General features: G+C 54.7%; 47 protein-coding genes (1 of these 47 running past the window's edge). 26 read left to right on the top strand and 21 right to left on the bottom strand.

Annotated features, from left to right (window positions below; genetic code table 11):
• Positions 1 to 1838: the 3' portion of a response regulator gene (locus WA429_RS04955; protein ID WP_287465833.1), read on the top strand. 745 nt of this gene lie to the left of the window's left edge; 1838 of the gene's 2583 nt are visible here — the last part of the coding sequence; its start codon lies off the left edge, out of view; it ends in the stop codon at positions 1836 to 1838.
• Between the two features lie 86 nt (positions 1839 to 1924).
• On the opposite strand, the gene WA429_RS04950 is transcribed toward WA429_RS04955, so the two are convergent.
• From WA429_RS04950 to WA429_RS04940, 3 genes are all read right to left on the bottom strand, one after another.
• Positions 1925 to 4942, bottom strand: a complete 3018-nt coding sequence (locus tag WA429_RS04950; RefSeq protein ID WP_287465834.1) for a response regulator — start codon at positions 4940 to 4942, stop codon at positions 1925 to 1927.
• A gap of 258 nt (positions 4943 to 5200) precedes the next feature.
• Positions 5201 to 5707 (bottom strand): GNAT family N-acetyltransferase, encoded by a 507-nt coding sequence (locus tag WA429_RS04945; RefSeq protein WP_082817733.1) that lies wholly within the window; start codon positions 5705 to 5707, stop codon positions 5201 to 5203.
• Positions 5708 to 5730: 23 nt separating this feature from the next.
• Positions 5731 to 6864: a type III PLP-dependent enzyme gene (locus tag WA429_RS04940; RefSeq protein WP_068517957.1), complete on the bottom strand. Its 1134-nt coding sequence runs from the start codon at positions 6862 to 6864 to the stop codon at positions 5731 to 5733.
• Positions 6865 to 7461: 597 nt separating this feature from the next.
• Here WA429_RS04940 and WA429_RS04935 point away from each other — a divergent pair.
• The 3 genes from WA429_RS04935 (at position 7462) to WA429_RS04925 (ending at position 9789) form a co-directional block, all read left to right on the top strand.
• Positions 7462 to 8688 carry an SLC13 family permease gene (locus WA429_RS04935; RefSeq protein WP_287465835.1) on the top strand — a complete coding sequence of 409 codons (1227 nt, stop codon included), beginning with the start codon at positions 7462 to 7464 and terminating at the stop codon, positions 8686 to 8688.
• 8 nt (positions 8689 to 8696) lie between these two features.
• Positions 8697 to 9110 (top strand): DUF3830 family protein, encoded by a 414-nt coding sequence (locus WA429_RS04930; protein WP_250284250.1) that lies wholly within the window; start codon positions 8697 to 8699, stop codon positions 9108 to 9110.
• Positions 9111 to 9195: 85 nt separating this feature from the next.
• On the top strand, positions 9196 to 9789 hold the full coding sequence (locus WA429_RS04925; RefSeq protein ID WP_287465837.1) for a DedA family protein: 594 nt from the start codon (positions 9196 to 9198) through the stop codon (positions 9787 to 9789).
• Between the two features lie 60 nt (positions 9790 to 9849).
• Here the strand turns inward: WA429_RS04925 and WA429_RS04920 are convergent, their stop codons facing one another.
• The gene (locus WA429_RS04920) at positions 9850 to 11496 is read right to left on the bottom strand and encodes a U32 family peptidase C-terminal domain-containing protein (protein ID WP_068517961.1); all 1647 of its coding nucleotides are present in this window, start codon (positions 11494 to 11496) and stop codon (positions 9850 to 9852) included.
• A 245-nt stretch (positions 11497 to 11741) separates the two neighbouring features.
• Between WA429_RS04920 and WA429_RS04915 the strand changes: the two genes are divergently transcribed.
• From WA429_RS04915 to WA429_RS04905, 3 genes are all read left to right on the top strand, one after another.
• Positions 11742 to 12248 (top strand): MarR family winged helix-turn-helix transcriptional regulator, encoded by a 507-nt coding sequence (locus WA429_RS04915; RefSeq protein ID WP_228194136.1) that lies wholly within the window; start codon positions 11742 to 11744, stop codon positions 12246 to 12248.
• 69 nt (positions 12249 to 12317) lie between these two features.
• The gene (locus WA429_RS04910; protein ID WP_286884618.1) at positions 12318 to 13442 is read left to right on the top strand and encodes an HlyD family secretion protein; all 1125 of its coding nucleotides are present in this window, start codon (positions 12318 to 12320) and stop codon (positions 13440 to 13442) included.
• Complete coding sequence (locus tag WA429_RS04905) at positions 13439 to 14992, top strand: DHA2 family efflux MFS transporter permease subunit (RefSeq protein ID WP_287465841.1); 1554 nt, start codon at positions 13439 to 13441, stop codon at positions 14990 to 14992. The genes WA429_RS04910 and WA429_RS04905 overlap by 4 nt, the downstream gene beginning before the upstream one ends.
• Before the next feature lie 71 nt (positions 14993 to 15063).
• Here the strand turns inward: WA429_RS04905 and WA429_RS04900 are convergent, their stop codons facing one another.
• A complete protein-coding gene (locus WA429_RS04900; protein ID WP_287465843.1) occupies positions 15064 to 15483 on the bottom strand; it encodes an acyl-CoA thioesterase in 420 nt (139 codons plus the stop codon).
• A 530-nt stretch (positions 15484 to 16013) separates the two neighbouring features.
• On the opposite strand from WA429_RS04900, the gene WA429_RS04895 reads away from it, so the two are divergent.
• Genes WA429_RS04895 through WA429_RS04885 form a run of 3 tightly spaced genes read left to right on the top strand, consistent with a single transcriptional unit; the run spans position 16014 to position 19982 of the window.
• Complete coding sequence (locus WA429_RS04895) at positions 16014 to 17378, top strand: NAD(P)-dependent oxidoreductase (RefSeq protein ID WP_287465844.1); 1365 nt, start codon at positions 16014 to 16016, stop codon at positions 17376 to 17378.
• A 24-nt stretch (positions 17379 to 17402) separates the two neighbouring features.
• Positions 17403 to 18680 (top strand): NAD-dependent dihydropyrimidine dehydrogenase subunit PreA, encoded by a 1278-nt coding sequence (gene preA, locus WA429_RS04890; protein ID WP_068517967.1) that lies wholly within the window; start codon positions 17403 to 17405, stop codon positions 18678 to 18680.
• A gap of 24 nt (positions 18681 to 18704) precedes the next feature.
• Positions 18705 to 19982, top strand: a complete 1278-nt coding sequence (locus WA429_RS04885; RefSeq protein WP_287465845.1) for a Zn-dependent hydrolase — start codon at positions 18705 to 18707, stop codon at positions 19980 to 19982.
• 172 nt (positions 19983 to 20154) lie between these two features.
• On the opposite strand, the gene WA429_RS04880 is transcribed toward WA429_RS04885, so the two are convergent.
• Both WA429_RS04880 and WA429_RS04875 read right to left on the bottom strand, forming a co-directional pair.
• The gene (locus tag WA429_RS04880; RefSeq protein ID WP_287465847.1) at positions 20155 to 20994 is read right to left on the bottom strand and encodes a substrate-binding periplasmic protein; all 840 of its coding nucleotides are present in this window, start codon (positions 20992 to 20994) and stop codon (positions 20155 to 20157) included.
• A gap of 86 nt (positions 20995 to 21080) precedes the next feature.
• A complete protein-coding gene (locus WA429_RS04875; RefSeq protein ID WP_101247382.1) occupies positions 21081 to 21758 on the bottom strand; it encodes a TetR/AcrR family transcriptional regulator in 678 nt (225 codons plus the stop codon).
• Positions 21759 to 22213: 455 nt separating this feature from the next.
• Here WA429_RS04875 and WA429_RS04870 point away from each other — a divergent pair, with 455 nt between their 5' ends.
• From WA429_RS04870 to hydA, 7 genes are all read left to right on the top strand, one after another.
• A complete protein-coding gene (locus WA429_RS04870; RefSeq protein WP_228194129.1) occupies positions 22214 to 23545 on the top strand; it encodes an aspartate aminotransferase family protein in 1332 nt (443 codons plus the stop codon).
• 242 nt (positions 23546 to 23787) lie between these two features.
• Entirely contained in the window at positions 23788 to 24654 is an 867-nt protein-coding gene (locus tag WA429_RS04865; protein ID WP_068517972.1) for a nitrilase-related carbon-nitrogen hydrolase, read from the top strand.
• 259 nt (positions 24655 to 24913) lie between these two features.
• Positions 24914 to 25705, top strand: coding sequence for an ABC transporter ATP-binding protein (locus WA429_RS04860; protein WP_068517997.1), 792 nt, complete (start codon positions 24914 to 24916; stop codon positions 25703 to 25705).
• Entirely contained in the window at positions 25695 to 26624 is a 930-nt protein-coding gene (locus WA429_RS04855; protein WP_068517973.1) for an ABC transporter permease, read from the top strand. The genes WA429_RS04860 and WA429_RS04855 overlap by 11 nt, the downstream gene beginning before the upstream one ends.
• Positions 26621 to 27778 (top strand): ABC transporter permease, encoded by a 1158-nt coding sequence (locus tag WA429_RS04850; protein ID WP_068517974.1) that lies wholly within the window; start codon positions 26621 to 26623, stop codon positions 27776 to 27778. Before WA429_RS04855 ends, WA429_RS04850 begins: the two co-directional genes overlap by 4 nt.
• 61 nt (positions 27779 to 27839) lie before the next feature.
• Positions 27840 to 28826, top strand: coding sequence for an ABC transporter substrate-binding protein (locus WA429_RS04845; protein ID WP_068517975.1), 987 nt, complete (start codon positions 27840 to 27842; stop codon positions 28824 to 28826).
• A 151-nt stretch (positions 28827 to 28977) separates the two neighbouring features.
• Positions 28978 to 30429 carry a dihydropyrimidinase gene (gene hydA, locus WA429_RS04840; RefSeq protein WP_287465849.1) on the top strand — a complete coding sequence of 484 codons (1452 nt, stop codon included), beginning with the start codon at positions 28978 to 28980 and terminating at the stop codon, positions 30427 to 30429.
• A 93-nt stretch (positions 30430 to 30522) separates the two neighbouring features.
• On the opposite strand, the gene sugE is transcribed toward hydA, so the two are convergent.
• Complete coding sequence (sugE, locus tag WA429_RS04835) at positions 30523 to 30843, bottom strand: quaternary ammonium compound efflux SMR transporter SugE (protein WP_068517976.1); 321 nt, start codon at positions 30841 to 30843, stop codon at positions 30523 to 30525.
• A 261-nt stretch (positions 30844 to 31104) separates the two neighbouring features.
• On the opposite strand from sugE, the gene WA429_RS04830 reads away from it, so the two are divergent.
• Positions 31105 to 31752, top strand: coding sequence for a molybdenum cofactor guanylyltransferase (locus WA429_RS04830; RefSeq protein WP_336107183.1), 648 nt, complete (start codon positions 31105 to 31107; stop codon positions 31750 to 31752).
• A gap of 2 nt (positions 31753 to 31754) precedes the next feature.
• On the opposite strand, the gene WA429_RS04825 is transcribed toward WA429_RS04830, so the two are convergent.
• From WA429_RS04825 to glpD, 9 genes are all read right to left on the bottom strand, one after another.
• On the bottom strand, positions 31755 to 32543 hold the full coding sequence (locus WA429_RS04825) for a hypothetical protein (RefSeq protein WP_336107182.1): 789 nt from the start codon (positions 32541 to 32543) through the stop codon (positions 31755 to 31757).
• A 148-nt stretch (positions 32544 to 32691) separates the two neighbouring features.
• Entirely contained in the window at positions 32692 to 33576 is an 885-nt protein-coding gene (locus WA429_RS04820; protein ID WP_287465852.1) for a tetratricopeptide repeat protein, read from the bottom strand.
• A 232-nt stretch (positions 33577 to 33808) separates the two neighbouring features.
• The gene (locus tag WA429_RS04815) at positions 33809 to 35563 is read right to left on the bottom strand and encodes an ABC transporter substrate-binding protein (RefSeq protein ID WP_068518000.1); all 1755 of its coding nucleotides are present in this window, start codon (positions 35561 to 35563) and stop codon (positions 33809 to 33811) included.
• 139 nt (positions 35564 to 35702) lie between these two features.
• A complete protein-coding gene (locus WA429_RS04810; RefSeq protein ID WP_068517979.1) occupies positions 35703 to 35975 on the bottom strand; it encodes a DUF2160 domain-containing protein in 273 nt (90 codons plus the stop codon).
• A 24-nt stretch (positions 35976 to 35999) separates the two neighbouring features.
• Entirely contained in the window at positions 36000 to 36803 is an 804-nt protein-coding gene (locus WA429_RS04805) for a carbohydrate ABC transporter permease (protein ID WP_068517980.1), read from the bottom strand.
• A gap of 1 nt (position 36804) precedes the next feature.
• Positions 36805 to 37677 carry a carbohydrate ABC transporter permease gene (locus WA429_RS04800; protein ID WP_068517981.1) on the bottom strand — a complete coding sequence of 291 codons (873 nt, stop codon included), beginning with the start codon at positions 37675 to 37677 and terminating at the stop codon, positions 36805 to 36807.
• Positions 37678 to 37691: 14 nt separating this feature from the next.
• Complete coding sequence (locus WA429_RS04795) at positions 37692 to 38786, bottom strand: ABC transporter ATP-binding protein (RefSeq protein WP_287465853.1); 1095 nt, start codon at positions 38784 to 38786, stop codon at positions 37692 to 37694.
• Between the two features lie 14 nt (positions 38787 to 38800).
• A complete protein-coding gene (locus WA429_RS04790) occupies positions 38801 to 39901 on the bottom strand; it encodes an ABC transporter ATP-binding protein (protein WP_114114373.1) in 1101 nt (366 codons plus the stop codon).
• Positions 39898 to 41454 (bottom strand): glycerol-3-phosphate dehydrogenase, encoded by a 1557-nt coding sequence (gene glpD, locus WA429_RS04785; RefSeq protein WP_287465854.1) that lies wholly within the window; start codon positions 41452 to 41454, stop codon positions 39898 to 39900. The genes WA429_RS04790 and glpD overlap by 4 nt, the downstream gene beginning before the upstream one ends.
• A 552-nt stretch (positions 41455 to 42006) precedes the next feature.
• On the opposite strand from glpD, the gene WA429_RS04780 reads away from it, so the two are divergent.
• Positions 42007 to 43467: an NAD-dependent succinate-semialdehyde dehydrogenase gene (locus WA429_RS04780; RefSeq protein WP_287465855.1), complete on the top strand. Its 1461-nt coding sequence runs from the start codon at positions 42007 to 42009 to the stop codon at positions 43465 to 43467.
• Between the two features lie 87 nt (positions 43468 to 43554).
• Here the strand turns inward: WA429_RS04780 and WA429_RS04775 are convergent, their stop codons facing one another.
• Together WA429_RS04775 and WA429_RS04770 are read right to left on the bottom strand one after the other, a co-directional pair.
• Positions 43555 to 44097 (bottom strand): hypothetical protein, encoded by a 543-nt coding sequence (locus WA429_RS04775; RefSeq protein WP_287465856.1) that lies wholly within the window; start codon positions 44095 to 44097, stop codon positions 43555 to 43557.
• A gap of 36 nt (positions 44098 to 44133) precedes the next feature.
• A complete protein-coding gene (locus WA429_RS04770; RefSeq protein WP_287465857.1) occupies positions 44134 to 44340 on the bottom strand; it encodes a hypothetical protein in 207 nt (68 codons plus the stop codon).
• A gap of 55 nt (positions 44341 to 44395) precedes the next feature.
• On the opposite strand from WA429_RS04770, the gene glpK reads away from it, so the two are divergent.
• Positions 44396 to 45892, top strand: a complete 1497-nt coding sequence (gene glpK, locus WA429_RS04765) for a glycerol kinase GlpK (protein WP_287465858.1) — start codon at positions 44396 to 44398, stop codon at positions 45890 to 45892.
• A 167-nt stretch (positions 45893 to 46059) separates the two neighbouring features.
• Positions 46060 to 47004 (top strand): AEC family transporter, encoded by a 945-nt coding sequence (locus tag WA429_RS04760; protein ID WP_068518001.1) that lies wholly within the window; start codon positions 46060 to 46062, stop codon positions 47002 to 47004.
• On the opposite strand, the gene WA429_RS04755 is transcribed toward WA429_RS04760, so the two are convergent.
• Positions 47005 to 49149: a bi-domain-containing oxidoreductase gene (locus WA429_RS04755; RefSeq protein WP_287465859.1), complete on the bottom strand. Its 2145-nt coding sequence runs from the start codon at positions 49147 to 49149 to the stop codon at positions 47005 to 47007.
• A gap of 138 nt (positions 49150 to 49287) precedes the next feature.
• Between WA429_RS04755 and WA429_RS04750 the strand changes: the two genes are divergently transcribed.
• The 5 genes from WA429_RS04750 to WA429_RS04730 all read left to right on the top strand — a co-directional run bounded on the left by WA429_RS04750 (position 49288) and on the right by WA429_RS04730 (position 56158).
• Entirely contained in the window at positions 49288 to 51702 is a 2415-nt protein-coding gene (locus WA429_RS04750; RefSeq protein WP_287465860.1) for a glycosyltransferase, read from the top strand.
• 195 nt (positions 51703 to 51897) lie between these two features.
• Positions 51898 to 52794: a dihydrodipicolinate synthase family protein gene (locus WA429_RS04745; protein WP_068518479.1), complete on the top strand. Its 897-nt coding sequence runs from the start codon at positions 51898 to 51900 to the stop codon at positions 52792 to 52794.
• Between the two features lie 190 nt (positions 52795 to 52984).
• Entirely contained in the window at positions 52985 to 54268 is a 1284-nt protein-coding gene (locus WA429_RS04740) for an NAD(P)/FAD-dependent oxidoreductase (protein WP_287465862.1), read from the top strand.
• A 14-nt stretch (positions 54269 to 54282) separates the two neighbouring features.
• A complete protein-coding gene (locus WA429_RS04735; protein ID WP_206927809.1) occupies positions 54283 to 55284 on the top strand; it encodes a 4-hydroxyproline epimerase in 1002 nt (333 codons plus the stop codon).
• Positions 55285 to 55489: 205 nt separating this feature from the next.
• Complete coding sequence (locus WA429_RS04730) at positions 55490 to 56158, top strand: GntR family transcriptional regulator (RefSeq protein ID WP_068518476.1); 669 nt, start codon at positions 55490 to 55492, stop codon at positions 56156 to 56158.
• Between the two features lie 135 nt (positions 56159 to 56293).
• Here WA429_RS04730 and WA429_RS04725 read toward each other — a convergent pair whose 3' ends face one another.
• Positions 56294 to 57364, bottom strand: a complete 1071-nt coding sequence (locus WA429_RS04725) for a proline racemase family protein (RefSeq protein ID WP_287465863.1) — start codon at positions 57362 to 57364, stop codon at positions 56294 to 56296.
• Between the last annotated feature and the right edge of the window lie 307 nt (positions 57365 to 57671).

The raw sequence follows: 57671 nt of genomic DNA, 5'->3' as shown, positions 1-57671 counted from the left end.
AAATATACCGCGAAGCAGCAGACCGCGCAGATTCCGTGATTTCATTTTTTGAACTGGATTTTCAGGTCAAGGAAGGCAGTTACGAGACATTCGGTATCGATGAGCTGTTAAACGATATTTCTTTCGCGCTGGGACAGCGCAAGGATATCGAAGATAACGAAATCCTGTTTGATACCGATCTCAGTGTCGAAAAGGCGATCAAATACCACAAAAAGCTGGTTGCAAAGCTGGTTTGTCATCTTGTTTTGCATGTCATTGGCGGTGAAGTCGGCAAAACGGTGTTGATCCGTGTTCGAATGACCGACAGTGAGGACAAACTCCCCGAACTCAGTGTCGAAGTATTGACCAAAGACAAGATTGGTGGTGGGGCGTCCGGCGGAATTCACCTGGATCTCGAAATTGCCCGGCGTATCGCCCCGGCGATTGGTGGTGAATTGTTCCTTGATCATCAAAATCTGGAAATGACGGGTCTTCATTTCCAGGCAAGTGTCGAAGGGATTGACAGTTTCAGATCCGGCTTTGTTGTCCCGGCACATCTTAAAAACCTTCAGGCACTTATTGTTGATGATAATGAGACATCCCGAACCGTGTTTGAGCAGCTGACATCTGCACTTGGCTGGACGGTTGATGTTGCGGCGTCAGGCGAAGCAGCAATGCATATGATCCGGTTCAAACAAGGCATGCGGGAGTCATATGACGTCATTCTGATTGATTGGCGCATGCCTGGTATGGATGGCTGGCAAACCAGCGAGGAAATCAGAAAGCTTCAGAATGGTGGCAAGGTGCCGATCATTGTTATGATATCCGCCCATAACCGGACATTCCTGTCCAAAAATATCCAGGACCGCGGGCGGGTGTTGAATGGCTTCCTGACCAAACCGGTGACACTCAGCATGTTGCTTGACGCGGTTGCCGATGCAACAGCCCATGTCCAGGAGCCAGTGACGGAAGGTGAAAATCCTGGAACCAGCGCCGAACCGCTGTCGGGCAATACGGTACTGATCGTTGATGACAACCAGATGCACCGCGAAGTCGCCAAGGAATTCATGATCCGCAATGGTGCACAAGTCTATACGGCGTCGGGCGGTTATGAAGCGATCAGCAAAGTGCAGAATTACCGCGACGAGATCGATATCGTTCTGATGGATGTGCAAATGCCTGACCTGAACGGGTTTGATGCGGTCAAACGTATCCGCGAACTGGGCTATCAGGATATCCCGGTCCTGATGATGACAGCCAACAGCACATCCGAACTTCATCACAGAAGCCTTCAATCGGGTGCCAACGAAGTGGTGATCAAGCCGTTTGTAATGCGCGAAATTGTCATGGCCATGTCCAAATATGTTGGCAGGGCCCGGCAATTCAGGAACACAGATAAAAACGCCAGACATTCGGTAGAGGCATGGAAGGTTGGTCGGGATCTTGGTTTCAATGCTGATGTGATCGAACAGCGCTTTGACGGACAATCGTCAACCTACGTCAATTCGCTCAAGACATTCGTCCGTGATGCAAAACGGTTGACCCACAAACTTGAAATCGATCATGGACGCAAGGTCTGGGAAGACATCGTGCGTGAAACGACTGCGCTGGGTGGATTGCTGTCTGTGGTCGGGGCGGTGGAAGATTCCCTTAAATTCAAACAGCATGCCGAGATGCTGCAAAAAATACAGAAGGGCGAAACTGTCGGGCCAGCCAATATCGACAATGCCTTGCAGGATGTTGGTCGCGGGCTGGTTGATTTGCTCAATACCCGGATCGCGGCAACCGAACAGTTCCTTGAACAGTTGGAAGAAGAAGCGGGCGATGAAGGGGACAATGAAGGGGGCAAAGAGGCCTGAATATCAGGCCGTCTGATCGTCCCCTTCTGTCAATTCATTCCACTTCATTCCCTGCATTCCCTGTATTCCCCGGGGCGGCGATTATCCTAGTTGGATGTTTCGTCGCCCTTGGTAGCAAGGATCGCCAGCGTCTCGTCCAGAACACGGTCAAATTCGTCCAGCATTGCCGCAACCTTTTCGATCTCTCCGTTATGGGTCAGTCGTTCCATTTCGGCCGACATTTTTGAAATCCGGGTTGCTGCGACCTGCGACGATGACCCCTTCATGATATGAAGCTGCTCGCTCAGGGTTTTGGTTTCGTTATCCTTGATCGCCTGATGGATCTGCGTCTGGCAGTCGCGTGCTTGCGGGTCATAGAGTTTGCACAGGCGATGATACAGATCGACACTTCCTGCTGTCAGTTCGATTGCAAGCTTTTCCTCATGCAGCGGGAAGTCATCCCATGCCGATCCCGTCGCCTGTTGAGCCGGAATGGCAGGGGCATCGGCGGGACTGCTGTCGGCTGACTGCACCGTTTCGTCAGCCGGTTTCGGGGCTGGGTTGCTTCTGTTTGATTTTGAGCCGACCCGCACATGTTTCAGGATTTTGGACACAATCAGTTCGAAATCAAAAGGCTTGCCGACAAAGTCATTCATGCCCGCTTCGCGGCATTTATGCTGTTCATTTTCCAGAACGCCAGCCGTCAGTGCGATGATCGGCAAATCAAGATCGGGATAGGATGAGCGCAGGCGTTCCGTTGCCTCAAGCCCGGTCATTTCGGGCATCTGCACATCCATCAGGACGATATCAAATGAATGTTTTTCGACTGCCGCAACGGCCTTGATGCCATTATCCGCAATATGGACCTTGGCGCCCAACGAGGTCAGCAAATCCTTTGCCACCTGCTGGTTCACAATATTGTCCTCGGCCACCAGAATATTAAGTCCGGCCAGGGCATTGTCGGTGATCTTATAGGCCGGGGCACAGCCCGGACGGATTGCCGCACTGGCATCGCTGACGGATGTAATCGCATCCATGAATGATGATCCGGTTACCGGCTTGGTCAGCAATTCGTATTTTTCGGCATTTTTAGTTTGCGACAAAAGATCGCGCTCATAGGCCGTGACCATGATGATTGCCGGCATTTTTTCAAGCTTGTCGGCCGGAATGCGTTCAATGGTCTCAAGGCCATTCAGCCCGGGCATCTGCCAGTCAATCATCAGGATGTCATAGGGCACTTTGGCATTAAGCAGCATTTCAATCGCTGTTTGTCCGTCCGGTGCGGTGTCGGCCTTGACATAAAGCGAATGGGCAATGGTCTGAAGCGCTTCGCGGGTTGGTTCCTGATCATCGACGATCAGAACTCGCAGATTGTCGACTTTTTCGAAATAAAGTGGCGGTGCAATGTCATTGGGACCTACCCGCAGCGGTATTTTCAACGTGAAGGTCGATCCGCGTCCCGGGCTGCTGCGCAGGGTAATTTCACCCCCCATCGCAGTTGCCAGCCGGTTGGAAATCGCAAGTCCAAGCCCGGTTCCGCCATATTTGCGTGTTGTTGACGCATCGGCTTGGGTGAACGGGTTGAATATCGTGGCTTGCTGATTTTCGGGAATGCCGATTCCGGTATCCGTGACCTGGAAACACAGGATCGGTTCGGGTGCATGTTCCTTGTGAACATCAAGGCGCACGGTTCCGGCATCGGTGAATTTGATCGCATTGCTGATCAGATTGACCAGAATTTGTTGCAGGCGCTGGGAATCCCCGATGATCGAACGTGGCACATCGGGGGCGACATCAATCACCGCTTCGATGGCCTTGTCATTGACCGACATCGACATGATCGACCCGACATTGTCGATCACATCGGGCAGGACAAAGGGTTCCTGATCCAGAACAAGTTCATTGGCCTCGATCTTCGAGAATGTCAGGATTTCGTCAATCACCCCCAACAGGAATTTGCCCGAAAGCCCGATCTGGCGAACATATTCACTTTGTTGCTGTTCAAGCGGGGTGCGTTTCAAAAGCTGCGTCAGCCCGAAAATCGCATTCATCGGGGTTCGGATTTCGTGGCTCATATTGGCCAGGAAGTCATCCTTGATCCGTGCCAGTTTTTCGGCGTCATTACGCGCGATTTCAAGTTCGCTGTTAATGGTTTGCAGCTTCTTGTTATAGCGCTGTGTGGCCAGTGCCCGCAGGTTGATCGTCCAAAGAATGCCGATCATGAACACCAGCAAAATCACCGATGCAATGGTGATACCGGTCGAAAATACGTTCCAGTATTGCATCGCATAGTCATAGGGACGCGACGTGGAAATCACCAATGTGTCGTGAAAGACCCGCTCGGCAACACCAAACCGGGCCTGACCGGTAAAGACATTGGAATAGACATTGGCAACGACCCGCTCGGACGAGTTGGCAACATCGGTATAAATCTCGGCATCGGCCATCGATTTCGAGATCATCTCGTCCTTTGCCGGTTTGCGTGCAACCAGATTGAAATTGCGGTCCAGCAGGGTGACATAATCGACCGGGATTGTTGATTTGGCAATGCGGTCAATCATCGTACCCGGATCGATCACAGTCGAAATCACACCGACCAATTGGCCGTATGGGTTGCGGATAGCCCGCGCGAATGAAAGTTGCCAACGGCCATCAACAAGGTTCTTGACCGGCCCTGACAGGAACCGCGGTGCATCACCGCCATCAAGGAAATATTTGACGTAATCACGCCCGGATAAATCGACATCGGGTGCCGGGAAACTGCGCGATGAATGGATGATGCGGCCATTTATGTCGGTCACACCGAACACGCGGACAATATCGAGTGCGTCGGCGGCCTGCTTGAGCAGAAGATGCTTTTCGCGTGCCGAGTACCGTTCGTCATAAATGATGCTGCCAAGCGCGGTCAGGGTGGTTTCCACCCCGATCATTTGTTCTTCGACCTGACTGGCATAGCCATCAAGGAGATTTGTCAATGATCGCAGTTCGCGCTGCTCGGCATTTTCACTTAGCGGGAAATGCACATAATAGTTGAATCCGAGAACCAGAAGGGTGATTGCCGCTGCAGCAAGGGTGACGGGCATGCTGCTGCGACGGAGGAGTGCCTGTTTCAAACCTTCAAGCATAAAGTCATCCCGGGTCATTCGTGTTTCAAAAGCGAAAGCATCAGTTCGGCTTAGGATCAACGCATTACAGGTCGTGTGTGGGGTCTCAACTTGCAATGCAATTGCAAAAATCTTCTCTGTGCAACCAGAACGTCCACTATGAATTGTCAGTAGATTTAAGACAAGACTGTTTTGTTTTTCAGTAGTTTGCAAGTGAACAGGCACAAAAAAATCCCGCAGCATTTGCCGCGGGATTTTGAAGTTTTATTCTGGCTTGCCTTAGTGGGTACGCTGGCCTGTGGCATAAAGCATGCCGTGCGTGCCGCTCAGGACGTCTTCATTGCCAAGATTGATCGCCTGGAACCGGTGTCGATCAAAATGGCCGGGCATCAAAAGCCCGTTGGCGGGGGCTGCCTGGAAGCCAAAGCGCGCGTAATAGTCCGGGTCTCCGACCAGAAGAACCGAACGGTGACCGGCCGATTGCGCAGCGTTAAGGGCTGCATAAACCAGACCGGCACCAACGCCCGATCCGCTATAGATCTTTTCGACCGCAAGCGGACCCAGCAACAGCGCGCTACCGCCGTTGCCCGCATTGACATTCCACAACCGGACAGTGCCGATCAGTTGTTTGCCGTCGTGGGCGACAAACGCAAGACCGTCCGCCGGAAGCCGATCACGGCGCAGGATTTCAGACGATTTCTGAAACCGCGCCGGACCCATGACGCGATCAAGCAGCTTTTCACGTTCGACGTGGTCAAAGCGGCCTTCGCGATCAATCGTGATCACTGATCTGTCTTTCCCGAATAGGGTCAGATGATATAGGCGGTCAGCGGCGAGAAGCCGTTAAACGCCACAGATGCATAAGTGGTGGTATAGGCGCCGGTTGCTTCGATCAGAACCTCGTCACCGATGGTCAGTGCGACCGGAAGGTCATAAGGTTTTTTCTCGTAAAGCACGTCGGCAGAGTCACAGGTCGGACCGGCCAAAACGCAGGGAGCAACATCGCCACCGTCATGAATGGTCGTGATCGGGTAACGGATTGCTTCGTCCATGGTTTCGGCAAGGCCACCGAATTTACCGATATCAAGGTAAACCCAGCGCACCGGATCATCTTCGTGTTTGCGCGAAATCAGCACAACCTCGGCTTTGATCACGCCCGCATCACCAACCATGCCACGGCCCGGTTCGATAATGGTTTCGGGCATGTGATTGCCAAAGTGGGTGTGAAGCGCGTCAATGATCGCCGAGCCATAAGCTTCGGTCGCCGGAACGTCACGCAGGTAACGGGTCGGGAAACCCCCACCCATATTGACCATGCGCAGAACGATGCCTTTGTCAGCCAGGGTACGGAAGATCGAAGATGCTTCTGCCAATGCGGTGTTCCAGGCGTCAAGGTTGCACTGCTGCGACCCGACATGGAACGACACGCCATAGGCATCCAGACCCATGTGATGAGCATGTTCAAGAACTTCGAGCGCCATCGAAGGCGCGCAACCGAATTTGCGCGACAGCGGCCATTCTGCGCCAACGCCATCGGTCAGGATGCGGCAGAACACACGCGATGCCGGTGCAACACGGGCAATTTTTTCGACTTCTTCGACGCAATCAACGGCGAACAGGCGAACACCCATTTCATAAGCGCGCGCAATGTCGCGTTCTTTTTTGATGGTGTTGCCAAACGAAATACGGTCCGGGGTGGCACCAGCGGCCATCGCCATTTCGATTTCGGGCACGGATGCGGTGTCGAAGTTGCTGCCAAGATCGGCAAGCAGGCTCAGAACTTCCGGGGCCGGGTTTGCTTTGACCGCATAGAAAATGCGGGAGTCAGGAAGCGCACGGGTAAAGGTCTCGTAGTTGCGCTGAACAACATCAAGATCCACAACAAGGCACGGGCCTTCCGGTCGGTTCTGTGCGAGAAAATCAATAATACGCTGAGTTGCCATTGGGGCGTTCTCCCATTCCACGAATATGGCAGCGTGCATGTACCTGATGCGTATGAGCGCGGTGGAGGCGCGTGACGCGGACTACCTGCGTGCTGATAAGCTCCGGGGCCAACCGGAACTGCGAAGTTAAGTCTGCCTCGCTATGGAATGGGATTTCCCGTTCCGCACGTGGGCAATGATGGTGTGCCTCTTTAGTGTCGGTGGATTTGGACGCCACCTGAGACCAAAAAAGCCCTACACCGTCGTTGCTTTAAGTAAGTCCTACGGGTTCCAGTAAGCAGGACCACCACAGGCACGTGCGACTTTGGGCAAGGCGGGATTTACGCCTGTTGCTTTCCCGGCGCAAGTGAAATTTTCATCCCTTTTGTCCTGAAACAATCGCAGGATCGTCGAAGAACATATGCCGCAACGCAAAAAATGGCTCAAAAGGCCGTGTTTTTACCAGGCCGGGGTATGAGTTAACGCATTTTGGTATGGGGCATTGCAATTTGTGCATATCCTGTCACCCGATTGATCGTGTCCCGGGACCGGTTTGACGATACATATCGCTTTGAATTGCGCACGCGTCGCGCATCAATTTGAACAGGACGGCCTGGTGTGGACTGGTTGATTATTGCTGTATTCGGGGGAGTCTATTTCGGCATGGCGCTGGGGCGCTGGCCGGGACTTGCGATCAATCGTACCGGCATTGCCGTGATCGGGGCGCTGATCCTGTTGCTGGCCGGGGCGATTGATGGTGATCAGGCCCTTGCCGCGGTGGATTTTGCCACCCTGTCGGTTTTGCTGACCCTGATGGTGTTGTCATCGCAATATGCCGCCAGCGGCTTTTTTGACTGGATCGGGGATCGCATCATTCATCTTGATCTGACGCCGCGCGGGTTGCTTGCCGGTGTGATCATGGTATGTGGCGGCCTGTCAGCCGTGATGACCAATGATGTGGTGGTCTGGGCGGTCACACCGATTCTGATTGCCGGGGTGGTGGCACGCGGTCTTGATCCCAAACCGTTTGTGATTGCGGTTGCCTGTGCGGCCAATGCCGGATCGGCCGCGACCCTGATCGGCAATCCGCAAAACCTGATGATTGCCGAATTCGGCCAGCTTGATTTCATGGCCTTTCTGCTGGCCTGCGGGGTGCCGGCGCTGATCGGGCTTGTGGTGGTTTATCTGGTGCTGGTTTACGGGCCGGCCACGCGCGACCTGTTGCGCTTTGCCAATCCCGGGCCTCGTATCGATGCGGATCAAAAAATTACCCTGGATCGTGCCATGCTGACCAAGGCGGTGGTGGCAACGATTGCGGTGATCCTGATCTTTGTCTTTGTCGAAGAACGCGCACTTTGGTGTTTGCTGATTGTTGCGATGCTGTTGCTCAGTCGCAAGCTGGGCACCGATCAGGTTTTGGGGCGTGTCGACTGGCATTTGCTGGCGCTGTTTTGCGGCCTGTTCATTGTCACCGGCGCGATGTCGGGCGATGACGTGATTGCCGGTTTCTTTCGCGATCTGCTGATTGGTCTTCGGGTTGATCAACCCGCCGTCCTGCTTGGCGTGTCGCTGGCGGGATCCAATACCATCGGCAATGTGCCGCTGGTGATGATGTTGCTTTCCCTTGGGCCTGACTGGTCGCAAAGCATGTTGCATGCCCTGGCGGTTTTCAGCACATTGTCGGGTAATTTTCTGATTGTCGGCTCGGTTGCCAATATCATTGCTGTTGAACAGGCTGCCAAGGCCGGCACGGTGATTTCCTTTGCCGATTACGCCCGCATCGGCGTGCCCGTCACCCTGATCAGTCTGGGGATGGCGCTGGGCTGGATATTATTGATTGCGTAGGACCAAACATGACCAAGATTAAAATCACCGCTGGCCCGTTTACCTTTGACGGTGTGCTTGAAACCGCCAAGGCCCCTGAAACCTGCAAGGCGTTTCTTGAACGCATGCCGTTCGAAAGCAAAGCCGTCCATGTGCGCTGGAGCGGCGAGGGCGTCTGGATGCCGCTTGGCGATTACCAGTTTGGTGTTGGCTATGAAAACCACACCAGCTTCCCGGCACCGGGCCAGATCATCCTGTATCCCGGCGGCATCAGCGAAACCGAAATCCTGCTGGCCTATGGCGGGGTTCATTTCGCCTCAAAGGTTGGTCAGCTTGCCGGTAACCATTTCATCACCGTGACCAGCAATCTTGAAGACCTTGAAAAGCTCGGCAAGATGACGCTTTGGGAAGGGGCGCAACCGATCCGGTTTGAACTGGCCTAAAGATATACTGTGAACCGGCACACTCGCCTCTTGAAGCCGATTGACCTAGAAGGCTTCCAATCTTCATCATTCAGGCGGGAAAGCCGTGTTCGAGACAATCAATCTGTGGATTCAGGATCACCAGCAGCTGGTCTATAGCCTGATCTTTACCTATTGCGTGAGCAAGGCCAGCATTCTGCCGGTTTTTGTCGGTGTGTTTGTGGTGTCTGAAAGCCTGCTTTTGGGGCCATCCATGATCGCGATGATTTCCGGGTCTGTGGCCGGTGATCTTTTGCGGTTCTGGCTGGGGCGCAAATATGGCGATGTGATTGTCCGCAAAATGCCCGACGCCCTTTCGAAATGGATGGGCAAGACATTGCGCCTGTTCGAACATTATGGTGTCGCCTATATCCTTTTGTGTCGGTATCCCAACACCATCCGATCGATCAGCGTATTTCCGGTCGGCATGAGTTCGATGTCATTCATGCGGTTCCTGCCGCTTAGCATCGCATCGATCCTGATCTGGATCGGGATCTATTTTGCTCTGGGTTATGTGCTGGGCGAAGGGATGTCGGAACTGCTTGAACGCAATCTGACGCTGTTAAGTCCGATCTTGCTGATTGTGTTCCTCGGGCTTGGATGGTTCGGGCTTAAACGCATCGACAAGCTTGAACAGCAGGCCGAAAAGGCGATCAAATAATCAAACAAAAACGGCAGCCCGATGGGACTGCCGTTTTTCATGTTTGGATATCAGGGCTGCTTATTCAGCAGCAATCGTCTTGCCGTCTTTTTCCAGCATCTCGCCCTGTTTGCGTTTGGCAAGGATTTCACGCGCCTTGGCATAGGTCGGGTCGTGCCAGAAGATCAGGCAACCGTTACATCCTCGGCCACAGCACCCCTTGGTGCCAACGCGCGGGGTGCGGAACGAACGTTCTTTCTGGCGGTCATCAAGGGCGGTCTGAAGCGCTTCGCGTTTGGCGTCATAGCGGTCTTCGTTGCCTTTGCCCATCTCGATCTTGTGGCCTTCCTGATCAAGTTTCAGGCGTTGCCATTCATCCTCAGACAGGGCCTTTTCCTTGCGCACGATGGTCATCGGAAGCACTTCACGACGCAGGAATTCCGGGTCTTCCTGTTCAAACAGGCTGAACGGAAGACGGATGCGCGGATGGGTGTTGGCATGAACCGCTTCGCCGACCTTGCCGGTTTTGGCGTCGATGAATTCATACATGCGGATGAAAATGGTCTGGCGTGACCGCGGCGGGACGATTTCAATCACGTCACCGGGCAACATGCGGTTTTTAACCGACATGATAAAGGCGTCGTCTTCGACTTCCTCGATCATTCCGGCAAATTCCCAGTCAGACACGTTGGTGTTGCTGTCATAGCCGTGCGCATAATTGGTCAGACGGCCATCATGGAACGCAAGGGTATAGCCCCGGTTCGGAATAGTCGCCAGTTCCTTCATATATTCTTCGGCAGACCAGTTTTCCGGGTCTTCATACCAGTCATCAATTGCCATGCGGTACGCACGGGCAACCAGACCGGCGTAATAGGGGCTTTTGCCACGGCCTTCGACCTTGAGGCTGTCGACACCGATTTTCAAATAGTCTTCAAGCTTCGGCATGATGCAAAGATCACGCGAATTGAGGATATAGGACCCGCGTTCGTCTTCCTGAATTTCCATCAGTTCGCCCGGACGCATGTCTTCTTCAAGGAAGAAGTCAAACATCTCAAGGTTTTCTTCGGTCAGTTTGAGTTCCTTGACCGTACCGTCCTTAAGCTTCATGTGGACTTTGTATTTCCAGCGGCACGAGTTTGCACACGCCCCCTGGTTGGCACCGCGTTCGGCCATGAAGTTCGACAGAAGGCAACGACCGGAATAGGTCATGCACATCGACCCGTGCACAAATGCCTCGATCTTGATATCGGGGCATTTTTCGCGAATTTCGGTCAGTTCGGCATAGGAAACCTCGCGGCCCAGCACCACAAGCTTGGCGCCGATGCTTTGCCAGAATTTGACCGACTGCCAGGAACAGACATTGGCCTGGGTCGATACATGCAAATCAAGTTCCGGAGCATGTTCGCGCACAAACATGAACACACCCGGATCGGCCACGATCAGGCCATCGGGCATGCATTTGCGCACGGTGTCGACATATTCCGGAAGTTTGTCGATATCCTTGTTATGCGAAAACAGGTTCAGCGTCAGATAGACGCGAACACCGTGGCTGTGGGCAAATTCAATGCCTTCGACCACGTCTTCAAGCGACATCTGGCTTTTGACCCGCAATGACAGATCGGGTGTGCCCATGTAAACGGCGTCTGCACCATAGAGCACAGCCACTTTCAGTTTTTCGAGCGAACCTGCTGGCATCAGCAATTCGGAACGGCGCGATTGATCACTCATCACTTGCGGGTCTTTTCTATTTGGTCGTCTGCGGGAAATCTCTCTGGCGCGGCTTCTATCACAGCCTGCTGCCTGTGCCGATTAAAATCGCATATTTGCCCCTGCTTGCATAGAGACCCGTGATGATCAGCAGCCATGTCATTGCCGCAGGGCGGGGATGATAGCAACTGACTTGAAGTCATCAAGGTGATATAGTATATATTGCTTATTATATATCAACCATGCGACTTTGACAGAGTTGGCAGATGCCAAAATTCACAGATCCCAAACAGAATATCGGCTTTTTGATGAAGGACGTGACCCGTCTGATGCGGCGCAATTTCATGCGTCACGCGGACGAGTTCGGCCTGACCCAGGCCCAGATGCAGGCGCTTGTCTATGTCGCGCGTGGCGAAGGCATGCGTCAGGTTGCCTTGGCGGAAATGCTTGAAATCCAGCCGATTACAGCCGCACGCCTGATTGACAAGCTTGTCGAGGAAGGGCTGGTCGAACGCCGGCCCGATCCCGATGACCGGCGCGCCTTTCAGCTTTATGTGACCGATGCGGCCAAACCGCTGCTTGATCGCATTTATGTGGTTGCGGCTGCGGCGCGCGAAGATGCCATGACCGGGATCACCCCGGATATGCAGCAGATGCTGATTTCTGTTCTGGGCCGGATGCATGACAACCTGACCGCTGTCGAACAGGGCAGCAAGCATACCGACACCGACGCGCCAACCGACCCAAAGCCAGCCGGCTCAAAGACCGCATAAATCAAGGCCCCGAAAATCATGTCAGATCAAAATCAGAATGCTGCCCCGTCGGCGGCGAACGAAAATCCTGTGTCAAAACCAAGAAAACGCTGGTTGCGTCCGGTGCTGTTGCTGGCCGGGCCGCTTGCCGTGGTGGTGGGTGGGGCTTACTGGTATTATACCGGCGGGCGGTTTGTCAGCACCGAGAATGCCTATGTCCATGCCGACATGGTGGCCATCGCCCCGGAAATTGACGGACCGGTCAGTGAAATTCTGGTCGATGAAAACCAGCAGGTCCACAAGGGCGACGTGCTGTTTCGCATTGATCCGCGCCCCTATCAGATCGCGGTTGAACGCGCCCATGCCAATCTGAATGCGATCAAACAGGAAGTCGACGCCCTGCGCCACAGCTATGACGAACTGGCAGGCAGCCTTGAACTGGCCAAGATCAATCTCGATTACGCCCAGAAGAAATTTGATCGGCAGCAGGCGCTGCGCAAAAGCAATGTGGCATCACAAGCAGCCCTTGACGAAGCCCAGAACAACCTTCTGGCCGCCAAGCAACGCATTGTCCTTAATCAGCGGGCGATGAAAACCACCCTGTCAAAGCTGGGCGGGGATGCCGATACCCCGATTGAAGATCTGCCGCAATATCAGCAGGCGAAATTTGATCTGGCCCGTGCCGAGCTTGATCTGAAACACACCGAAATCATTGCACCGTTTAATGGTGTGCTGAGCAACAAGCCCGAAGAAGGCGCCTATGTCAAAGCCGGTTCGGCGATGGCAAGTCTGGTTTCAAGCGACGTTCAATGGATTGACGCCAATTTCAAGGAAGTCGAACTGACCCATCTTGAACCCGGGCAGGAAGCCGACATCAAGGTGGATGCCTATCCCGATCATGTCTGGCACGGGGTTGTGCATTCCGTAGCACCGGCGACCGGGGCGGAATTTTCCGTGATCCCGGCGCAGAATGCGACCGGCAACTGGGTCAAGGTGGTGCAGCGCGTTCCGGTGCGCATCGCAATCAATCGTGATGATGATTTGCCGCCGCTGCGCGCCGGCATGAGCACCGAAGTCGAGATTGACACCCATCACCAGCGCGAAGTCCCGGCATTTGCCGCCACCATGATGTCATGGATTGGCATCAATCAGGCCGAAGCCGGAACTGAAACCGGAACCGGAACCGGTCATACGATGCCCGGGGCCGCACAATGAGTGCTGCCGCCACGGCGGCCAGCGAGACAACGCCGCTTGAACGCGGTCTGACCACCGTTTCGATCATGCTTGCAACCATCATGCAGGCACTCGACACCACCATTGCCAACGTTGCCTTGCCCCATATGCAGGGCAGCATGGCCGCGACCCAGGATCAGATTTCCTGGGTACTGACATCCTATATTGTGGCGGCTGCGATCATGACGCCGCCGACCGGTTTTCTGGCCGCGCGCTTTGGCCGCAAGAAGCTGTTTCTGGTCTCTGTTACCGGCTTTACCATTGCCTCCATGCTATGCGGGGCGGCGGTGTCGCTTGAAGAAATGGTGGCGTTCCGTCTGTTGCAGGGCGCGTTTGGGGCGGGGCTTGTGCCGCTGTCACAGGCGGTGTTGCTGGATACCTACCCCAAGGAAAAGCATGGCTCGGCCATGGCGATGTGGGGGATGGGGGTGATGTTGGGGCCGATTTTGGGTCCGACGCTGGGCGGCTATCTGACCGAATTTTATAACTGGCGCTGGGTGTTTTACATCAACCTTCCCATCGGGTTGATGGCGCTGTTTGGCATCATGGCCTTTGTGCCCGAAACCGATAAAAGACCCGGTTTGTCATTCGACTGGTTCGGCTTTGCATTGCTGAGCCTGTCGATCGGTGCGCTTCAGATGATGCTGGATCGCGGCGAAAGCCAGAACTGGTTTTCATCGTGGGAAATCATCATTGAAACGGCGCTGGCGGCGGTGTGCCTTTATATGTTCATCGTCCATATGTTCACCGCAAAGAACCCGTTCCTTGAACCGGGTCTGTTTGCTGACCGGAACTTTGTCGTCGGGCTGTTTTTCATCTTTGTGGTTGGCGTGGTGTTGCTGGCGACTTTGGCATTGTTGCCGCCATTTTTGCAAAACCTGATGGGATATCCGGTGGTAACCGCGGGCATGTTGCTGGCGCCGCGCGGGGTGGGCACCATGATTGCCATGATGATGGTCGGGCGACTGGTCGGGCGGATTGATACCCGGCTTCTGATCCTGTTTGGTCTGTTTATGACGGCCTTGTCACTATATGAGATGATCGGATTTACCACCGATGTCAGCGAGTTCGTGATTATCCGGACCGGCATCATTCAGGGGATCGGGCTTGGCTTCATTTTCGTGCCGCTCAGCACGATTACCTTTGCGACCCTGAACCCGCATTACCGGACCGAAGGCACGGCGATGTTCAGCCTGATGCGCAATATCGGATCAAGCATCGGCATTTCGGTCATGACCACCATGCTGACTCAGAATACCCAGGTGGTGCATGCAAGTCTGGCCGAAAAGCTGACACCGTTCCGCATGGCCCTGCAAAGCCCGTGGCTGCCCGATCTTTGGGACTGGGACACACAGACCGGGGCGGTGATGCTTAATAAGGTTGTCACCGCACAGGCCAGCACGATTGCCTATCTCAATGATTTTCAGGCGATGATGTGGATCGTGATCGGGGTGGTGCCGTTGCTGTTGCTGATGCAGGGGCCAAAACGGGCCAAGCCATCCGAGGACGAACATATGGAAGTCATGGAATAGCGTTCCCGACATTCCAAAAACAAAACGCCCGCAAGCAATGGTTTTCGGGCGTTTTTATTGTTCGGACTGGTTCAGGCGGTTGGTGTTTCGGGTTCCGGATCAATCGGGCGCGGCCGACCGTCTTCATCAAGTGCGACAAAGGTAAACACGCCTTCGGTGACTTTTTCCGATGTTTCTTCAAACCGGGTCTGGCGCCAGGCTTCGACATTGATGCGAAGCGATGTACGGCCTTCATGGATGATTTCGGTAAAGAATGAAACTTCATCCCCGACATGGACCGGGCGCAGGAACGACATGGTATCGACAAAGACCGTGGCGGTTCTGCCCTTGGCGCGGCGTGCGGCCGCGGTCCCGGCCGCCAGGTCCATCTGCGACATCAGCCAGCCGCCAAAGATATCGCCGCTCGGATTGGTGTCCGATGGCATGGCAACGGCCCGAACCGATGGTTGACGATCGGGAAGGGTGTCCGTGGCAGTTTCGTTTGATGTCATCACGCGCGATCCGAAATGGGCTTATGACATAACGTTACTTTAGTTCATCGGATTAAAGCCAGCGTAAAATATCGCCAAATCAATGTGATGGCGGATGTTTGAGAGCAGCAAGAAATCCAAGTGCCAGCTGGTTGAAGATGGCGGTTTCCGTGGGGAAATCAGCCGTTTTGACGCAGGAATAACAATTCGGATTTTTAATCTTGACCAAATGATCAGGATTGGACATGCTGTAACCGTCAGAGAGAGGCATCTGTACGTGTAATCAACCGGGGATAACCCCGAAATCATAACCGCACGACAGATTAGATACTGGGAAACAGTTCAGCATTTGCTGAACGGATACGCCAAGAATGTTCAGAACAGAAAGACCCAGAGTTGGTCGGGCCCGCCCCGTCCGCGCACGCCATAATTCCATCTTCAATCCCGATACGGGATTACCGTGCCGATAACGGTCAGACTGTTTTTGCATTCTTGTTTTGTCTCTCGACGACATCAGGAGAGGACGCCTTTTTGGCAGGGAGACAAAACCAATGACCACCTTGCAGGCCAAGCAAGTTTCCAAATCCGGTGCCCATCATGGCGGCATCGGCCACAATGACGCAGATGACGGTTTTTCCGATCTGCATCCGCCATATTCCACCCTTCAGGCAATGGCAGAAAGCAACCGCTGTCTTTATTGCTATGACGCGCCTTGTGTCACCGCATGCCCGACATCGATTGATATCCCGACCTTCATCCGCAAAATCAGCACCGGCAACCCGGATGGTGCGGCAAAGACCATTTTGTCAGCCAATATCATGGGCGGCACCTGTGCCCGTGCCTGTCCGACCGAAGTGCTGTGCGAAGAGGCCTGCGTACGTAACGTCGCCGAAGACACGGCTGTTGAAATCGGAAGTTTGCAACGTTTTGCCGTTGATCATTTGATGGCGCGCGATCTGCCCCATCCGTTCAAGCGTGCGCCTGAAACCGGCAAATCGATTGCCGTAATCGGGGCCGGTCCGGCGGGGCTTTCATGCGCGCATCGCGCGGCGATGCTGGGCCATAATGTCACGGTGTTTGAGGCCAAGGCAAAACCGGGCGGTCTGAACGAATATGGTTTGGCCGCCTATAAGATGACCAATGACTTTGCCCAGCGCGAAGTTGAATTCCTGCTTGGCATCGGTGGTATTCGCATCGAATACAACAAGGCACTTGGCCGCGATATCAGCATCGAGGCGCTGAAAGATTCCTATGACGCCGTGTTTGTCGGTGTCGGTCTTGGATCGACCAACAATCTTGGCCTTAAGGGCGAAGAATTCCCGGGCATTGATGACGCCATCAGCTTTATCGAAAAGCTTCGTCAGACCGAACCGAAAACCGACATGCCGGTTGGTGACAAGGTGATTGTCATTGGCGGCGGTAACACCGCAATCGATGCCGCGGTTCAGGCCAAGCGCCTTGGGGCAGATGAAGTAACCCTGGTGTATCGCCGTGGTGCCGAAAATATGTCGGCCACCGAATTCGAACAGGATCTGGCGAAAACCAATGGTGTGGTTGTCCGCTATTGGGCAAAGCCGGTCGCGATCAAGGCCAATGGCAAGCTGATTGGCATGGAGTTCGAAAAAACCGAACTTGATGCCAGTGGCAAGCTGGTTGGCACCGGCGAAACTTTCGAAGTGCGCGCCGATCAGATTTTGAAAGCCATCGGACAAAAAATCAAAACCGATGACCTTGCCGGAATGGAGATCGCCGGCGGCAAAATCGTGGTCGATGAAAACTATCAGACAACAGCCCCGGGCGTGTTCGCCGGTGGGGACTGCATCAAAAGCGGCGAAGACCTGACGGTTCAGTCGGTCGAGGACGGCAAACAGGCCGCCATTGCCATTGATGCATTCCTGAAATCCGCCAGCGCATAACCGCCAGTCAAAGGGAGAGAGAAAATGGCTGATCTAAGCTGCAAAATCGCCGGGATTGATTCGCTAAACCCGTTCTGGCTGGCATCTGCACCGCCGACCGACAAAAAATACAACGTCGTTCGCGCCTTTGAAGCTGGCTGGGGCGGGGTTGTCTGGAAGACGCTGGGCATTGATCCGCCCGTGGTCAACGTATCGTCGCGCTATGGTGCCCATCATGACCAGAACCGTCGGTTGCTTGGCATCAACAATATCGAACTGATTTCCGATCGTCCGTTGTCGGTGAACCTTCAGGAAATCCGTGAATGCCGTGCGGAATATCCCGATCACGTCATTATCGGATCTATGATGGCCCCGATCGAAGAACGCGCCTGGAAGGACCTTGCCCAGCAGATCGCCGAAAGCGGCGTGCATGGGATCGAACTTAACCTTGGTTGCCCGCATGGCATGTGCGAACGCGGCATGGGTTCGGCGATCGGGCAGGTGCCGGAAATGGTCGAACAGGTCACACGCTGGGTCAAGGATGCGGTCGATATCCCGGTCTTTACCAAGCTGACACCCAATATCACCAATATCCTGTGGTCGGCCGAGGCCGCCTATAAGGGCGGGGCGGATGCGGTATCACTGATTAACACCGTTAACTCGATCATTTCGGTCGATATCGATCAGATGGTCCCAGAACCGATGGTCGATGGCAAGGGAACGCATGGCGGGTATTGCGGGTCGGCGGTCAAGCCGATTGCACTGAACATGGTGGCCGAAATTGCCCGCACGCCGGAAACGAAGAACCTTCACATTTCCGGTATCGGCGGCATCACCACCTGGAAAGATGCGGTTGAATTCATGGCGCTGGGCTCCAACGCGGTTCAGGTTTGTACCGCTGCCATGATCTATGGTTTCCGCGTGGTTGATGATCTGATCGACGGCATGAGCCAGTGGATGGATGACAAGGGTTACACCAGTGTTGAACAGTTCACCCGTGCCGCCGTGCCGCAGGTGGCGAACTGGAACGAGTTGAACATGAACTTTGACACCAAAGCCGTGATCAACCCCGATAACTGCATCGAATGCGGTCGTTGCCACATCGCATGTGAGGATACCTCACATCAGGCGATCACCATGACCAACAAGCCCGAAGGCGGCCGCCTGTTTGAAGTGGTCGATGAGGAATGTGTTGGCTGCAACCTTTGCTATCACATTTGTCCGGTGCCCGATTGCATCACCATGGAGCCGGTCAAAACCGACAAGCCGCCCATGACCTGGCCGGAACACCCGTTGAACCCGATGCGCCTTGCCGCGGAATAAGCCACCAACCAAAAGGACTGAATAATGACTCTTCAACCCAGTGTCCGAAATCTGTCAATTGATGGTGACCGCCTTTGGGACAGCCTGATGGAAATGGCCAAGATCGGCAAAACCGCAAAGGATGGCGTGTGCCGTCTGGCGTTGACCGATCTTGACCGCGAAAGCCGCGATCTGTTCATCAAATGGTGCAAGGCCGAGGGATGCTCGATCCGGATCGACAAGATGGGCAATATCTTTGCCCGTCGCGAAGGCCGCAATCCCGATCTTCCGCCAGTGGTGATGGGAAGCCATCTTGATAGCCAGCCGACCGGCGGCAAATATGATGGTGTTTATGGCGTGCTTTCGGGGCTTGAAGTGATCCGTGCGCTTAATGAAGCCAAATACGAAACCGAAGCCCCGCTAGAAGTCGTGTGCTGGACAAATGAGGAAGGCTCACGTTTTGCCCCGGCGATGGTGTCCTCGGGCGTTTTTGCCAAGGTGTTTGACCTTGAATACGGTCATTCACGGGCTGACGTCGATGGCAAAACCATGGGCGAGGAACTGAAACGGATCGGCTATATGGGCCCGGACGAGCCGACCATTGATGCCCATCCGATGGGGGCCTATTTCGAAGCCCATATCGAACAGGGCCCGATCCTTGAAGATGAAGGCAAGGATATCGGTATTGTCACCGATGCCCAGGGGCAGCGCTGGTACGAAATCAAATTCACCGGTGTCGAAGCCCATGCCGGTCCGACCCCGATGAAAACACGCAAGGATGCGCTTCTTGGGGCGGCCCGTGTGATCGATCTGGTCAACAAGATCGGTCTGGATCGATCGCCGTTGGCCTGTGCCACGGTGGGCATGATGCAGATCCATCCGAATTCCCGCAATGTCATCCCGGGCGAGGTCTTCTTTACCGTCGATTTCCGTCATCCCGATGATGCGGTTCTGGCCGATATGGACAAGGCCCTTCGCGAAGGAGTGGAAAAGATCGCCGCTGACATCGGCCTGAAAACCGAGCTGGAGCAGATTTTCTATTATGCCCCGGTGCCGTTTGATCCGTCCTGTGTCGATGCGGTGCGCAAGGGCGCGGAACTTGGCGGGTTCTCGGCCCGCGAAATCGTATCGGGGGCGGGGCATGATGCCTGCTATCTCGCACAGGTCTGCCCGACTGCGATGATCTTTATCCCGTGCGTGGACGGGATTTCGCATAACGAAATCGAAGAAGTCCATAAACACTGGTCGGATGCCGGTGGTCAGGTTTTGCTGCATGCGGTTCTGGCCAAGGCCGATGAAACCGTGATGCAGAAATCGGACTAGGCATCGATCCGTCACAAACGGTCACACAATCAAAGCGGGCACTGACCATGCAGTGTGCCGGGGCGGGGCAGGGTATCTTGCCCCGCTTTTTTGTTTGTGGCGCTTTCGGGAAGTTTGGTTGTCGCGGTTCGCGGGTATTGCCGTGATTGCAGCGGGCCTTTGCCGATGTGCGTCAGGTCCCGCTTTCCTTGTCATTGGCAAGTTTGTGCAGATGTGCCGATGTCATGCTGGCAAGGGTGCCGCTTTCTTCAAGTTCGGTAATCAGCAGATTGATGGCGGCAATATCGTCAAGACACGGGGCTGTGCGCGAAAACATCAGTCTTACGTCATTGCGCACCAGCGGCGGTTCGACGGCAAAAACTTCGTTTTCAAGTTTGTCGCGATAGATATTGGTCAACCCGTCATAGCGGCCCAGCAACACATAGGTCACCCGTTCGGTCAAAAGAACATCGAAAATCTTGTTGCCGGTTGGCGAATAGATCATGTCGAGATGATCGCGCGCATAGGTATCGACGAAGTCGCCATAACTGCCCCCCTGCGGGCGGGCACCACGCCGATTTACCAGATCCTCGATCCCGGAAAAGGCAAATTGCCGGTCCTTGTGCTGAAAGACCATGACCTCGTCATAGGCAAACGGGATGCTGTATCGGAAAAGGTCATTGCGTTCTTCGGTGAAATAGGCCCCGGCAATGACATCAAGTTCGCCTTTTTCAAGCATCTGCAAGGACCGGGTCCAGGGAATATCAAGATGCAATTCAAGACGAAAGCCATGCTTGCGGGCATATTCCTGAAGGATGTCGATCCCAAGCCCGACCTGTCGCCCGTCCTTGTCGATATAGGTAACGGGTTCCCAGCCATCCGCCCCGCCGACCGAAATGCTTTTGCATTCATCGCTGGCAGACACGCCTTGTGCATTGGCGCGATCATCGACCGACGCAAGCAGTAATCCAGATGTCAGCAATGCAGCAAACACGTTAGAGACGATGCGCACGCTGTGCGTGATGCGTATCATTTCCGGCCTCAGGCGATAACAGTGACCCAGTTTCTTAAGGTTTGATTTTATATTAGGGAATGCAACTATCCGAAGGAAGGGGAATATCAGTTAAGTCCGACGCCCTTTAGAATAATTCTAACAACATTTTCCTTGGCCTCGGCGAATTGTTGTTCGCTAAGTGGCTGGTTGTCGTTGAATATCTCGATCTGGCGACCAAAGTCCGCATAATGCTGCGTGGTGGCAAAGATCATATACATCAGCGAATAGGGTTCGATGTCATCCATCTTGCCTTCGGCAATCCAGCCGCGGATCACGCCGACACGGGTATCCAGCCAGTCCTTGACCGTAGTGGAAATATAGTCCGACGAGAATTTGGCACCACGAATGATTTCGTGGGCCCAAAGCCGCGACCCATAAGGCCGGGCACGCGACAGATCCATCTTGGCTTCGATATAGCCGCGCAGGATCACCGCCGGGTCGGCACTGTTGTCAAAGGTCATTGCCGCTTCAAGCCAGTGGTCACAGACATCTTCCATGATCCGGCGATAAAGGGCCTCCTTGGTGCTGAAATAATAATGCACGTTGGCTTTTGGAACTTTGGCGATTTCGGCGATGCGGGCAGTGGTCGCCCCCTTGAAGCCGTAATCGGCAAAAACCCGTTCGGCAGCGGCCAGAATTTGTTCTTCGTTTTCCTGCCTGATTGCGGCCTTGTGTGCCCCGTTTGCTGCGGGTTTCGCACCAAACTGATTGTCCTGTTTAGAGCCGCTTTTAACTGAGGTCATTCATGCTCTCTGATTTGTGTCATTTATCTTGACCGTTTGGTCAGGTTAAAATAACCTCTACCATAAATATGCAAAAGAAACTTTTTTATGCGCGTCGTTCTTGATTGCGGTCAAGAGTCGGTTTTGTCCGAAATATCGAACAGCACCGGTGAAAGATAAACAGAAAATAGACGCCGTAAATAAAAATCAGGGTCGCTGAAATGGTGTTTGACGGTCGAATATTCGAAACAATTCCCCGGTGGTGTTAAAGCTCTAGTGCATGGGCGTGTCTCATGCTAACGATTTTTGCGTGCCTGTGAAACGGGCCGTTCCGGGTGTTGAATGTGCGACATATTGGTCACTTGATCGGACCTGCCAGACGATGCCGGAATGAAAGATGTCAGATGCCGGAAATAGGGGTGCCCGCCACCCGACCGGTGTCAGGGAAGCAATAAAAAAGGTACGGGAGACCTTTTATGACAGCCACCACGAAAATCAGCCGTCCAAACGATCTTTCGGCGTTCTGGATGCCGTTTACGGCCAATCGCCAGTTCAAGCAGACCCCGCGCATGTTGGTTTCTGCCGATGGCATGTATTACAAAACCGATGATAATCGCGACATTCTTGACGGGACTGCGGGGCTTTGGTGCTGCAATGCCGGTCACAAGCGTCCGAAAATCGTCGAAGCCGTCAAGGCACAGATGGACGAACTGGATTATGCCCCGGCATTCCAGATGGGCCATCCCAAGGCGTTCGAGCTTGCAAGCCGTCTGGCGCAGCTCATGCCCGGCGACCTGAACCATGTTTTCTATACCAATTCGGGTTCTGAATCGGTTGAAACCGCGCTCAAGATCGCGCTTGCCTATCACCGTGCACGCGGCGATGGCCAGCGCACCCGCCTGATCGGTCGCGAACGCGGCTATCACGGTGTTAACTTTGGCGGCATTTCGGTCGGTGGCATTTCGGGCAACCGCAAAACATTTGGCCAGATGCTGGGTGGTGTTGATCATATCCGCCATACCTATTTGCCAGAAGAAAACGGTGTCACCCGTGGCATGCCCGAACATGGTGCGTTCCTGGCCGATGATCTTGAACGCATTTGCGCATTGCATGATCCGTCAACCATTGCTGCTGTGATTGTTGAACCGGTTGCCGGTTCGACCGGCGTTCTGATCCCGCCAAAGGGTTACCTTGAACGTCTGCGCGAAATTTGCACCAAGCACGGCATTCTTCTGATCTTTGATGAAGTCATCACCGGTTTCGGTCGTCTTGGCGCCCCGTTTGCGGTCGACTATTTCGGCGTTCAGCCCGATCTGGTCACGACTGCCAAGGGCCTTACCAACGGGACGATCCCGATGGGGGCGGTGTTCGCGACCGATGCAATCCATGATACCTTCATGACCGGTCCTGAAAACATGATCGAGCTGTTCCATGGCTATACCTATTCGGGCAACCCGGTTGCCTGTGCGGCCGGCCTTGCGACCCTTGAGACCTATGAAGAAGAAGGTCTTTATGAAAAGGGCAAGGAACTTGGCCAGTATTGGGAAGATGCGGTTCACAGCCTGATTGATCTGCCGCGTGTGAAGGATATCCGTAACCTTGGCCTGATCGGTGCGATCGAGCTCGAAGGGATCGACGGTTTCCCGACCAAACGTGCGTTCAGTGCCTTCCTCAAGGCGTTTGAAAAAGGCATCCTGATCCGCACAACCGGCGACATCATTGCGCTTTCTCCGCCGCTGATCATTGAAAAATCACATATCGATCAGCTGTTCGGAACGCTGCGCGAAGTGCTTAAAGAGATCGACTAACATCGATGACTGTTACCCCTTCGCCCTTGCGGGCGAAGGGCGGCTTGCCGGACTGATAAAAACCAAATGGTCCGGCAACGCCACGGAGGAAACATCTGTTTCGCGATTTTTTCGATCGCGTCCCTTCTGGGAATAGACCCGCATAAAACAAAACAGGGTCTTTGGGGGCGCGTTCGGACATAAGTCCGTCAGACCACAAAAGTGGCAAGGACATAAAATATCAGATCAAGGAGGTATCTCGGATGTCGATGCTGAGAGGCGGCCTGATTCAAATGAGCCTTAAGGGTTCAACCGATCAGACGCCTGAAGAAATCCGCAAGGCCATGATCGAGGCACATCTGCCCCTTATTGAAGAGGCGGGCAAAAAAGGTGTGCAGGTCCTGTGTTTTCAGGAAGTTTTCACACAGCCCTATTTCTGTCCAAGCCAGGACAAGAAATGGTACGCCGCGGCGGAAAAAATCCCCGATGGCCCGACCACACAGCTGATGTGCGAACTGGCAGCCAAATATAAAATGGTGATTGTTGTTCCGATCTATGAGGAAGACATTACCGGGGTGTATTACAACACCGCTGCCGTAATTGACGCCGACGGTACCTATCTTGGGAAATACCGCAAAACCCATATCCCCCATGTCGCCGGTTTCTGGGAGAAATTTTTCTTCAAGCCGGGGGCTTCGGACTGGCCGGTCTTTGAGACCCAGTATTGCAAGCTTGGTGTCTATATCTGTTATGACCGCCACTTCCCGGAAGGCTGGCGTGCGCTGGCACTCAATGGGGCGGAATATATCGTCAACCCGTCTGCCACGGTTGCCGGGGTTTCGGAATATATCTGGAAACTCGAACAGCCCGCATCGGCAGTGGCCAATGGCTGCTTTATCGGGGCGATCAACCGGGTCGGGCGTGAACAGCCATGGGATATCGGCGAATTTTACGGCCAAAGCTATTTCGTCAATCCGCGCGGCGAAATCGAGGCCCAGGCATCCCGCGACAAGGATGAATTGCTGGTCCATGACATGGACATGTCGATGGTGCGCGAAATTCGCAATAACTGGCAATTCTTCCGGGACCGTCGGCCGTCGACCTATACGCGCCTGACGGACGGAAACTGATTTCATGATACTGGCGAGCGGGCAAAGGCCTGCTCGCCGTTTTGCTTTGACCGACCGGCGGGCAATGCTCCGCAATCCCGGCAATGACCGGGCAGACGCAACACATCCGTCTGATCAGATGTCGGCAAGGTTCAGGGCAACGTCCCTGAGGGAGGCTTCCGTAAAGTTGTTCCAGAAAAGACATTTCTGGTTCCGAGAGAGACATACGATCAGGGGAAACCCCATGACGCTAAAACAAGTCGTCAACAATGTTGCCGAGATGCCCGCATCAAAGGACGCCGTTGTTGATATCAAAAATCTGTCGCTGACATTCCAGACGGCCGATGGTCCGGTTTATGCGCTTTCCGATGTTGATCTGACGATCAATGAAGGCGATTTCGTATCCTTTATCGGCCCGTCGGGCTGTGGCAAGACCACGCTTTTGCGCGTGATTGCCGATCTGGAAAAGCCGACCGGCGGCGATATTTCCATCAATGGTGTTTCGCCCGAACAGGCGCGGGAAAACCGGGCTTATGGCTATGTGTTTCAGGCCCCGGCACTCTTGCCGTGGCGTTCGATTGAACGCAATGTGACCCTGCCGCTGGAAATCATGGAGATTTCCAAGGAAGAGCGCATCAAGCGTGCCCATGACGCGCTTAAACTTGTTGAACTGAACGGCTTTGAAAAGAAATTCCCCTGGCAGCTTTCCGGCGGGATGCAGCAACGTGCATCGATTGCGCGTGCGCTGTCATTTGATGCCGATCTGCTGTTGATGGATGAACCGTTTGGCGCGCTTGATGAAATCGTGCGTGACCATTTGAACGAACAGCTTCTGAAATTGTGGGCGCGCACCAACAAGACGGTGGCCTTTGTGACCCACTCGATCCCCGAGGCGGTCTATCTGTCGACCAAGATTGTCGTCATGTCGCCGCGTCCGGGGCGGATCATTGATGTGATCGAAACCGATTTCCCGCGTGAACGTAATCTCGATATCCGCGAAACGCCGGAATTCCTCGAAATTGCGCATCGGGTTCGCGAAGGTTTGCGCGCGGGGCACAGCAATGACGAGTAACACCGCCACCATGACCGGGTCCCTTGCCGGACCGTCGATCTGGTCGCGCATGATGGCGGGACAGACCGGTCCAGTCTGTGTTGTTCTGATTGCGCTGTTTGTTCTTTGGTATGTCGGGGCGGTCTTCATGAATGCGCCGACCCAGATCGACAAATATAACCGTGCCGATCAGACCTGGACCACCAGCCAGCTGATCGAAGATACCCTGGCACAGGAACGCCCGATCCTGCCGGCCCCCCATCAGGTGGCCCAGGAAATGTATAAAACCATCTTTGCCACCAAGATCACGTCAAAGCGCTCGCTGGTCTATCACAGCTGGGTAACGCTTTCCTCGACGCTGCTTGGTTTTGGCATTGGCACCATTCTTGGCATCGTTCTGGCGGTGGGCATTGTCCATGTCATGACGCTTGAAAAAAGCCTGATGCCGTGGGTGATTTCATCGCAAACCATCCCGATACTTGCCATTGCCCCGATGATCATCGTGGTTCTGGGCGCCATCGGGATCAAGGGCGTGGTGCCCAAGGCGGTGATTTCGACCTATTTGTGCTTCTTCCCGGTGACCATCAGCATGGTCAAGGGCCTGCGGTCGCCGCAAGTCATCCAGCTTGATCTGATGCGGACCTATAATGCCTCGAAATGGCAGACCTTCTGGCAGCTTCGTCTGCCATCGGCGATGCCATACCTGTTTGCCAGCCTGAAAGTGGCGATTGCCATCAGTCTGGTCGGGGCCATTGTCGGTGAATTGCCGACCGGCGCACAGGCGGGGCTTGGGGCACGTTTGCTTGCCGGCTCCTATTACGGACAAACCATTCAGATCTGGTCAGCCCTTCTGACCGCGGCCTTTGTTGCGGCGATGATGGTGGTGATTGTCGGGTGGTTTGAGCGCCGGGTTCTGGCCCGCATGGGGGTAAAGTCATGACCCCGATGAAACTTGACAAATTCTGTCTGGTTGGCGCGATTGCAGCGCTTCTGGCGCTGATCTTTCCGCTGGCCGGGATTGATCCCGATACCGGTAAACAGGTTGCCTTTGTCGGCGATATTCCCGGTCTTGCCATTGCCATGGCGCTGTGTGTGATTGCCGGTGCGGCTTTCACATGGCTTGGCGTGCGCACCGTCATCAGCGGGGCGGTCATTCTGGCGGTGGCGGTATTTGGGTGCAGCCAGGCGATCGCGACCCTGTATGATTACGGGGTGGCCGGATATGCCGGAACCGGGTTCTGGTTGTTCATCATTTCGCTGTGGGCTTTTGTCTGGCGCGGGATTGATGTGATTGCCAATTACCGTTCGCTTGAAATGGCCAAACAGCAGGCGGCCAATGTGATTGTGCCGGTGGCCTTCGGGGTCTGGTTGCTGTTTGTCTGGGAAGTCGTGGTATCGGGCTTTGGCGTGCCACAGGTTCTGTTGCCCCCGCCCAGCATGATCGGGGTCCGGTTTGTGACATCGACCGATATCATGGCGGCGGACTTCTATCAGACCTTTGTCAAGGCGGTACTGAGCGGCTATGTGCTTGGTTGCGGGTCGGCCTTTGTCATGGCGATTGCCGTTGACCGTGTGCCGTTCCTCAAACGCGGTCTGTTGCCGCTGGGCAATATGGTTTCGGCCCTTCCGATCATCGGGGTCGCCCCGATCATGGTGATGTGGTTCGGCTTTGACTGGCAATCAAAGGCAGCGGTCATTGTGATCATGACCTTCTTCCCGATGCTGGTGAATACGGTGACCGGGCTGAATGCGGCGGGGAAACTTGAACGCGACCTGATGGCGACCTATGCGTCGGGCTATTGGTCGACCCTGTTCCGGTTGCGGTTGCCCGCGGCCATGCCGTTTGTGTTCAACGCACTTAAAATCAATTCCACGCTTGCGCTGATTGGCGCAATCGTCGCCGAATTTTTCGGCACCCCGATTGTGGGGATGGGCTTCCGCATTTCGACCGAGGTCGGGCGGATGAACATCGACATGGTCTGGGCAGAGATCGCTTTGGCGGCCCTTGCGGGGACCGCCTTCTATGGGGCCGTGGCTTATATTGAGAGAAAAGCGACGTCATGGCATCCATCATTCCGGGTACGTCGCCATTAAAGGCACAATCAAAGACGACCCGCCGGGAGGACTTGACTACAACCTGAGGAGACATCGACGAATGAAGAAATTGTTTGCGACTGCATTAGGGTTGAGTTTCGGTCTGACATCGTTTTCGGCGATGGCAGCAGATGAAGTAACCTTGCAGCTTAAATGGGTCACACAGGCCCAGTTTGCCGGGTATTACGTGGCCCTTGATAAAGGTTTCTACGAAGAAGCCGATCTTGACGTGACCATCAATCCGGGCGGCCCGGACATCGCCCCGCCACAGGTGATTGCCGGTGGCGGTGCCGATGTGATCATTGACTGGATGCCATCCGCACTTGCATCACGTGAAAAGGGTGTGCCGCTGGTCAATATTGCACAGCCGTTTGCCAAATCGGGCATGATGCTGACCTGTCTTAAGGAAACCGGTGTCGAAAGCCCCGATGACTTCCCGGGGCGTACCCTTGGTGTCTGGTTCTTTGGCAACGAATATCCGTTCCTGAGCTGGATGTCGAAACTTGGTATTCCGACCGATGGCGGGGATAAGGGCGTTACCGTCCTGAAACAGGGCTTTAACGTTGATCCGCTGCTTCAGAAGCAGGCCGATTGCATTTCGACCATGACCTATAACGAATACTGGCAGGTGATTGATGCCGGTATTTCGGCAGACGACCTTAAGGTCTTCAAATACGAAGACCAGGGCGTCGCCACCCTTGAAGACGGCCTTTATGTTCTTGAAGATAATCTCAAGGACCCGGCATTTGTCGACAAGATGGCGCGTTTCGTTGAAGCCAGCATGAAGGGCTGGATGTATGCGAAAGAAAACCCGGAAGAAGCTGCCGGCATCGTTCTGGACAATGATGCAACCGGTGCACAGACCGAAAAACATCAGGTCCGCATGATGACGGAAATTGCCAAGCTTCTGGGCGACAGTGCCGCCCTTGACGAAGCAGCCTATCAGCGCACCGTCGACAGCCTGCTGTCGGGTGGGTCTGACCCGGTCATCACCAAGGAACCGGAAGGTGCCTGGACCCATGTCGTAACCGACAAGGCGTCGATGTAATCCGATCATGATCGGCCCGGCGGCGATGTGTGACCCGCCGGGCTGACCTCCCGATTTTGTGTTTGAACAAGGCCCGGACCCGTCCGGGAAAAGGGTGAAATGCCGGGATGGCCCGCAACTTTTCGCCAAACAGACAGACAAGGAGCCACCCATGTCCATGGTTATTCGTGGCGGAACCATTGTTACCGCCGATCTGACATACAAATCCGACATCCTGATCGAAGACGGCAAGATTGCCGCGATCGGAGACAACCTGACCGGGGACAAGGTGATTGACGCCGATGGCTGCTATGTGATGCCCGGCGGGATTGATCCGCACACCCACATGGAAATGCCCTTTATGGGGACCTATTCCGAAGACGATTTCGAAAGCGGCACCAAGGCCGCGGTTGCCGGTGGCACGACCATGGTGGTGGATTTCTGTCTTCCGGCACCCAATCAGTCGCTGCTCGAAGCATTGCAGGCCTGGGACAACAAATCTTCCAAGGCGGTTTGTGATTATTCCTTCCACATGGCGATCACCTGGTGGAGCGAGCAGGTCTTTGACGAAATGAAGACCGTCGTGCAGGAAAAAGGCATCAACACCTTCAAGCATTTCATGGCCTATAAGGGGGCCCTGATGGTGGATGATGACGAGATGTTTGCATCCTTCTCGCGCTGTTCGGAACTGGGCGCGATGCCGCTTGTTCATGCCGAAAACGGCGATGTGGTTGCCACCCTTCAGCAGAAATTGCTGGCCGAAGGCAATAACGGCCCCGAAGCCCATGCCTATTCCCGCCCGGTGGATGTCGAGGGCGAGGCGTGCAACCGTGCGATCATGATTGCCGATATGGCCAATGTGCCGCTTTATATCGTGCATGTATCGTGCGAACCGGCCCATGAAGCCATCCGTCGCGCACGCGCCAATGGCAAGCGCGTGTTTGGCGAACCGTTGATCCAGCACCTGATCCTTGATGACAGCGAATACAAGAATGCCGATTGGGATCATGCCGCACGCCGCGTCATGTCCCCGCCATTCCGCAGCAAGGAACATCAGGACGGGCTTTGGAATGGTCTGGCATCGGGCAGCTTGCAGGTGGTGGCGACCGACCATTGCGCCTTCACCACCGAACAGAAACGCATGGGTGTAGGCGATTTCACCAAAATCCCGAACGGTACCGGTGGTCTTGAAGACCGCATGCCGCTTCTGTGGACCTATGGGGTCAATACCGGTCGTCTGACCATGAACGAGTTCGTGGCGGCAACCTCGACCAATATTGCCAAGATCCTGAACATCTATCCGCGCAAAGGTGCGGTTCTGGTCGGGGCGGATGCCGATCTTGTGGTCTGGGATCCCAAGGCCTCGAAAACCATTACCGCCAAACATCAGCAATCGGCAATCGATTACAACGTGTTCGAAGGCATCGAGGTCACCGGTCTTCCGCGCTACACCATCAGCCGCGGCCGCATTGCCGCCGAAGAAGGCGTGGTTCTGGCCAAATGCGGCGACGGCGAATTCATCGCCCGCGAACCTTATCCGGCGGTCAACAAGGCCCTTTCCAAATGGAAAGAAATCACATCCCCGCGCAAGGTCGAACGCAAAGGCATCCCGGCCGGCGTCTAGGCCGCGATTGGGCAGGTTGAAACAGAAACGGGGCAGCCAGTGGCTGCCCCGTTTTGCATGTATCGAAAATGAATGTGCTGATGGCGACCGCGATCAGGCCGGGCTGAACAGTTTCAGCATCACGATCCCGCCAAGGATCATGCAGATCGCAATCAGGCGACCGACATTGGCCGGTTCACCGACCATGAGGATGCCAAAGATTACGGCACCAGCGGCACCTATACCGGTCCAGATCGCATAAGCCGTTCCAATCGGAATGGAACGCATGGCGATTGAAAGTAGCCAGAAGCTGGCTGCAATCGCGGTAATGGTCAGGGCGCTTGGGATGGGCTTGGTGAAACCTTCAGTGTATTTCAGACCAATCGCCCAGCAAATTTCCAGAAATCCGGCAATAACCAACGCTGTCCAGGCCATGGGGGCCTCCTGTCTTGCGGGGCCGTCCCCATTGATTGGATCAGGAATACCGGTCGTCCGGTATCGAGGTGGAAAGTCGAACTATCTGTAACCAGTCTAATTCAATGACTGCAGTGCGACAATTTAAAAATGATGCGATGCAGCATTGTTGTTTAGTCATGAATGTGCCTTTGTCACAATACGAAAGATGCATGCTGCCAAGCTCTGGATTATGATGAGGTCATCAAATTAATTGCCCCAATTCAAAGGTTTGCTGACGTTGTGACGAAATCTGATCAAACCCGCTTTTCTATGATCGCGATCGCCGGTCTTGTTCTGGCCGGTGGGGAAGGGCGGCGTATGGGGGGGGACAAGCCGTTTCGCCAGATTGGCGGGCGCCCACTGATTGCGATGGCCGTTGAAAATGCCGGGCGGCATTGTGACCCCGTGATGATTTCATCAAACCAGCCGCCCGAAGCATTTGCCGCATACAAAGCAAATGTGGTGGCCGATATCCCCAAGGCCGGGCAGGGGCCGCTTGGCGGGGTTCTGGGCGGTTTGACGGCATTGCCCGACGGGGTCGACTGGCTGGTGACTTTTCCGGTTGATTGCCCGGTGGTGCCTGATGATATGGCAGCCAAGCTGGTATCGGCGGCCCTTGATGCCGGGGTTCGGGCGGCTTTTGCCCGGCATGGCGATCGTGATCATTATCTGTCATCGGCCTGGCACCGTGAAAGCGCGCCGCTGATTGCAAAATTGCTGGCTGATGATGATCGCCGGGTGCGTGCCCCGTTGCAGGCCCTTGCCGCGGTTGCGGTGACATTTCCCCGTCAGGAAAGCGATCTTTCGATGTTTGCCAATGCCAATACGATTGATGATCTGGCCGAACTTGAAAAGATGCTGGCAGCCCGGCCGTCAAAAGGTATGTGATTTTAATGTGCGGGTTCTGACCAGCGGGTATAGAAAGCGTGAATTTCGCGGCGATTTTCCGGGTTGGACAGCAACAGATTTACCGCATCAATGATCTTTCGGGCCTGCTGTTTGTCACCGCTGCATGACACCGGCAGGGGGCGGCGCGGCACCCCGACAATCGGCACAGCCACAGTGTCACGGTCAAGCTGTGCAGTTTCGCGATAGTAGTTCACATTGACCTCATAGGCGATGAACCCATCAATGCGGCGGACATCAAACAGCCGAACAACCATTTCGGTCGTGCCGGCACTTTGGGTCATATGGGCGTTTAAAAAGTCATTGATGCCGGGTACCAGTCCCTCGTCAAAGCGATAGCCCACCGATATGCCGATCGACAGTTTGTCCTGACCGGCCAGAAGCCCCAGATCAACCGCCCCGTCACGCATGGCAAAGCGCAAATCAGGCAGCTTTTCCGGGGCGATGAACAAGTGGATCGGATGCAATTCCATCACCGGGTCGGAGAACAGCATATATTCGCTGCGCAGCGCACTTTCGAACAGAAAGTTCGAACAGATGAATTGCCCCTTGGCCATTTCATCAAGGACCTTGGGCACCGGCATCACACGTATCTGGTGGTGAAATTCGGGAAGATGGCTGATCAGCCAGTCGGTCGTGCGCTGCAAATAGCCTTCGCCAACGGACGGGCCTTCGGTGATTACTGCCGGGGCAGAAGGCACCTGTTGCCAGATGATTTCAAGCGGAACGTGATCGGATGCCTTGGCATCCGGGCTTGAAACTGCACAGCTCATTGCCAACAAAAGACAGATCGCAGTCCATCTGAAAGTTACAATAAATCGTGCAAACCGTTCCACACCACATCCCCGGATAAATCTACCCGAAGTATGTGTGGATTCCGGTCATTTTATCAAGACAAGAGATGCCCGCGCCCTGACAAATTTACCTTACGGCACAGGGCTTCCACGGGGTCCATGGCTGATAGTTTTCAAAGAATGTGGCAAGGAACTGGTCGACCCGTTCGCGGTTGGCTGCGCGGTCCTGTTCGCCAAGGTCCTTGTCAAACTTTGCGCAGTTCTTTTCAACCGCATCTCCGATGGATTTCCAGTCGACATGTTCGTTATGACCGGGAAGGCCGGTGGCAATCGCACACCAGCCAACGGCCTCTGCAGTATCGTCAACTGACCGTGCTTCTTCGGCAAGATAGGCCGCGGCCCGCATTTCACCACGCTGGGCGGCAGAACGAAGATATTGATACCGGCCGCTGTCGGTTTTGGTGAAACGGTTGGCAAGAAGCGTTGCCGCACGCGGATCGCCAAGTTCCCATGCTTTTTCAAGCAATGCCTTGGCATCATCGGCTTTGCCCTGATCAAGCGCGTCAAGGGCCAGCCAAAGCATGGCCTGTGTTTCGCCCTGATCGGCACTTTGTTGATAAAGCGCCCGGATCTGGTCGGTCGGGGCGCCGGATGCTTCGAGTTTGCGGGCCATGATGATGCTGGCATCGGGATGCCGGTTGTCGGTGGCCTGTTGCATCATGTCCCAACCGGTTGCCTCATCGGCACTGACACCCGCCCCGTTGATCATCTGACAGGACAAAAGATATTGCGCGGTGGCATCGCCGTTCCGGGCAAGCGGGGTAAAAATTTTCGCCGATTTTTCGAAGTTGCCGTGGCGATAGGCCGAAACACCTTCATCAAGCATCGACCCGGCAGATGCCGGTGCCGACAGGGATACATGTCCGGCAAGAATAAGTGCCAAAGCGCACAGGGATCGGCGCAACAGTTTGGTTTGCGGCATCTTTGAAAATGGATCGGTCAGATATGTCATGAAGGTCGGAACCCTGTGCCTTGTTTGCAAATCCGGGCGGAAAAAGGCGGGACCGGCTTTCCGCCAAAAAGGGGAAAGTCAGTCCCGTAAGGTGCGCTCATTGCAGGGAGGTAAAAAGCATTGCAAATGTGACTGTGATGAAATGGATGGCTGAAAATCGATCAAACAATAAAGCGATATCGGGGACGGCCGGGGATGAAAAACACCCCCGGCACCCCCAGTAGTGTGGCTCCTAGTTTTTCTGAGCCGCACGCCATTCCGCGATCAGATCGTCATATTTGACGGTCTCACCCTGCGGTTTTTCATTTGCGAGTTTCGCTTTCGGTGCACCGGGCTGGTCGAACCAGTATTGTGCATCACGTTCTTCGTTCAGTTTCGGTGCGCATTCGCCACCGATGCCTGCACGTTCCAGACGCTGAAGAACACGGTCCATCGAGGTCGCAAGGTTATCCATTGCTTCCTGCGGGGTGCGTTCGCCGGTTACAGCTTCGGCAACGTTCTGCCACCAGAGCTGAGCCAGTTTCGGATAATCCGGAACGTTGGTACCGGTCGGCGACCACTGGACACGGGCCGGGGAACGATAGAATTCAACCAGACCACCCCAGTTCGGTGCGATATCGGTCATTTCCTGGGTGTCCAGGTCAGACTGACGGATCGGGGTCAGACCGGTCAGGGTCTTTTTCAGCGATACGGATTTCGAGGTTACGAACTGCGCATAAAGCCATGCAGCTTTGCGGCGCTCAAGCGGGGTGGACTTCATCAGCGTCCAGGAACCCACGTCCTGATAGCCAAGCTTCATGCCTTCTTCCCAGTACGGGCCGTGCGGGGACGGGGCCATACGCCATTTCGGCGTGCCGTCTTCGTTCACAACCGGGGTGCCTTTTTTCGCCATGTCGGCGGTAAAGGCGGTGTACCAGAAGATCTGCTGTGCGATCTGGCCCTGTGCCGGAACCGGACCAGCTTCGCCAAAGGTCATGCCAGCGGCTTCTGCCGGGGCATAGGCCTTGAGCCAGTCGATATATTTGGTCAGGGCGTAAACAGCCGCCGGGCCGTTGGCCGCACCACCACGGGTCACGCTTGAACCGGCCGGTGCGCAGCCTTCAACGCGGATGCCCCATTCGTCAACCGGAAGACCGTTCGGAAGGCCCTTGTCGCCAGCACCTGCCATCGACAGCCACGCATCGGTAAAGCGCCAACCCAGCGACGGGTCCTTTTTACCGTAATCCATGTGGCCATAGACTTTTTGACCGTCGATTTCACCGACATCGTTGGTGAAGAATTCGGCGATGTCTTCATAAGCCGACCAGTTGACCGGAACGCCAAGGTCATAGCCGTATTTGTCTTTGAACTGCTTTTGCAGGTCTTCACGCTGGAACCAGTCATAGCGGAACCAGTAAAGGTTCGCGAACTGCTGGTCAGGAAGCTGATAAAGCTTGCCATCCGGGCCGGTGGTGAAAGACAGACCGATGAAATCTTCAAGATCAAGGGTCGGGGAGGTAACGTCTTTGCCTTCGCCGGACATGAAGTCGGAAAGCGGCACAACCGCGTCATAGCGCGAATGGGTGCCGATCAGGTCCGAGTCATTGATATAGGCGTCATAGATGTTACGGTTCGACTGCATCTGGGTTTGCAGTTTCTCGATGACGTCACCTTCACCAATCAGGTCATGGGTCAGGTTGATCCCGGTGATTTCCGAGAAAGCCTTTGCCAGAACCTTGGATTCATATTCATGCGTGGTGATGGTTTCGGACACCACGTTGATGTCCATGCCACGGAACGGCTCGGCTGCCTTGATGAACCATTCCAGTTCGGCCATTTGGGCATCCTTGCTCAGGCTCGACGGCTGAAACTCGCTGTCGATCCATTTCTTGGCCGCGTCAGTATACTGGTCAGCCATGGCCGGGTTGGCCAGTACAGCAAGACCAAGAGCGACTGCAACGGCACTGCCTTTAACAACGCTCGAAGCGCCTTTGGCTTTAACGATCATGTCGTTTTCTCCCTGGTTGTCTTCCTTTTTGCTCATCCGGATCAAACCCGGTCATCAACGGCAGGGGAAGACAGACAACCCGCCGCGACGAATATCAAGGGAACTGCACTGTGACAGATCACAGCGCCGTTCCCCGGGATCATCCCCAGCGCATCACAATGATGAGCCAGGCCAGTGCGATCACCGAACCGACCCAAAGGGCGATGTCGGTAAAGGCCAGCCATCCAAGATGGATATAGGCCGCACCCAGTAGACTGATGAAAAGGCGGTCACCGCGCGTGGTGGTCAGCGGCAAGAAGCCGCGCCGCGGGACGGTTGGTGATACCGCCTGCCAAATTCCCATTCCGATCAGCATCAAGATGATGCAGCTGAAAAACACAGCGGTAATCGGGGTCCAGGCCATCCAAGACATGTTGATATTCCTCCTGTTTGCCGATTACACGCGACCCATCGCGAAACCTTTGGCGATGTAGTTGCGCACAAACCAGATCACCAAGGCCCCCGGGACGATTGTCAAAACACCTGCTGCTGCCAGCACACCCCAATCAAGACCCGATGCCGAAACCGTACGGGTCATGGTGGCCACGATCGGTTTTGCATCGACCGAGGTCAGGGTGCGGGCCAAAAGCAGTTCAACCCAGCTGAACATGAAGCAGAAGAAGGCGGTCACCCCGATACCGGACCGGATCAGCGGAATGAAGATCGTGGCAAAGAAGCGCGGGAACGAATAACCGTCGATATAGGCGGTTTCATCGATTTCCTTGGGAATGCCTGACATGAAGCCTTCCAAAATCCACACCGCCAGCGGCACGTTGAACAGGCAGTGCGCAAGGGCCACGGCAATATGGGTGTCAAACAGGCCGACACTTGAATAAAGCTGGAAGAACGGCAACAGGAACACGGCCGGCGGCGCCATGCGGTTGGTCAGAAGCCAGAAGAACAGATGCTTGTCGCCGGTAAAGTTGAACCGCGAGAATGCATAAGCCGCCGGAAGGGCCACAACCAGCGAAATGATCACGTTGATCCCGACATAGATCATCGAGTTGATATAACCCGAATACCATGCCGGATCGGTCAGGATCGTCGCATAGTTCGCCAAGGTCGGATTATCCGGGAACAGGGTCATGGCCCCTAGGATTTCCGTATTGGTCTTGATCGACATGTTGAACAGCCAATAGATCGGCAGCAACAGGAACAGGATATAAAGAAGAAGTCCGATATGACGTTTCTGGAAGTGCATTTTATTGTTCCTCCCGCTTTCCGGCGTTCATCACGACGGTATAGAAAACCCAGCAAACCAGCAGAATGATCAGGAAGTAGACCAGCGAGAAGGCCGCAGCAGGCCCAAGGTCAAACTGGCCGACCGCCATACGGGTCAGGAACTGGCTAAGGAAGGTTGTGGCATTGCCCGGTCCGCCGCCGGTCAGGACGAACGGTTCGGTATAGATCATGAAGCTGTCCATAAAGCGCAGCAGAACACCGATCACGAGAACCGACTGCATTTTCGGAAGCTGGATAAAGCGGAACACGGCCCAGCGCGATGCGCCGTCAATTTTGGCCGCCTGATAATAGGCATCCGGGATCGAACGCAACCCGGCATAGCACAGCAGCACAATCAGGCTGGTCCAGTGCCATACATCCATGACAAGAACCGTGACCCATGCATCCATCGGGTTCTGGGAATAGTTATAGTCAATGCCCAGAAGATTGATGACATAACCGCCAAGGCCAATGTCGGCACGGCCGAAAATCTGCCAGATGGTGCCAACCACGTTCCATGGAATAAGCAGCGGCAAGGCCAGCAGAACCATCGATGCCGATACACCCCAGCCCTTGCGCGGCAGGGTCAGCGCAACCGCAATCCCCAGCGGGATTTCGATGAACAGAACGCTGAGTGTATAGATGATCTGACGGATCAGCGCATCATGCAGGCGACTATCGCCCAGAACCTGTTCGAACCATTCGGTACCGACAAAGAACCGGGTTTGCGGATCAAAAATGTCCTGAACGGAATAGTTCACAACCGTCATCAGCGGAATGATCGCGCTGATGGCAACGATGAAGAACACTGGCAGGACGAGGAACCAGGCCTTGTTGTTGGTAATCTTGTTCATTTCCCCATCCCCCCTTACGCGACCAACTGACTGTCGGCGTAAAGCTTGGTCCATTCCGGCGCAAAGCGCAGGATGCCGGACTGTCCGATCACCTGTTCGTCTTCGCCAAGCTTGACCTTGATTTCGGATGCGCCAAACCGGGTGGTCGCGATCTTGTACTGGCCAAGGTCTTCGACCTTGATAATGTTGACCTCAACACCATCAGTTCCTTTGGTCGTGGCACCGGTTTCCAGTGTCAGGAATTCCGGGCGGATACCGAGTTCGATCTTGCCGCTTTGTTTGGAAACGGCATCAAGGTGACGGTCAGAAAGTCCGATCCGTTGCCCGTCAATCCAGGCCGCACCATCATCGATCTTGCAATCCATGATGTTCATGCCGGGGCTTCCGATGAAGTACCCGACAAAGGTATGGGCCGGATTTTCAAACAGTTCCTGCGGGGTGCCCAACTGCACGACCTTGCCGCCATACATGACGACGACCTTGTCGGCAAAAGTCAGGGCTTCGACCTGATCATGGGTGACATAGACCATGGTCGGGCGCAGTTTGTTGTGAATTTCCTTAAGCTTGCGGCGCAGAACCCATTTCAGATGCGGGTCAATCACCGTCAGCGGTTCGTCAAACAGAATGGCCGAAACATCGTCACGGACCAGACCACGGCCAAGCGAGATGGTCTGTTTTTCATCCGCGCCAAGGCCGCGGGCCTTTTGTTTGAGCTTGCCGGTCAGATCCAGCATTCCGGCGATTTCGCGCACACGCGCATCGACGCGTTTTTCATCGACACCTCGGTTGCGCAACGGAAAGGCCAGGTTTTCGTAAACCGTCATGGTGTCATAGATCACCGGGAACTGGAAAACCTGTGCGATGTTGCGGTCTTCCGGGGCCAGATGGGTGACATCCTTGCCATCAAAAAGAACCTGCCCGTGCGAGGGCGTCAGAAGGCCGGAAATGATGTTGAGCAATGTGGTCTTGCCACAGCCCGACGGGCCCAAAAGGGCATAGGCCCCGCCATCTTCCCAGACATGTTCCATGCGGCGAAGGGCATAATCCTCGTCCGATTTCGGATCGGGGAAGTATGAATGCGCCAGGCTTTTAAGATCAATACGTGCCATTTTTCTAACTCACCTCACGCCGCTTTGCCGTTGGAAATCTCGACCGGCGGGGCGGCCACGAGTTTGCCGTTTGCATCAAAGGCAAACAGACGTGTCGGATCGACATAGAAGGACGTGGCTTCGCCCAGACGCGGGTTGTGAACGCCTTCTTCCTGAATGACCCAGGAAACATCGTTGAAATGCACATGGACAAAGGTTTCCGAACCGGTGATTTCGGCCAGTTCAACCTGTCCCTGCATGGCGATCGTGTTATCCCCGGTCGGATCAACCGAAAGGTGGTTGGCGCGAATGCCAAGGGTGTAGGCGCCGTTCGAAAGCCCCGACAGATGACCGGCAAGCGGCACCTGATGACCCGATTTCATAAAGATCGCGCCATCGCGGACTTCGGCATCGACAAGATTGATCGGCGGATCGGAAAAGATCAGGCCGGTCTCGACAAAGGCCGGGTTGTGGTAAACCTGTGTGGTCGGGCCAAACTGGGTGACGCGGCCTTCATGCATGACCGCACATTTCCCACCCAGAAGCAGGGCTTCCATCGGTTCGGTCGTGGCATAGACAACAATGGTGTCGCGTTCGGCCAGAAGGTTCGGGATTTCTTCGCGCAGTTCTTCGCGCAATTTGTAGTCAAGATTGACCAGCGGTTCGTCAAGCAACAGCAATTTGCAATCCTTGACCATGGCGCGTGCCATGGCGGTACGCTGTTGCTGACCACCGGAAAGTTCCTGTGGCAGACGATCAAGCAGATGTTCGATATGCATCAACTCGGCGGTTGAACGCACACGCTTGTCGATTTCAGCCTTGGCGACACCCTGAAGCTTCAGGGGGGAGGCGATATTGTCATAGACATTCATCGACGGGTAATTGATGAATTGCTGATAGACCATGGCGACATTGCGCTTTTGCACGGCCATGCCGGTCACATCGACATTATCGACCAGAATGCGCCCGCTGCTTGGCGGTTCAAGCCCGGCCATAATGCGCATCAAGGTGGTCTTGCCGGCCAGGGTCCGCCCCAAAAGGACGTTGAATGATCCCGGTTCCAGCGTCATCGACACATCGTCGATGTGGGACTCCCCTCCCACGGTCTTGGATATGTTTTCAAGCGTAAGGGTCATTTTCCACTGTTTCCTTCGCCCGTTTTCACGGTGTTTTTTGATTTCGGTTCCGTTGCGAACCATTGGACAATGGCATTACGCGTCTCATCCGATACATGCAGCCCCAGCTTGGAGCGGCGCCACAAAACGTCCTGGGCTGTTTTGGCCCATTCACAATCCACCAGATAGCGCAATTCACATTCGTAAACGTCATCCCCCAGATGCCTGCCAAGCCCCTGAAGATCAGACGCATCACCAACAATTCTGTTGGTGAGTGTGCCGTAGTTTTGCACGTAACGGTAGATTTGTGCGTCGGGAATCCACGGAAATTTCTTGTGCATCGCGGTAAGATACCGCTCGAAATCCGCGTCCGGCATGTCGCCCCCCGGAAGCGCGCTTGTCGCGGTCCAGCGGGTGTCTTTCTGCCCCAGCAAAGGGCAAAGCTTGGTCATGGCTGATTCAGCAAGCTTGCGATAGGTCGTGATCTTGCCGCCATAGATGTTTAGAAGCGGTGCACCATCCTGTTGCTGATCACCGCGATCAATTTCAAGAACATAGTCGCGGGTGACCTGTGATGCGTCTTCGCTGCCATCGCCATAAAGCGGGCGCACCCCGGAATAGGTCCAGACAACATCATCGGTGGTGATTTTCTTTTCGAAATAGCTGTTGGCAAGATCGCACAGATATTGCGTTTCCTCGTCGCTGATCGCGACCTTGGACGGATCGCCCTTATAATCCCGGTCCGTCGTGCCGATCAGGGTGAAATCCTGTTCATAGGGGATGGCAAAAACGATGCGGCCGTCCGGGTTCTGGAAGATATAGCAATATTCATGGTCAAACAGTTTGGGCACGACGATGTGGCTGCCCTGAACCATGCGGATGCCCTGCTTCTTTTTGGCCTCGACCCGGCTTTCAAGCAGTTCTGCACACCATGGGCCTGCGGCATTGACCAGTGATCTGGCCTTTATGACCTGTTCACTGCCATCATCAATGTTGCGGATCGTGACATTCCAAAGATCGCCGTCGCGTTTGGCCGACACACATTCGGTACGTGTGCGAATATCGGCACCCTTGTCTCGTGCGTCCATGGCATTAAGAACCACCAGACGGGCATCCTGCACCCAGCAATCGGAATAGACGAATGCCTTGTCCATGCCCTTGACCAAGGGCTGGCCGGCCGGATGGGATGCAAGACGGATGCCCTCCGATCCCGGAAGTTTTTCGCGCCCACCAAGATGATCATACAAAAACAGACCCAGGCGGATCATCCATGCCGGGCGCAGACCCTTGACATGGGGCAGCACAAAACGCAGCGGCCAGATGATATGCGGGGCAGCGCGCAGCAACACTTCGCGTTCGATCAATGCCTCGCGGACCAGCCGGAATTCATAATGTTCAAGATAGCGCAGGCCGCCATGGATCAGTTTGGTGCTGGCCGATGAGGTGGCGCTGGCAAGGTCGTCCTTTTCACACAAAAAGACACTCAGCCCGCGGCCCGACGCGTCGCGCGCAATGCCCGTACCATTGATGCCACCGCCAATGATGGCAATGTCGAATGTTTCTGAACTGAGCAACCGTTGCCTCCCTGGTGCTCTTATTTGTGACGGCTGTTCTCAGATGCCGTTCCGTTATTTCACAAACGTTACGAGTGGCTAAAAATAATTGCAAGCGAAAATTATTACCGGGTTAAATTTTCGATAACGAACCTGAGGTGGATTTTGCTATGCATTTGATATTTAGTAATTTTATTTGAAAATAGCCGAATTCACAGGCCTGCGGGCGGGGAGCAGTCAGCGTTTGCCTAGCTTTGAAAATGATCGGAATCGGTAGAAATCGAAAATCGATGGGACTCCTGTAACCGGTGGATTACGCGACGTTTTCACGATGCAGATGGTGTTCGCAGGTGGGTGCGGGCGCCATGCAGAAGACGCCGGGGTCGCATTTTCTGCCAAAATTCCGGTTGAATGAGCGACCGGTTGCAATCTTCTGGCAAAGGGCGTGGTCATGGTTGTTTGCGATTGCCAAGGCAGAAATATCTCGCGAAGATGTGGCATTGATCCCGGAGCAGACTAGATGTGGGATATCCGATCGAGTTGCTCCCAATAAAGAATTCCGGAGGCACTAAAATGATATCGCTTAAAGACCCGTCACTTTTCACCCAGCAGGCCTATGTCGGCGGGGAATGGGTCGATGCCCCAGACGGGAAAACCGAACAGGTCACCAACCCGGCCACCGGTGAAGTGCTTGGCACTGTGCCGGTCCTTGGCCGCGATGCGGTCGCCCATGCGGTCAATGTTGCCGAAAAGGCCCAGAAGCTTTGGAAAAAGCGCACGGCGAAGGAACGTTCGGCCATTCTGATGAAATGGTACGATCTGATGATGGAAAATCAGGATGATCTTGGTGCCATCATGACCGCTGAACAGGGCAAGCCGCTTGCCGAGGCGAAGGGCGAAATCGCCTATGCGTCAAGCTTCCTGCAATGGTTCGCCGAAGAAGGCAAACGTATTTACGGTGACGTGATCCCGACCTTTGCCGAAGGCCGCCGTGTGATGGTTCTGAAAGAACCGGTCGGTGTTTGTGCCGCGATCACGCCGTGGAACTTCCCGACGGCAATGATCACGCGCAAGGCGGGCCCGGCACTGGCGGTTGGCTGTGCGATGGTGGTCAAACCGGCAATGGAAACGCCTTATTCCGCACTGGCCATGGCGATCCTGGCCGAACGTGCCGGCCTTCCCAAAGGGCTGCTGTCGATTGTCACCGGTGAAGCGGTCGAAATCGGTGCGGAAATGACCGAAAACCCGAAAGTCCGCAAACTGACCTTTACCGGATCGACCCCGGTCGGGCGTCTGCTGATGCGTCAATGTGCCGATACGGTCAAGAAAATCAGCCTTGAACTTGGTGGCAATGCGCCGTTCATCGTCTGTGAAGATGCCGATATCGATGCCGCGGTCGAAGGTGCGATTGCATCGAAATACCGCAATGCCGGTCAGACCTGTGTCTGTGCGAACCGTCTGTTTGTCCATGATGCGGTCTATGACGAATTTGCCGAAAAATATGCCGCCAAAGTCGCCGAAATGCCGGTCGGTAACGGTTTTGAGGACGGCGTGGTCATTGGTCCGCTGATCAATGAGAAAGCGGTGGCAAAGGTTGAAAACCAGGTTGCCGACGCTGTGTCCAAAGGTGGCCGTATCCTGACCGGTGGCAAGCGCCATGAACTTGGCGGGTCGTTCTTCCAGCCGACGGTGATTGCCGATGCCAACCGTGACATGACGGTCTTCCGCGAGGAAACCTTTGGTCCGATGGCGCCCCTGATCCGTTTCCACAGCGATGACGAAGTTCTGGAAATGGCCAATGATTCCGAATTTGGCCTGGCGTCATATTTCTATTCGCGTGACATTTCGCGCATCTGGAAGCTGGCCGAAGGACTTGAAAGCGGTCTGGTCGGTGTGAATGTCGGCGTCATGGCGACCGAGGTTGCACCGTTTGGCGGTTTCAAACAGTCCGGTGTTGGCCGCGAGGGGTCGAAATACGGCGTCGAGGATTATCTCGAAGTCAAATATGTCTGCATTGGCGGGATCGACGACTGATCCCGGACAGGGCACGCAAGCAAAAGGGCGCTGCACATCGCAGCGCCCTTTTCGTTTGTGATTGTGCTGGTCTGTTGCCCGGGATGATCAAGCCGAAAACAGATCTTTTCGTGCGCCCGATGTCTGGGGATCGTCTTCTTCGCCGGTGATGGATTGTGACGATCCGGCCGGGAGTTCCGATTGCAGTTCGGTAAAGACATCAAACATGCGCGGGTTAAAGGCGATCTGTGCCTGCATCCGGTCGCGGCGTTCGCTTTCGGATTCCTTGCCGTCATTCTTACCGAGTTCCGCATTGGCAAGTGTATTGCCATTAAGCTGCTGTTCGATGGCATCAGCGATAGTTTTTTCGACCGCCTGACGATCTTCGGCATCCATTTTGGCCAGCGCGTCTTCGTCCAGCCCCATGCTTTTAAGGATTTTGGCGCGCAATTCTTCGATTTTGCGTTCCTCGATTTCCTTTACATAGGTGGTAAAGCCGTGTTCGCGGATATAGGCCAGCTCGGTATTTTCTTCCTTGTCGTCATCAGGAAGCGGTTGACTGTTTGAGGCAATCGTCATGCCCTGCGAAGCCGCACTTTTGGCGCTATAGGCGGTTTTGGTGACGCTCAGCAATGTGTCATACAATCCCATAAGAGCCCTCCATGGGAAAAAGATGCCGGTTGGAATTCATTCTTGCCGGATTTGTTGCAATTCGCGTGCCGCGCGAAAACCGTTCATTTTTGCCGCATGCAACGTGTGATAGGCTCTCACCCAACAGGGCTTTGCCAGAAAATCGGTGAAAAATTTTCGAAAACGAATTGTTTTTTGGTGCGATTTTTTTCTAAATAGAGCGATAAAGCCAACCGCCCGGTCGCAAAGACGGGCAGAACGCATGGCATCATGCAGGGTCAGAGGGCAGGGAAACTGCCGGCTCGGGAGGAAAACACAAATGACCGATACGCGTTACATCCTTGCCATTGATCAGGGAACGACAAGTTCACGTGCGATTGTTTTTGATGAAAACGGCCGATCCGTTTCCGTCGCACAACAGGAATTCCCCCAACATTTCCCCAATAGCGGCTGGGTCGAACATGACCCCGAAGATTTGTGGAACACGGTTGTTGCCGTCTGCAAAGAGGCATTGGCACGCGTTGATATCAAACAGGTCGCAGCGATTGGCATCACCAACCAGCGTGAAACCACCGTTGTCTGGGACCGCAAAACCGGCAAGGCGATTTACAATGCCATTGTCTGGCAGGACCGTCGCACCGCGTCGCTGTGTCATGATTTGAAAAAACGTGATCCCGGGCTTGAGGATGCGGTCAATGCACGTTCGGGTCTTTTGATTGATCCGTATTTTTCGGCCACCAAGGTTGCCTGGATCCTTGATCATGTATCAGGCGCACGCGCACGGGCCGAGCAGGGTGATCTTGCGTTCGGCACGGTTGACAGTTTCCTTTTGTGGCGTTTGACCGGTGGTAAATCCCATGCGACCGATGCCACCAATGCCGCACGCACCAACCTGTTTAACATTCGTGAAAACGCCTGGGATGATACACTTTGCCAAATCTTCCGGGTGCCGCAAACCATGCTGCCCGAAGTCAAGGATTGTGCGGCCGACTTTGGCGCAACCGATCCCGATCTGTTCGGGGCCGAAATCCCGGTTCTGGGCATGGCGGGCGATCAGCAGGCGGCGGCCTTTGGCCAATGCTGTTTTGAGCCGGGCGATATCAAAAGCACCTATGGTACCGGTTGTTTTGTGATCCTCAATACCGGGGAGGAGGCTGTAACATCCCGGCATCGTCTTTTGACCACGGTCGGGTATCGCATCAATGGCAAGACAAGCTATGCCATCGAAGGGGCGATCTTTGTCGCCGGGGCGGCGGTGCAATGGTTGCGCGATGGTCTTGGCATCATCAAATCGGCGGCTGAAACCGAAGGATTGGCAAAATCCCTTGATGACAATCACGGGGTTTATCTTGTTCCGGCCTTTACCGGACTTGGCGCGCCCTACTGGGACCCGGATGCGCGCGGGGCGATTTTCGGCCTGACGCGTGATACCGGCCCGCGTGAATTTGTCCGTGCCGCGCTTGAAAGCGTTTGTTACCAGACATTTGACCTGTTCGAAGCCATGGCCGCAGATGGTGTATCGCCCAAGGCGGTGCGTGTTGATGGCGGCATGGTTGCCAATGACTGGCTGTGCCAGATGCTGTCGGACGTTTTGGGCATTTCGGTCGAACGGCCCGAGGTAACGGAAACCACGGCACTTGGTGCGGCCTATCTGGCTGGCCTTCAGGCCGGAATTTACCGCGATCTTGATCATATTTCGGCCAATTGGCACCTCGATGCCAATTTCGAACCGAAGATCGAAACATCGCGCCGTGATGGTCTTTTGGCAGGGTGGAAGGATGCGGTTCGCCGGGTTCAAACCGATCCCGAGGCCTGACGCGCATAGCTGCATTGTCCGGCATTCGTGCCGTAACACTGGTAAGCATTTAAATTGCTTTGTACTATTTCAGGACGGTATCGCTGATGCCGTCCTTTCTTTTTGCGCGATTTATGGAATTTGGGGTCTGTTATCGCGCCTTGATTTACAGGGATGCCGGGGGGAATATGCTTGATCTGATCGTTGGAAAAGTTGGTCCTGTCTTTTTGACGATCATGTGCGGCTTTGTGCTGACCCATATCAAGATCATCTCTCGCCAGGGTATTCCGTTCCTTGCCAAAATCGCGATGAATGCCTTTATCCCGGCCATGCTGTTCCAGACTTTGTCGCAATCCGACATCAGTGCGCATTTCGATTTGCGCCTGTGGGGCAGCTATTATTCCGGTGTGTTTTTGAACTTTGCGGTGGTGTTTGTCATTGCGCGTTTGTGGCTTAAGGCCAGAACCGATGAATCCGCCGTGACCGCGATGGGCGGGGTGTTTTCCAACATCGTTCTTCTGGGCATTCCGCTGGTGCAGGCCGTTTACGGTGAAGAAGGTCTGGTGCCGGTTCTGATCATTTTGTCGATCCATCCGCTCAGTCTTCTGGGGATGACGATCATGATCGTCGAAGGATCGCGCAGTGGCGGTGACGGGCACTGGTTGCCGAAAGTCCTGCGCAGCGTTTTGCGGGTTTTGAAAAACCCGATCATCATCGCGATTATTCTGGGTGTGCTGGCATCCCTGCTTAAGATCCGAATGCCCGAAATGATCGACGGCACCTTTGAGCGGTTCCGCACAGCCGGACCGACCATTGCGCTTTTGCTGGTTGGTGCGGGGCTTTACGGGCAGTCAGTGCGCGGCAATCTGAGTGCCAGCTTGCTCTGTACGGTGGCCAAGATGTTTGTTCAGCCGCTTCTGGTCTTTTCGGTCGGGCATTTCATCTTTGATCTGCCGCCCTTGCAACTGACCATCCTGACCCTTGTGGCCGCGCTGCCATCCGGGGCGAATGTGGCGATCATTGCCGGCAGTTATAATGTCTGTATCGACCGGTCGGCCACGACCATTCTGATTACCACCGTGATCAGCATGATCACCTTGCCGTTGATTGTTCTTTATGCCGGCGCCTTCTGATCAATAACCGGCGGCATTGATCACGAGTGCCATCAGTTTGATTTCATCTTCAAGACTTGGCATCAGCCGATCCTGCCTGCCGGATGCGATGGCATCGACAAAGGTTTCAACGGCCGATCTGTGGCCTTTATCCTGGCTGAAATATGTGCGCATCACGGTGCGTCCATTGATCGAAAGGCTGCGCCAGTCCGTCAGTTGCGCATCAAATCCCGGTGCATCGATCTGAAGGATTTCCTTGGGTTCGCGACGTGTGCTGTACTGATAGCTGATGTCACCTTGTGATCCATCCTCGAACCGGATTGTCCAGATGCTGTCACCGGTGCTGCGATCAAGCCACTGGCAACGGATATCGCTGATTTCAGTTCGGTTCAGACTGGCGATCAGGTCAATGAAATGGGTGATCTCGCCAATTGTACGCCCGCCCTGTTCCGGATTGTTTAGCCAGTGCCGATCGGCAAGCGGGGTGACGCGCACCCGGTATCGGAAATGCTTTGGCCCGTCGGGCAGGGCGTCTTTCAGTTTTGCGGTCATGGCGGCATAGCGGCGATTATGCCCGATCATAAAAATCGCATCAGGCGCCATTGCCGACTGGCAATCGTGCAAAAGCGCAAGCTCGTCGCGCGTTATCGCAATCGGTTTTTCAAGCCAGACATGTTTTCCGGATTTCAGTGCGTCGGCGGCAAGGACTGCATGGCTGTCATGGCGGGTGGCGATCATGACGCTGTTGATTGCGGGGTTGTCGAAAATCTCGTTGGCGGATGTCAGTGCGCGGGCATTGCCAAATTTGCGCGCAACCGCCATCGCAGAAAGCCCGTCACGGGAACAGCATGCGACAATATCGGCATTGCTGCAGTTTTTCAGATACGGGACCAGCTGGCTGCCAAGGTAATTTCCGGTGCCGATCAGACCAACGGTAACGGGGCTTGCTTTGCGTGTTGGTGGTTGTTGCTTGGAAGGTTGACGGGGCTTTGGGATCGAGCGCACCCGGGAATCGTTTGGCGGGGTTGGCGGGGTTGGTGTGGCTTGCTCGGTCGGCTGCGATGCAATGTCATAACTTACCAGTGTCGCCAACTGATCCTGCGACGGACCATTTGCGAAATGATCGGCGATATCGGCAAAGGTGATCTTGTTTGTGATCAGGGGGGATGGATCAAGTTTGCCATCCGCCATCAAATCAAGGGCAGCCTGCATATTGCGTTTGATTGTCCAGCGCACATAGCCCAGCGGGTAGTCATGGCCCAGTTCTTCATAGGCGGGGTCATAGCGGCCCGGCCCGTATGAGCGGACCTGATGAATGCTGATTTCCTTGTCATAAAGGGTTTTGCGATGGGCACTGATATTGACATCGCCAACGCAAATGATTGTGCCGCGATCCCGGCACATGCGTGCTGCCTGATCGATCAATGCATGCATGCCGCTTGCGGCAGCACAGATATAAACAGCATCAAAACTGTTATGGGGTGAGTGGCGGCAATGATCGACACCGCCATGGGCACCGTTTTCCTGTGCAAATTGCCGGCGCAACGGATTTGGTTCGATGATGGTGGTGCGCGCGCCACTGGCATGGGCCGCTTGCAAAAGCAACTGGCCGATCAGCCCCGCACCGATAATCGCGATCTTGTCGCCAATGGTTGTTTTCCCCTGTCGCAAGCCATGCAGTGCAAGGGCATAAAGGGTGGCAAAGGCCGCCTTGTCGTCCGGGACGCTATCGGGAACCGGGCAGGCCATATTGACCGGAACACGGTTCCATTGGGCATGGCTGGCATGGCCCATCCCGGCAATCGCCACCCGCTGGCCAAGATAAAATCCGTCCGCCTTGGCGCCAATGCGTTCTATCCGCCCGGTTGCCGAATATCCCAATGGCATCGGACGACCAAGCTGATTGGTGACGCGCGAAGCGGTGGCCTTTGCACCGCTGGTTGCCAGTGATTTCAACGTCAGTGCAACAAGATCGGGGCGTTGCCATGCCTTTTGCCAAAGCGGTGCTGTTGCCTGACGTGCCTGAGTAAATTCCGTGCCCGGGCTGATGACGCTAAAGCATGTTTGAACAAGGATGTCATGGTCACCCGGGATTGGAACCGGACAGTCGGCAAGGACGACTTTGCGCTCGCCAGGAAATCGCAACAGGGCTTTCATCTCTGCCATGATCATCCTTTTTCGATAACAGGTTGAATATCGTTGGGAAGATTAAACCACATGCGGGCCGGGTTGGTCGATCCGTGATTGACGCGGGCACGGTGCAGGTTTAGCAAGATGGCAGACTTCAATTTGGAACCGCTTATCATGCAACAATCTGTCCCGGCGCGGCATTGGCGCGACACTGTGCTTGGCCTTGCCGCTATCCTGTTTGGTCTTTCTGCACCGCTGTTTTTCTTTGGGCGGACGGCCTTGGGGATCGGGCTTGGACTGTCGCTGATTGCAGCACTTGCGTCTGCTGATCATGGTGAAGCCTGGCGCAAAATGCGTGCTGATATTGCGACGCCTATTGGCTTGCTTGTCTGCGCGGCACTGGCGGCCTTTTTCGTGTCTGCTGCTTGTTCGATCATGCCGGGAAAGTCGCTAGAAACCTGGACCGGGCGTTTCGCAATGATGGCGGGTATCTGGTATCTGATGCGCCTGATCGAACCAAAAGCACGGCTTGCGTGGGATGCATGTATATATGGTGCGGTTGCAGTTGTCGGTTACTGCATGTTTTCCATTCTTGTGTATCCGGAATTATTATCGCTCAAGGCGCTGCGTGAACCGGAGTTTGCGTTCGACATCACCCGTCGCCTCAAACCGGTTGGCAGTTTCCTGATTTTCGGGGCGATGATGCTGGTCATTGATGCCGTCGACCATAAGGGATTGCGTCGATATGTTTCGGTGCTGGCGGCAATCTGCATTCTTCCGATCCTTGAGGTGTCGCATGGTCGTGCCAATGTGGCGGCGATGATGGCTGCGGCCTGTGCGGTTGGTTTTTGTGCGGTACTTCTGATCAAGTCCCGCGTCCTTAAAATCGGCGTGTTGGTCGGGGTGGCCGGTATTTGCGTCATTGCCCTGACATGGTTGAGCGGGGTGACAAGCAATTCAAGCAGCCTGATGGGCTTTGACGCCTATCTGCCGACCTGGCTTGTTGATATTCACCGCCAGATGATCTGGAAATTTGCCTTTAGCCACGTCTTTGATCATCCCCTGATCGGCTATGGGATCAATGCATCGCCCTGGGTTCCCGGTGCCGATGAAATGGCGGGAACATCCAATCAATCTGTGTTGCCCGGACATCCCCATAGCTGGTTCATGGAAATCTGGCTTGAAGTCGGGCTGGTGGGGCTTGCTGTCGTTGTGCCGCTGGTTCTGTTAATTGCAAAGACCGCGATTACGGATGTGTATTGCAACGGGCTAAGGGCGGCGGCTTTGCCGCTTATGATGCTGGCCGCGTACTGGTTTGCCGGACTGTTCAATTACTCGTTCTGGACGTCATGGTGGTTCGGGGTCTTCCTGTTGTCATTGTCGTTGGCGTTGTTGCGCCGTGAAGCGCTACTTGCGACAAGAAAACCCAAATCCCGCCGCAAAACCATGATTGTCTGTGCTGAAGACTGGTCTTTCGTCTCGCACCGGATCGGACTGGGGCGGGCGGCATTGGTGCGTGGTGACGAGGTTGTCGTTGCCTGCAATACCGGGGCCGCGACCGAGGCCCTGCGTGCCGAAGGTTTCCGCGTGGTCAATATTCCGATTGCGCGTGGCGGGCTAAGCCCGTTCAAGTCGCTTAAAACGGTTAAGGCATTGGCTTGTCTGATCCGTCGCGAAAACCCGGACGTGATCGTCAATGTTGCCATTCAATGTGTTGTTCTGTCGGTATTCGCCGGCATGCTGGTTGGTGCAAGGCGGTCGGTCAATATGGTAACCGGGCTTGGCTTTCTGTTCGTTTCGGGCGGGGGCAAGGCAAAGGTTGTTCGTGCCATCGTCTCGATGATTTTGCGGGTTTATGCCCGCTTTGGTTCTGTTCATATAATCGTGCAAAATCAGGATGATCTTGCCCTGATGAAGGGGCTCGGTTTTAAGGAAAACCGTATCAGTCTGGTGCGGGGATCAGGTGTTGATATCTCGGCATATGCCCCGGCTGATAAGGCACCCGGTAATCCCAAAACGGCGATTTTTGTAGCCCGCATGTTGTGGTCAAAGGGGCTTGCAGAACTGATTGAAGCAGCCCGGATGCTTAAATCCAGCGGTCGTGACTACCGTATTCTTCTGGTTGGCGATGTTGATCCGGCCAATCCCGACAGTGCGAATGAGGCTGATCTTATCGGTTGGCAAAAAGACGGCCTTGTTGAATGGCTTGGCAAACGAAGTGATGTTGCGTCGCTTCTGCGCGATGCGGACCTTGCTGTCCTGCCGTCCTGGCGCGAAGGATTGCCAAAGGCATTGCTCGAAGCAGCAGCTTGCGGGCTTGCGATGGTTGCAACCGATGTGCCCGGGTGTCGAGAAATTGTTTGCGATCAGGAAAACGGAATTCTGGTGCCGCTACGTGATGCAAACGCATTGGCCAATGCCATCGAAATGCTGATGGAAGATGACGCAAAACGCGCAGAATTTGGCAAGGCCGCCAGAAAGCTGGTGGAGAATGAGCTGTGCGATGGCGTGATCATTGCCAAAACGCTTGCTGTCGTGACCGGCGAAACGATGCCGCCGCGGGTTCAGAGACTGCCATTCTTTGCCTGATATTATGCAGACATCACCACCAACCAAAGGGCCCGGTTTCGGGCCCTTTTCTTTTTGCGGAAGAAACCCGTTGCACCTGTGTTTTTAATTTTGTATACAATATACATGAATTGCATTTGGTCCCATGACCAAACCGTTTGAACATTCATGGCGGGGTAGGTGAATTATCCAGCCATATCAGGAGGTTACTTTCCCATGCAGGTAAACTGGACTGGCGTTTTCCCCGCCGTTGCAACCCAGATGAACGAAGATGGCTCTATCGATTTTGATATGACCGCAGAACAGATCGAAGCCCTGATCGAGGCAGGCGTTGACGGTCTGGTGATGCTGGGGTCGGTTGGTGAAAACACTGCCCTTGATCCCGAAGAAAAAGTCGCCGTTCTGAAGCTTGCTGTGGAAGTCACCAAGGGCCGCATTCCGGTTCTTTCCGGTGTTGCCGAAAGCTCCACCCGGGCGGCGATCCGCTATGTCCAGGAATGCGAAAAAATCGGTGCCGATGGCCTGATGTTGCTACCGGGCATGGTTTACACCGCCGATCCGCGCGAAAATATCGAACATTTCCGCACGGTTGCCAATGCAACCAAGCTGCCGATCATGATCTATAACAACCCGGGTGCCTATCGCATCGACATCAAGCCCGAAGAATTCAATCAGCTTGCCGATGTCAAAAACCTGGTCGCGATCAAGGAAAGCTCGGGCGACCCGCGCCGTATCACCGACATCTATAATGCCTGTGGTGATCGTTTCGTTCTGTTCTGTGGCATGGATGACCTTGTCATGGAAACCCAGGTTCTTGGTGCGGTTGGCTGGATTTCCGGTTTCACCGATGCCTTCCCGAAAGAATCAGTCGCACTGTGGAAGCTGCTGTCTGAGGGCAAATACAAAGAAGCTCTTGAAATCTATCGCTGGTTCACTCCGGTCCTGCACATGGATGTTCACGCCAAACTGGTGCAATACATCAAGCTGGCACAGGAAATGACCGGCGTTGGCAAACCGCATGTGCGTGCCCCGCGCCTGCCGCTGGTGGGGGAAGAACTCGAAACCATCAAGGCAACCATTCAAAAAGCCATCGACACGCGCCCGTCGCTCTAAGGGCTTCGTTACTGGTCCTTTGTAACGACCGCAATCACACCTCCCGCACCCGAAAACCGTGATTGCATTCCGGGTCGGTTTGATGAAACAGTAAGCTCCCCCGTGGCTATTCATGGGGGAGTTTCCTGCCATCTGGCGACCATTTCACGACAAGAAACCAAACGCGCACCACATCAGGCGAGGCCCCGAAATGACCAATACCAAACCCGATACCAACACTCCGGCAAGTGATGGCAAAAAGGCCGTCGTCATTGGTGCTGGCATTGTCGGGGTGAATGTCGGTCTGGCTCTTTTGAAAAAGGGCTATGACGTTACCATTCTTGATCGCGGGGAGCCGGGCAGGGGGACTTCCTTTGGCAATGCCGGCGGGATTGCGGTTTCCGAATGCGCACCGATTGCGATGCCCGGAACGCTGCTGAATGTGCCGGGCTGGTTGATGGACCCCTATGGTCCGCTTTCGATCCGTTGGACCTATTTGCCCAAAATGATGCCCTGGCTGTTGCGCTTCATTGCCGCAAGCTCCAAGAGCCGGGTTGAACAGATCAGTGCCGAACTGGCCGCGATCCTTAATCGCGTCTGGGAAGATTACGAGCCGGTGATCGCCGAGGCCGGCTTGAATGACGCAGTCTTTAAAAAGGAAGGCGCGCTTGGTGTCTATCGCTCGGAAAAGACCCGGCGTGATGCCGAATACGGCATTGATTTGCGTCGGCGCAAGGGGATCAAAATCCGCGATATCACACGTGACGAGATCATGGATCTTGAACCGGATCTGGCACCGATCTTCCCGTGTGGTGTGATCGAAGAAGACTGGGGCCGTGTGCTTGATCCCTTCAAAATCGTGACCGGTCTGTATAAACATTTCATCGAGCGCGGCGGCAAATTCCAGACCGCAGATGTCACCGATTTCGTCTATCGCGACGGGCAGCCACGTGCGGCCATGACCACATCTGGCGATCAGATCACCTTTGATACGCTGGTGGTTGCCTGCGGTGCGTGGTCGAAAACGCTGGCCAAACGTCTGGGCTCGCCCGTGCCGCTTGACACTGAACGCGGCTATAACACCACCGTTCCCTATCATGATGTCAAACTGTCGCGCACCATCATCAGTGCCGATGACAGCATCATCCTGACACCGATGGAAATGGGCATTCGCGTTGGCGGTGCGGTTGAACTTGGCGGGCTGATTGCCCCGCCCAACTATGACCGTGCCAAGGCCCTGTTTGCCAAGGGCAAGGAAGTCCTGCCGAAACTCAATGCCGAAGGCGGCACCGAATGGATGGGCTTCCGGCCGTCGATGCCCGATTCAAAACCGGTCATTTCCAAAAGCCCGAAACACCGCAATGTCTTCTTCTCGTTCGGTCATGGTCATCTTGGCCTGACCATGGGGGCGACCACCGGTCGTTTGATTTCCGATCTTGTCACCGGATCGCAAACGCCGATCGACATGACGCCCTATCGTATCAATCGCTTCTGAGTGCAGGCCCCATAATGGCGAAAAACAGCTTCTTTTGCATAGACGGTCATACCTGTGGCAATCCGGTTCGTCTGGTTGCAGGCGGTGGACCAAAACTTGAAGGTGCCAACATGCTCGAAAAGCGTGCGCACTTTCTGGCTGAATATGACTGGATCCGCACCGGTCTGATGTTTGAACCGCGCGGCCATGACATCATGTCGGGCTCGATCCTCTATGATCCGACTTCTGATGATTATGATGTTGCGGTGCTGTTTATCGAAACATCGGGATGTCTTCCGATGTGTGGTCACGGCACCATCGGGACTGTGACCATGGCGATCGAGGAAGGTCTGGTAAAACCGAAAACCCCGGGGCGTCTGCGTCTTGAAACCCCGGCCGGTCTGGTGATTGCCGAATATAGGCAGGTCGGCGATTATGTTGAATCAGTCAAGCTGACCAATGTGCCATCCTTCCTTTATAAAACCGATATCGAGGTCGATTGCCCTGATCTTGGTCCGATCAAGGTTGATGTTGCCTATGGTGGCAATTTCTATGCGATTGTCGAACCCCAGGAAAATTTCCGCGATATGGCCGATTTCACGGTGGGGGATCTGCAACGCATCAGCCCGGAATTGCGCCGTCGCCTGAATGCGGAAAACACCTTCGTTCATCCGCTCCATCCTGATATCAAGGGGCTTTCCCATATTCAGTGGACTGGCAAACCGACCCAGTCTGATAGCACCCATCGCAATGCGGTGTTCTATGGCGACAAGGGTATTGACCGTTCTCCCTGCGGCACCGGTTCCTCGGCCCGTCTGGCACAACTGGTCGCCAAGGGGCAGTGGGATCCGGCCGACGAGTTGGTACATGAAAGCATCATCGGCTCTCAGTTCCGGGTTTCCGTGGTCGAGAAAACCAAAGTCGGGGAATTTGATGCAGTGGTCCCGGGCATCGAAGGCTGGGCGCGCAAGCATGGCTATAACACCATCTTTATTGATGACCGCGATCCCTATGCGCATGGTTTCATTGTGAAATAGCCGGGTCGCGATGGCGTTTGTGACAAAGGGGGCTTTATGCCCCCTTTGTTGTATTTCGCCCGATCATGGGAAATTATACAGTATGCAATTATATTGCGACTTGCATGGGCCAGCGTTATGACTATTACCAGACGGGCTTGGCCCGTCTGGGCGGCACATCGACCCGCACGCCATGATTTCGGGTAACAGATTATAAAGAGCTGAAATGACCGCATCACCGCGATTTACCCGCCGTACCATCACCGATCAGGTGACCGAAGACCTTCGGGCACGTATCCTTTCGGGCGATTTCCCCGCAGGCTTCCAGTTGCGACAGGATGCCATTGCCGGTGAATATAACGTATCGCGTATTCCGGTCCGCGAAGCTTTGCAACGTCTTGATGCCGAAGGGCTGGTAACGTTTCAACCGCACAAGGGCGCAATTGTTTCCCAGCTTTCGCTTGATGAAATCGAAGAATTGTTCGAAGTCCGCAAGCTCCTTGAATGCGAATTGCTTCGTCATGCGGTGCCGCGCCTGACCCCGGCCGATCTTAAATCGGTCGAAGACATCCTGCTGGTGTATGATGAAGCCTTCCGGTCGGGGGATGTCGCCAAATGGGGCGAGCTTAACCGTGAATTTCATGACCGGCTTTACCGGGCATCGAACCGTCCCAAGACGCTCGAAATCATTCGCATGATCGGTAACAACACCGTGCGCTTCACCCAGGCGCAGCTTGCCTTGTCCGGTGCAACCGATCGGGCCGAACGCGAACATCATCAGATATTCGAAGCTTGCAAGGCTGGCAATACCGACGAAGCGGTCGAACTGCTTGCCGATCACATTCAAAGTTCGGCTGACAGCCTGATGGAATGCCTGCGCAAGGCCCGCGAATAGGCGGTCATCGCACAGATTTCGCCAAGATATCGCAAAGATATCGCAAAGATAGAGTCCGATAACTAAAAAGGGATGCCAGATGCGGCATCCCTTTTTTGCTGTGACGGGCTCTGCGGCCTAGATGAGCTCAAGGACCTATCGGACAATAAATCCTTGTCCGACATCATCGCCATCCTCGTACCAGAAACTGGCCTTGCCGCTGTAATGGGCCTGGCCGCTGACCGATGCGATGATTGCGGCGTGCGGACCGCAACTGGTGACATCGGCGACCGATCCCTCAAAACCTGATCCGATCACACTTTCAAACTGGCGCGTTTGACCGGGTTTGATCAGGCCCTTGGCATGCTGGATGGCAAGACGCGCACTGACACCTGATCCGGTCGGGCTGCGATCCACCTGATTTTTGGCAAACACACATATATTACGTGTTGGTTGGGGGCAGAACGCGTCGCGCCCGTCGGTCAGGATCGCGCCATACAAAAATGCCAGATCATCATGATCGGGATGGGAAAGCGTGATGCTGTCATTCACCGCCTGACAAATCTGTTCTGAAAGGGCGGTCAGACGGCCGACATTGTCTGGCGTAATCGCCATGCCAAACTGCCCGGCATCAAGGATCGCATAAAACGCGCCGCCATATCCGATATCGGTTTTAAAGGCCCTGCCATCGGGCAGGCAAAGCGCGAGATCACTGGCAAACATGAAGGATGGCACGGATGAAAACCGAACCTTGCCGGTCTTGCCATTGGTAACCTCGACCTCGGCGCGGACCAGTCCGCACGGGCATTCGATATTGACCGGGGTGACGGGTTCGACGGCTTTGACCAGGCCGTAATCAATCGCATAACGACCAAGTGCCAGAATCGCATGGCCACACATGGTCGAATAACCTTCATTATGAATGAACAAAGCCGCCAGATCGGCCTCGGGCAGGCTGGGCTCAACCAGTATCGCGCCATACATGTCGTAATGACCACGCGGCTCGAACATCAAGAACCGGCGCAGATGATCAAGATGGTCACGCGCATATCGGCGCTTGGCAAGAATGTCCTCGCCCGGAATGGCGGGATAGCCTGACGTGATAATCCGAAGCGGCTCGCCGCCGGTATGCATGTCGATTACCTCGATCGTTGTCGACTGATCGGGAAAGGTCGGGGCATTTTGCGAATCAGGTCGGGCTTTATTGCGGTGGGGCATGGTCGCCATCGGGGTCCTCGGTGGTTTTTCGGTCTTTTTAAAGGCCGGGATTCTCTTTTTGCGGGCGGTGTGTGGTGGTTTGGCGCGAACATCTTAGTCTCATTCTCGCGCTGGGCAATATTGGCGGGCTGGAATTTTGGGTCGGTGATGCCCTTGCAGGTCATAAAAGTGAAACCTATATATGCTTTCGCGCAAAAATTTTGCGTAACGGCATTTCTGTCATTTTTTTGCAAAAAGGTGTTTGACAGTTTTGGGAGCGGGCCCTATAACCCGCCTCCACCGACGGGGTGCGGCGCTAGCGAATGCGGCGACGCGG

This window comes from Thalassospira sp. CH_XMU1420-2 (genome assembly GCF_037029325.1).
In the GTDB taxonomy this organism is placed as follows: Bacteria; Pseudomonadota; Alphaproteobacteria; order Rhodospirillales; family Thalassospiraceae; genus Thalassospira; species Thalassospira povalilytica.
The sequence above is the reverse complement of the archived record's forward strand: the minus strand, read 5'-3'. Positions and strand labels throughout refer to the sequence as shown.

What these genes read in the sequence shown, in the direction of transcription:
- WA429_RS04950 (WP_287465834.1), bottom strand. Translation starts at nt 4,942, where the DNA reads ATGCTTGAAGGTTTGAAACAGGCACTCCTCCGTCGCAGCAGCATGCCC.
- WA429_RS04940 (WP_068517957.1), bottom strand. Translation starts at nt 6,864, where the DNA reads ATGGCAACTCAGCGTATTATTGATTTTCTCGCACAGAACCGACCGGAA.
- WA429_RS04930 (WP_250284250.1), top strand. Translation starts at nt 8,697, where the DNA reads ATGACCAAGATTAAAATCACCGCTGGCCCGTTTACCTTTGACGGTGTG.
- WA429_RS04920 (WP_068517961.1), bottom strand. Translation starts at nt 11,496, where the DNA reads ATGAGTGATCAATCGCGCCGTTCCGAATTGCTGATGCCAGCAGGTTCG.
- WA429_RS04915 (WP_228194136.1), top strand. Translation starts at nt 11,742, where the DNA reads ATGCCAAAATTCACAGATCCCAAACAGAATATCGGCTTTTTGATGAAG.
- WA429_RS04905 (WP_287465841.1), top strand. Translation starts at nt 13,439, where the DNA reads ATGAGTGCTGCCGCCACGGCGGCCAGCGAGACAACGCCGCTTGAACGC.
- WA429_RS04900 (WP_287465843.1), bottom strand. Translation starts at nt 15,483, where the DNA reads ATGACATCAAACGAAACTGCCACGGACACCCTTCCCGATCGTCAACCA.
- WA429_RS04895 (WP_287465844.1), top strand. Translation starts at nt 16,014, where the DNA reads ATGACCACCTTGCAGGCCAAGCAAGTTTCCAAATCCGGTGCCCATCAT.
- preA (WP_068517967.1), top strand. Translation starts at nt 17,403, where the DNA reads ATGGCTGATCTAAGCTGCAAAATCGCCGGGATTGATTCGCTAAACCCG.
- WA429_RS04885 (WP_287465845.1), top strand. Translation starts at nt 18,705, where the DNA reads ATGACTCTTCAACCCAGTGTCCGAAATCTGTCAATTGATGGTGACCGC.
- WA429_RS04880 (WP_287465847.1), bottom strand. Translation starts at nt 20,994, where the DNA reads ATGATACGCATCACGCACAGCGTGCGCATCGTCTCTAACGTGTTTGCT.
- WA429_RS04875 (WP_101247382.1), bottom strand. Translation starts at nt 21,758, where the DNA reads ATGACCTCAGTTAAAAGCGGCTCTAAACAGGACAATCAGTTTGGTGCG.
- WA429_RS04870 (WP_228194129.1), top strand. Translation starts at nt 22,214, where the DNA reads ATGACAGCCACCACGAAAATCAGCCGTCCAAACGATCTTTCGGCGTTC.
- WA429_RS04865 (WP_068517972.1), top strand. Translation starts at nt 23,788, where the DNA reads ATGTCGATGCTGAGAGGCGGCCTGATTCAAATGAGCCTTAAGGGTTCA.
- WA429_RS04860 (WP_068517997.1), top strand. Translation starts at nt 24,914, where the DNA reads ATGCCCGCATCAAAGGACGCCGTTGTTGATATCAAAAATCTGTCGCTG.
- WA429_RS04855 (WP_068517973.1), top strand. Translation starts at nt 25,695, where the DNA reads ATGACGAGTAACACCGCCACCATGACCGGGTCCCTTGCCGGACCGTCG.
- WA429_RS04850 (WP_068517974.1), top strand. Translation starts at nt 26,621, where the DNA reads ATGACCCCGATGAAACTTGACAAATTCTGTCTGGTTGGCGCGATTGCA.
- WA429_RS04845 (WP_068517975.1), top strand. Translation starts at nt 27,840, where the DNA reads ATGAAGAAATTGTTTGCGACTGCATTAGGGTTGAGTTTCGGTCTGACA.
- hydA (WP_287465849.1), top strand. Translation starts at nt 28,978, where the DNA reads ATGTCCATGGTTATTCGTGGCGGAACCATTGTTACCGCCGATCTGACA.
- sugE (WP_068517976.1), bottom strand. Translation starts at nt 30,843, where the DNA reads ATGGCCTGGACAGCGTTGGTTATTGCCGGATTTCTGGAAATTTGCTGG.
- WA429_RS04825 (WP_336107182.1), bottom strand. Translation starts at nt 32,543, where the DNA reads ATGAGCTGTGCAGTTTCAAGCCCGGATGCCAAGGCATCCGATCACGTT.
- WA429_RS04820 (WP_287465852.1), bottom strand. Translation starts at nt 33,576, where the DNA reads ATGACATATCTGACCGATCCATTTTCAAAGATGCCGCAAACCAAACTG.
- WA429_RS04815 (WP_068518000.1), bottom strand. Translation starts at nt 35,563, where the DNA reads ATGATCGTTAAAGCCAAAGGCGCTTCGAGCGTTGTTAAAGGCAGTGCC.
- WA429_RS04810 (WP_068517979.1), bottom strand. Translation starts at nt 35,975, where the DNA reads ATGTCTTGGATGGCCTGGACCCCGATTACCGCTGTGTTTTTCAGCTGC.
- WA429_RS04805 (WP_068517980.1), bottom strand. Translation starts at nt 36,803, where the DNA reads ATGCACTTCCAGAAACGTCATATCGGACTTCTTCTTTATATCCTGTTC.
- WA429_RS04800 (WP_068517981.1), bottom strand. Translation starts at nt 37,677, where the DNA reads ATGAACAAGATTACCAACAACAAGGCCTGGTTCCTCGTCCTGCCAGTG.
- WA429_RS04795 (WP_287465853.1), bottom strand. Translation starts at nt 38,786, where the DNA reads ATGGCACGTATTGATCTTAAAAGCCTGGCGCATTCATACTTCCCCGAT.
- WA429_RS04790 (WP_114114373.1), bottom strand. Translation starts at nt 39,901, where the DNA reads ATGACCCTTACGCTTGAAAACATATCCAAGACCGTGGGAGGGGAGTCC.
- WA429_RS04780 (WP_287465855.1), top strand. Translation starts at nt 42,007, where the DNA reads ATGATATCGCTTAAAGACCCGTCACTTTTCACCCAGCAGGCCTATGTC.
- WA429_RS04775 (WP_287465856.1), bottom strand. Translation starts at nt 44,097, where the DNA reads ATGGGATTGTATGACACATTGCTGAGCGTCACCAAAACCGCCTATAGC.
- WA429_RS04770 (WP_287465857.1), bottom strand. Translation starts at nt 44,340, where the DNA reads ATGCGTTCTGCCCGTCTTTGCGACCGGGCGGTTGGCTTTATCGCTCTA.
- glpK (WP_287465858.1), top strand. Translation starts at nt 44,396, where the DNA reads ATGACCGATACGCGTTACATCCTTGCCATTGATCAGGGAACGACAAGT.
- WA429_RS04760 (WP_068518001.1), top strand. Translation starts at nt 46,060, where the DNA reads ATGCTTGATCTGATCGTTGGAAAAGTTGGTCCTGTCTTTTTGACGATC.
- WA429_RS04755 (WP_287465859.1), bottom strand. Translation starts at nt 49,149, where the DNA reads ATGGCAGAGATGAAAGCCCTGTTGCGATTTCCTGGCGAGCGCAAAGTC.
- WA429_RS04750 (WP_287465860.1), top strand. Translation starts at nt 49,288, where the DNA reads ATGCAACAATCTGTCCCGGCGCGGCATTGGCGCGACACTGTGCTTGGC.
- WA429_RS04745 (WP_068518479.1), top strand. Translation starts at nt 51,898, where the DNA reads ATGCAGGTAAACTGGACTGGCGTTTTCCCCGCCGTTGCAACCCAGATG.
- WA429_RS04740 (WP_287465862.1), top strand. Translation starts at nt 52,985, where the DNA reads ATGACCAATACCAAACCCGATACCAACACTCCGGCAAGTGATGGCAAA.
- WA429_RS04735 (WP_206927809.1), top strand. Translation starts at nt 54,283, where the DNA reads ATGGCGAAAAACAGCTTCTTTTGCATAGACGGTCATACCTGTGGCAAT.
- WA429_RS04730 (WP_068518476.1), top strand. Translation starts at nt 55,490, where the DNA reads ATGACCGCATCACCGCGATTTACCCGCCGTACCATCACCGATCAGGTG.
- WA429_RS04725 (WP_287465863.1), bottom strand. Translation starts at nt 57,364, where the DNA reads ATGGCGACCATGCCCCACCGCAATAAAGCCCGACCTGATTCGCAAAAT.